This is a genomic window from Terrisporobacter hibernicus (genome assembly GCF_020809405.1).
GTDB classification, from domain to species: Bacteria; Bacillota; Clostridia; order Peptostreptococcales; family Peptostreptococcaceae; genus Terrisporobacter; species Terrisporobacter petrolearius.
This window is the reverse complement of sequence record NZ_CP081135.1, coordinates 3,979,330-4,037,000: the sequence shown is the minus strand read 5'-3', so window position 1 is coordinate 4,037,000 and position 57,671 is coordinate 3,979,330. Positions and strand designations below refer to the sequence as shown.

The window sequence follows — 57,671 nt, the reverse complement described above, 5'->3', positions numbered from 1 at the left end:
AAGTTAAAAATCATTGTTATCTTAATGAAAAAGAGAAGACCCTGTTAAACAGGGGTGATAAGCCTATAGTTATTTTAAAAAAGAAAAACAATATCCTACCTAACAATATTTCCTTTAATAAAGATTCTTTCGGAGTGATGTTACCATCCACAGCAATTGATAGTATGTTATTTGATGATGAACTTAACATTTTAGTTATAACAAGTGGAAATACAAGTGGTATGCCTATGATACATGAAAATGAAGATGCTTTGGAAGCTTTAAATAATATTGCGGATTTTTTTGTCATTCATAATAAAAAAATTGATGTTCCAAGGGAAAAACTTGTGTTTAAAGTACTTTTAAATGAAGAAAGAATAAGAAAAATTGGAAGAGTATATGATTTAATTAATTTAAAAGATAGTTGTATAAGCAAATCAAATATTAATCACAATCACGCTCATATAGTAAGTTGTATGTTTGAAAACAATATAAAAGAAAAAGTTATAGGATTGTGCTTTGATGGAACTGGCGGTGAAGAAGATGAAAATTTATGGGGTAGCGAGTTTTTAATTTGTGACAACAAAAACTTTAAAAAAGTAGGTCACTTAAAATATATGAAAATGCCTGGGGGAGATAATGCAACTAAAGAGCCTTGGAAGATGGCAGTAAGTTTGCTTGAGTCATGGTCAAGTAATAAACTAAATTTGCCGGTGGAAGAGCTAATAAGCAATTTAAGTATAAATAATCTTTTTAGTTATATTAAATATAAAAACTATAAAACCATATTATACATGATTAAACACAATGTTAATACACCTTTTACTTCTTCAATGGAAAGTTTGTTTGATGGAATAAGTGCATTTTTAAATTTTCAAAATAAAATTTCTTATGAAGGAGAAGCTTGTATAGAGTTGGAGAATTTGGCGAAGAGATCTATGGATACAAAGGATTACTATAAATTTGAAATTAACTATGAAAATAACAAGTTTGTTGTAGACACAGATTATATAGTAGAAGAAGTATTCAAAGACGTTATAAATAATATAAATCCATGTGATATAGCTATGAAATTTCACAATACTATAGTGGAATTTTCTTTCATAATATGTCTTTACTTAAGAAAACTATATCACATAAATATAGTTGCCTTAAGTGGAGGAGTATTTGAAAATGATATAATATTTACAAGACTATATGAAAAATTAAATAAAAATAATTTTCAAGTGTTAACTCATAAAATTTTTCCCTGTAGTGATTCTAATTTAACAATTGGGCAATTAATAATAGACCTTAATAAAGAATAATAATTATTTATATTAAGAGATGAAATTAACCCTCTTAGCCAATTTTTTCAGTTATAATGTTAATATATGCATATTTATCAAAGGGGGAATGTATATGGAAAAGGAAATGGTATATAAAAGGTCTAGAAAAGATATATTAATGTATCTACTTTTAGTGATAATTGCTGATTTAGGTTGTGCCTATATGATATTATGTGGCTCTTATATATTAGGAATTATATCTTTGATTATATTTGGAGTAGCAACACTTTATTCAATTAAGTTATTAATTATACCTAATGCAATTCTTACTGTTAACAAAGAAGGAATTAAAACAAAGTATACAAAGGGTAAATATATAACTTGGAATGAAATATCTGAAATTTATATTGATAAAGACTCATACAAAGACAGACCAGTAGATGTATTGGCAATAAAACTTAAAAAAGAAGGGCAAGAAGTAAAAAATATAAAATTTCCACAACCTAAAAATAAGGTAAGAGGAGACTACAATGTTAATCTTCAGTACTCTGATGGTGAATTGGAAGATGCATATACACAAATAAGAGAATTTTATAGAAATAATATAAAATAAAGCCAAGGATTTTTCCTTGGCTTTTATGCTAATAATTCAAATTGTTTAATAAGTTTTGCATATTCATATCCTTTTGAAGTTAAGAAGTATTCTACTCTTGGAGGATATTCATAAAAATACTCTTTATTAATAAAATTATCACTTTCTAATTCTTTTAGTTTTTCACATAGGACTTTATGGCTTACTTCACCAATAGATCTTTGTAGAGCAGTAAATCTTTTTCTACCAGTTGATAGATTATAAAGTATGGATGATTTGTATTTGCCCCTTATAGGATGAAAATTATTTTCCATGTTGACTGTATCATGATGATTATTCATTTTAATTCTCCTTTAACTAATTATATATATATATTTTGCACAGAAAATAAAATATAATACTTACTAAAAGGTAACTATCCTAGAAAAAAATAAATAAAAAATACAATGCAAATTTTAGCAAAAAATAAATGCCAAGTTAGTTAACTTGGCATTCATTTTTTTATATAATTAGTATATATCATTTGTAAATATATCTCCTATACAGCTATACTATCCACATCCACATAACTACGTAGAGATCTTACACATTCCCAACCTTTTATAGTTAAGAAATATTTTATTTCAGCAGGATATGAATAGTTAACGCTTTTGTATATTAATCCTATTTCTTCTAATTGCTGTAATTTTAAACTTATTAAATCAAAACTTACACTGTCCATTAATTTTTGAAGGCTAAATAGAGTTTTTCCTCCAGATTGTAAATTGCACATTGTGATAGTTTTACATTCACATCTAATTGGATCGAATCCTATAACTTGTCTACAAACCTTATTTTCTTCTCTTTCACTTTTCGAAGTAATCACCTTTCCTTTTGGAATATTCTTATTTTATTTAACTATATTAGCAATAAACTTTATTTATTACTTTAAATATAGTATATACAAAAATGGTTAGAAAAGCTACTAATTTTCAGAAAATTTTGAAAAGTAATTTATTAACAAATTTACTTACTTTGTATACCAAATACAGTCATAGCATTTATAATATGTAGCTCCATAGCAACCTTGGCACCGTCAGCATTTCTATTCTTTATAAAGTCCATGATCATTTTATGATCTCTAAGAGTTAATTCATTTATCTTATGAAATTCCTTAGATAAATGAACACCTTTATTAATGGCCTCGTTAATAATAGGCATTAAATCTTTAATAAAGGCGTTGTGGCTTGCTTTAGCAATGGAGTTGTGAAAATATAACTCATCTTCGCTTCTATCTTCATTGTTTAGAATTTTCTCTTCCACGTTTTTACCATAATGTAAGATGTTTTCTACATCTTTCTCAGTTGCTCTTTTAGTGGCATAATAAACGGCCATAGGTTCTATTATAAGCCTAAGTTCAAGTAAATCTTTCAAATCGGAAACGGTGTTACTTAGTTTTCCAAGATCATGATTATCTATAGTATCATTAATAATATAAGTTCCCTTACCTCGCTTTATTTCTAGAATATTTTCTGTGACAAGAATTCTTATGGCTTCTCTTAAAGTAGTTCTACTAACATTTAATTCATTTGATAACAAATTTTCGTTTGGTAACTTATCTCCAACTTTATATTCTTTCTTTACTATTATTTTTTCCTTTAAATCATCAGCAATTTGTAAAGATAATGAGGGTTCTTTTCTTTTCATGTAATCCTCCTAAAATTATATTATAAAATTTAATTGACATTATACATATGTAGCACTAATATTATGTTATACAACTGCATGGTTGTCTGACAACTATGTAATAGATAATAGTATTATATCATACTTAATTGCATAATTAATTGTTTGAAAATTTTGAATATATGAAATGACAGGGGGTAAATAAAATGAAAAGTGATAATGTGAGAAAAGGGATTAGCCAAGGGCCCCACCGTTCTTTATTTAATGCACTAGGACATACAGAGGAGGAAATGAACAAACCTTTAGTAGGAATAGTAAGTTCATACAATGAAATAGTACCAGGGCATATGAATTTGGATAAAATAGTAGATGCAGTAAAACTAGGTGTTGCCATGGCGGGTGGAACTCCTGTAGTATTTCCAGCCATAGCTGTGTGTGATGGGATAGCTATGGGACATGAGGGAATGAAATATTCCCTTGCAACTAGAGAGCTTATAGCAGATTCAACAGAATCTATGGCACTTGCTCATCAACTAGATGCCCTAGTTATGGTGCCAAATTGTGATAAAAATGTGCCGGGACTTTTAATGGCAGCTGCTAGAGTAAATGTTCCTACAATATTTGTAAGTGGAGGTCCTATGCTTGCAGGTCGTGTAAAAGGAGAAAAAAGAAGTTTATCTTCCATGTTTGAAGCTATAGGAGCCTTTGCTGCAGGAAATATTACTGAAGAAGAAGTAACTGAATTTGAAAATAAAGTATGCCCAACATGTGGATCTTGTTCTGGAATGTACACAGCAAACTCAATGAACTGTTTAACAGAAGCTATAGGTATGGGATTAAAAGGAAATGGTACAATACCAGCAGTATATTCTGAAAGAATAAAACTTGCTAAACATGCAGGTATGAAAGTTATGGAACTTTATGAAAAAAACATACGACCAAAAGATATATTAACTAAAAAAGCATTTATAAATGCCTTAACAGTAGATATGGCTCTAGGTTGTTCTACTAACTCAATGCTTCACTTACCAGCAATAGCTCATGAAGCAGGGATAAAATTAACACTAGATTTGGCAAATAAGATAAGTGAAAAAACTCCTAATCTTTGTCATTTAGCACCGGCAGGATATACATATATGGAAGATTTAAATGAAGCAGGTGGTGTTTATGCTGTTATGAATGAACTGGATAAAAAGGGATTGTTATATACAGATTTGATAACTGCTACTGGAAAAACTGTTGGTGAAAATATAGCTGGGTGTGTAAATAAAGATTCACAAACTATAAGACCAATTGAAGACCCATATAGTGAAACTGGAGGACTTGCAGCTCTTAAAGGAAATCTTGCACCAAGTGGATCTGTAGTTAAAAGATCAGCTATTTGTGATGAAATGCTAGTTCATGAGGGTCCAGCTAGAGTGTTTGACTGTGAAGAAGATGCCATATCTGCCATAAAAGATGGAAAAATAGTAGCAGGTGACGTGGTTGTAATAAGGTATGAAGGTCCAAAGGGAGGACCTGGGATGAGGGAGATGTTAAATCCAACTTCAGCTATAGTAGGTATGGGCCTGGGAGAAAGTGTTGCTCTTATAACTGATGGACGTTTTTCAGGAGCAACTAGAGGGGCATCTATAGGCCATGTTTCACCAGAAGCAGCAGTTGGAGGACCTATAGCTTTAGTAAAAGAAGGAGACTTAATAAGAATCAATATGAATAAAAAAACTTTAGATATAGAGGTATCTGAAGAAGAATTAGAGAAAAGAAGAAAAGCTTGGACTCCAAAAGAACAAAAAATAACGACAGGTTATTTAGGAAGATATAGTAAAATGGTTACTTCTGGAGATAAAGGAGCGGTTCTAGAGTATTAATAGTTGTCTCAGTAGTTAAGAGAAAAACTATTGCCATAGAACTAGACATGCAAAACTCAAAACTTGCCACTACATCTTTTCATGATTTTGCTATGGCTACAGTAACAGGAGCTATATTTAGTGTATGGCACAATATTTCTAGATCAATAATAGCAAATATATTTGCTAATATGAATAATAAATAAGAAGCAAAAGAATTTATTAATTAAGTTGAAATGAAAAACTATCTCCTATACAATTACTACCAAAGGGAGTTAAGGAGTGTGTATATGGATAATCTCTTGAAAATAATCAAATTTATTGCAGAATACGGGTATATATGGATGTCAATTATCACTATTATAGTTGCAATAAGCATTTATAAATATAAAGAAGAAGATGAAGACTACTTTATACTAAAAATTATAGGATTTTATCTATTAGGAGCATTTAATATTAATTTTAAAGGACTTAATGAAATATATGTTTATTTGCCATTAGGATATTTAATATATTATTATTTCATGAAGAAGAAAAATAGATTAAATAAAATAGCAAAAGATAAATATGCTAAACTAGGCTTACTTATTTTATGTATTACTTTTATAAATAATACGGTCTATAACTACTTAGAATACAGAGATGTAAGCATGAATTCTCTTTGTAAAATTGAAAATTTAAATAAAGAATGGGAAAAAATAAAAGATAAATGCTATATTGAAAATAATACGCTATTGAGCAATGCAAGGGTTTTATATGATGAAGGTGGAAATATAAAGAATTTAAACTATTACATAGTAGATTACTATAAAAATAAATCCTATTATATTTCTATAAAGAATAACAAGTATATTGTAGAAGTTGAAAAGTATGATTATGAAGTTGATTTTTCATCTCATGTAAATATCAATGCTAATGACTATATTACAATGGAGGATTTTTTAGAAGTTACCAGTTTTGTAAGTAGCAAAAATTTCTATAAAATAAAAAATTAAACTATAATGACATTACATATTCATATGATTCCTATAATAAAAATGAAGAATATTTGGAAGATGAACCTGTATATGCAGTCTATAGAAATAAAGAAAAATTAAAATATGAAAAGTTAGATGTTAAAAATTTATATATAAATGGCCCCATAATTAATCTTTATTCCAATACTAAGGGAGAAGAATATAAAAGCGCTAACTTTGCTTTTGGTTTTAAATATGATGAGTAATTAATTAGAATTGTAAATAAAGGTATTCTGAAATTGATCTTTCAAAACGTTTCAGAATACCTTTATTTTTATGTTAAAAAAATGCAGGAAAACTGTTTTCCTTAATCTTTTGTTGAATAAATTGCAACATCGCGATTGGATTATGCAAAAATATGTTGTAATTTAAGAAAAAATATCTTATAATTAATTTAAATGAATGAAGTGTGAATGGATTATGCATTTTTTGCATTAATAAAACAAAAAAATGAATATAATTGGAGGGAAAAATATAATGGAATTATTAAACAATTTAATATTAAGTGTTAGTGACGTCTTATGGTCAAAAATTCTTATAGTAATGTTAATCGTACTAGGACTTTACTTTACTTTTAGGACAAAGTTTGTACAATTTAGGTATTTTGGAGAAATGTTTAGGCTTTTAGGTGATGGAGCAAAGGGAGAAAAGAAAGAAGGAGCTGTTTCATCATTCCAAGCTTTTTGTATATCAACAGCATCTCGTGTTGGTACGGGTAATATAGCAGGTATTGCAATGGCAGTTGTTGCTGGAGGACCTGGATCAGTATTTTGGATGTGGTTAATAGCTCTTATTGGTTCAGCATCAAGTTTTGTGGAAAGTACGTTAGCACAAATATATAAGGTAAAAGATGGTGAAGGATTTAGAGGAGGACCTGCATATTATATAGAACAAGGTCTTGGAAGTAAAAAAATGGGAATGTTATTTTCAATTCTTATAACAATATGTTATGGATTTGTATTTAACGCAGTTCAATCAAACACAATAACAGCTGCATTTAATAATGCTTTTGGAGTAGATAAATTTGTAATAGGAGTAATCATTGCAATATTAACAGGATTGGTAATATTTGGTGGTGTTCACAGGGTTGCAAAAGTTTCTGAAATAATAGTGCCAGTATTGGCAGTTATGTATATCTTAGTTGCATTATTTGTTGTGGTAATTAATATAACAGAAATACCAGGAATAATAGTAACTATATTTGAAAGTGCTTTTGGAGTTAGAGAAATGGCTGTAGGTTCAATGAGTGGTATGATATTAGTTGGTATAAAAAGAGGATTATTCTCTAACGAAGCAGGTATGGGTTCTGCTCCAAATGCTGCGGCAACTGCAGATACAACTCATCCAGTTAAACAAGGTTTAATCCAAAGTTTAGGTGTATTTACAGATACTATAGTGATTTGTTCATGTACTGCATTTATTATACTATTATACCCTAAATATTCAACAGCAGGACTTGACGGAATACAATTAACTCAGGCAGCTTTAAGCTCTCACATAGGATCAATAGGATATGTATTCCTAGCAATATGTATATTACTATTTGCATTCAGTTCTATAGTTGGTAACTACTACTATGGTCAATCAAATATAGAATTTATGAGTAACAACAAAACAGTTATGAATGTATTTAGGGCGTTAGTTGTTGCTATGGTACTGTTTGGTTCAGTAGCAACTGTTGAAATAGTTTGGAATTTAGCAGATGTATTTATGGGGCTAATGGCAATAATAAACTTAGTAGCCATAGCTTTAATTGGTAAATATGCATTTATAGCTTTACAAGATTATACAGACCAAAAGAAAGCTGGAATAAAAGAACCTGTATTTGATGCTTCTAATATAAAAGGATTAGAAAACATTGAACACTGGAGAAATGATAGACAAGATAAAGCTATGTAATATAGATGATTTTAAGGGGGTATCAAAAATGATACGCCCTTTTAAAATACAAAAACAATAAAATATAATTTTTATCCAAAGTGCTAATTTTAAATTAGCATTTCTAAGCCATTACCTCTTGAAGAATTAGAAAAATTTAATGTAAGATAATAATAAGTTGAAAATAAATATACATATTTATATATCCAAATTAATGGTGTAATTTGGATTTTGTACTGGAATGATACCATATATCATTCCAGTATTTTTTGTTATATTGATTTTGTGTTTTTTTATTTGATGTATTTGTACTTAAAGTGTTCATTTTTTTAATAAACAGACTAAGATTTGTTGAGTTATTTTGTTCTTACATAAGAGTACTATTGTTGATTAAATGATTAAATTTTTCACAATTTAAACACTTAATAATTAATTAAATTTGAATGATTATAAAAATAATATTTAATTATATAAAAAATTAGAAATTGAAGAAAATATTTACTATTGCGAAAATATTTTTCTTATTGAAATTTGTAAATGGTGTTGTTAGAATTTAAACAAATAATAAAAAGAAAAGTGAAAATAGAAATATATTTAATTTAGTAAATAACTTAGCATAATTATATTCATAAAATAAAATGTTTTGGGGGAATGTATAATGAAATTAAATTACAAATTAAAAAATGGATGGGATGTTGTAAGAGAAAATAATGACTACGAAAATGTTTTTCGATATTCTAAAGAATATATTCAATTTCTAGATAAGGGTAAGACAGAAAGAAAATGTGTAAAAGAAATTGTTAAGATGGCTAAGGATAGAGGTTACACATCTTTGGAAGAGGTTATGTCAAACAAAGTAATAAAAGCGGGACAAAAGATATATGTGATTAATAGAGATAAAGGAGTAGCACTATTTGTTATAGGTGAAAAAAATATATCAGAAGGTATGAAAATTATTGGAAGTCACCTTGATTCACCTAGACTTGATTTAAAACAAAATCCTCTTTATGAAGATTCTGATTTAGCAATGTTAAAAACTCATTATTATGGTGGTATTAAAAAATATCAATGGGTTACAATTCCCTTAGCAATGTATGGAGTTGTAATACTAAAAGATAATACATCTATGGAAATATCTATTGGTGATGAAGAAAATGATCCAGTATTTTGCATAACGGACTTATTACCTCATTTATCAGCAGATCAAAATTCTAAAAAAATGAGTGATGGTATAGGGGGAGAAGATTTAAATGTATTATGTGGAAATATACCTAATGAAAATGAAGAATCAGATAAAGTAAAATACACAATATTAAAATTATTAAATGATAAATACGGAATGGATGAAGAAGACTTTCTTAGTGCAGAAATTGAAATAGTTCCTGCCGGATTTGCAAGAGATTTAGGAATAGACAGATCTATGATAATTTCATATGGGCACGACGATAGAGTTTGTTCTTTTGCAGGAATAAAAGCCATATTTGATATAGAAAATCCAGAGTATACAGCATCTGTAATTTGTGTTGATAAAGAAGAAATAGGATCTGAAGGTAATACGGGAATGAAATCAAAATTCTTTGAAAATGTAGTATCTGAGCTTATAAATTTGCAAGAAGATTACTGTGAATTAAAAGTAAAAAGAGCATTTTATAACTCGAAAGTATTATCAGCAGATGTTACAGCTGGATATGATCCAAACTTTGCATCAGTATATGACAAGAACAACTCCTGTCATATAGGTAGGGGTGTTGTAATTGCCAAATACACAGGATCTAGAGGTAAATCAGGAAGCAATGATGCAAATGCTGAGTTTGTATCTGAAATTAGAAATATATTTAATAAAGAAAATATAGCATGGCAAACTGCAGAGCTTGGAAAAGTAGACCAAGGAGGAGGGGGAACTATAGCATTTATTTTAGCAGATTATGGAGCGCAAGTTATTGACTGTGGTGTTGGGGTGTTAAGCATGCATGCTCCTTACGAAGTAATCTCAAAAGTAGATATTTATGAAATGTACAGAGGCTACAAAGAATTTATAAAATAAATAACAAATTTAAAAGGGGATTTAACATGTCAAAGGAAAGTAGTAATACATAAAAATTACACTAGTATCATAAAGAAAGTCACATGCTTATTAGATAAGCTCTGTGACTTTTTTACTAGTTTTAGCTTGCGCTTTGTTTAGCAAAGTTGACTCTAAGTTTTTCAATACGATTATCGTCAACTTCAACTACTTTTAGCTCATAATTTTCTATATTCAAAATAATATTTTCTTCATTACTAGGAATTTTATTTATAGTTGAAATAATATAACCATTTATTGTATCGCAATCTTCACACTTAATATGTGTGTCAAAAATATTATTAAAATCTAAGAGAGTCATGTTACCTTTAATTTCAAAGCTGCCATTGCCAAGACTTTTAACTTTGTCATTATCTATGTCATACTCATCTTCAATGTCACCAACTATTTCTTCTATGATATCTTCCATTGTGACTATACCAGAAAAACCACCATACTCATCAATTAAAATAGCCATGTGGTTCTTGCTTTGTTTTAACAATAGAAACAATTCATCAATTTTCTTCGTTTCTGGTACAAAGGAAGGTGAGTGTAATAAACTTTTTAAATTAAGATTATCAAAATTACTATTAACTAAATGTGATATTAAATCTTTAATATAAAGTATTCCAATTATATTATCTACAGAATCTTTATATACAGGTATTCGTGAATATTTACAATTAAGAATAGTGTTAAGCTTTATATTAATATGGTCATCTATATCAATTAAAACAGTATCTGTTCTAGAAGTCATAATTTCTTTAGACATTTTGTCTGAAAAATCAAAAACCTTATCTATTATTTCCTTTTCCATAATATTGATTGTTCCATTTTTTTGTGATTGTGTGATTAATAATTTTATTTCTTCTGTGCTAATATTGTTTTCGTCTTCTACATTATCATTATGTGTTAGCTTTAGTATAGCTTTAGTAGATAATGACAATATTTTTATGAAAGGTTTGGAAATTTTAGATACAAAATAAATAGGTTTTACTGAGGCTAAGGCGATTTTTTCGCATTTTTGTAATGCAATTCTTTTAGGTACTAGCTCACCAAATACTAGCGTTAAAAATGAAAGTATGATTGTTATTAATATCATGGAAAATTCCTTGATATATAAAATGTTATATGGTGCTAATAAATTAAATAATCTAACTGATAGTGTAGTTGCAGCAGATGCACTTGAGAAAAATCCAGCTAAAGTAATTCCTATTTGTATAGTAGATAAAAAATTACTTGGATCATCTAACAATTTCATTAAAAGAATGGCTTTTTTATTATTCTCTTCACAAAGAGAACTAATTTTGTGTTTGTTGACTGATACAAAGGCCATTTCCGCAGCAGCGAAAAATCCATTAATTAGTGTAAGAATTAGTATTAAAAATAGTTGAGGAATAATACTCCTCGAGAGGTCATCAAGACTACTCATTATCAAACTCCTCCTAAAGTTTTTATTAATATATTATATAAATAATTATAGATATAATATATTAAATTTGTGTTAATTTATGAATATTTTTTTATAAATTTTTTATATTATTCAAAATACATTATATTAAGGAAAATCAGGATAATTTATGCTATGAGAAAATAAGAGAGAAGAATATAAATCTATCCTTTTACAAAAATATAGATACTAGGAAAAATTGTGAAGTTGTTAAAGTTAATTTTCCACCGCAACACCAAAATTGTCACCCTGGTATGGAATATCTTATGAATCCAAGGCCCATATCTGACAATGCATATTATAATGGAAGTGATAAACTAAAAGAAAGGGTTGCTATTATTACTGGAGGAAATGTAACTGGATAAAAGTTTAGAATAGTTGCCTTGTTGCAACTATTTTTTTACAAATAATAGCCTTAACTAAAGAATACTCACAATGGAGTGAAGTAGATGCTATTATTGAGTTTATAATTATACGAGATAGTATATTTTATATGAAAACTTAAGTTTTTGTTAGAAATCTTGTAAAAGTTGAAAAAAATATACAAATATGGTAACATTAGTGTAAAGGTATAAGTTGTTAAGTCGAATAGACCAAACTTTTAAAATTATATGAAAAAAATAGATACTGTGAAGTATATCTTGTACGTGGGCACCTAAGATATATGGAGTTAGTGGTGCAACCGGCTATATTTTCAATTAATAAATTCATATTAATTGTTAGTATGGCTTTTTTTATTATGAATTAAATTATTTCAAAGCTTATGAAAATTTAAATAACTATTTTTATATTTATAAAAAATAAAATAGATACGATGAAGTATATCTTGTATATGGGCACCTAAGATATATGGAGTTAGTGGTGCAACCGGCTATATTTTCGATTAATAAATTTATATTAATTGTTGAGTATGGCTTTTTTTATTATAAATTATGCTATTGCAGTGTTTATAGAAATGTATATAACTATTTTTGAAATTTGCACAAAACAAAATAACTAAATAGATACAATGAAGTATATCTTATATGTGGGCACCTAGGGTATATGGAGTTAGTGGTGCAACCGGCTATATTTTCAATTAATAAAACTTTATTAATTGTTAAATATAGCTTTTTTTATTGATGATTGTGTTTTTATAGTTAATGAAAACTTAAATAACTTCTTTGGAAATTAAAATCTAAAGAAATGGTAAGAAAACTAATGAAATTGATGCATATGGCATAACTATGCAGAAAATAACATATAGGATAATCAGGCGCTTAATTATTTTATGATAATCAAAGGGGGACTCACCCAAATAAAAAAATTTAAATATAAGGGTAAGTAATGAAATAAACCTAAATTTAATTTATGTAAATTGTAAATATAAAAGTTATAAGGATTCAATTACTAACAAAATTATGTCGAAAATATACAGAAAATAAAAAACATTCAGATGAATCAGACAGTACTTTATGACAGATTTCTTTAATGTTTTATTTTATAAAAGAAGCATATATTTTCACTTAGCCTAATACAGTATTTGAGTTACAAAAACAGTAAATAAATAATTACAACTTACATAATAAATATATTACTAGTGAGGAGTTATAATTATGAAACAAAAAAAGAAAAGTATATTTGGAATATTTATGGCAGCTATAATGATATTAAATCTTATTATGCCAAACATGAGTGCATATGCAGAAAATAAACAAGAAGGAAGAGATATTTCATCTACTAATGTTGCTAAACTATTAGTATCACCATCAAAAATTGATGATGGAGGAAATACAACAGTACGTTTAGAATTTGATGAAAATGGTGGCAATATTAGTGAAGGAGATAGGATACATGTAACTTGGGACTCATCTGGACAAGCGTATTTATCAGGGTATAAAGATACTATACCCCTTATTATTCAAGGAAAAGAAGTTGCAAAAGCAGTTATTACTAATTCTGAAGCAACAATTACATTTAATAGTAAGGTAGATAATTTGGACGATGTTGAAGGATGGATTGAGTTTAAAGTTTTAGGAAGAAATTTAACAGATACTTCACAAGATGATACAAAAACAGTATCTGTTCAATCTGGGTCAAAAAGAGCAGAAGTTTCTATTCACAAAGGTGTATCAGGAAGGAACAGTGTTTTTTATTACAAAACAGGTGACATTCAATCAAATGATATAGATCATGTTCGTTGGTTTTTAGCTATAAATAATGAAAAATCATATGTGGATGATAGAATATATATTGAAGATAGTATACAATCAGGTCAAATATTAAAAGCAGATAGCTTTGTTATTTATGTAAAGGGACATAGACCAAATACATATTATGGTGAAAATGCTATAGCAAATTTTGAAAGAGATTATCCAGGCTCTAGTATAAGGGTGAATGTTTCCTCAGGAGAAATTACAGTAAATATTCCTAGAGGATATGCATCTTTAAATAATTTTGTGATTATGTACAAAACAAAGATAACAAATAAAAATCAAGATACATTTGAAAATAATACAAAAGCTTGGTACAAGGAAAATAATAAGCCTGCGGTTAATGGAGAAGATTTTAATTTTAGTGTAGCAAATATTCATTCTAGTGGAGGAATTACTGGTACAGTAAAAGGTGAGTTGAAAATTTTCAAATCTATTTCTGGAACACAAGTTGGTATACCAAAGGTTAAGTTTGAGCTAAAAAGAAAAGATGGTGGAGTAATTAAAGATAATGAAAAAGTAATCCAATTGGTTACTGACGAAAATGGTATTGCAAATGTAAAAAAATTACCTGTAGCAGAATATATAGTTAAAGAAATTTCTGCACCAGAGTGGATTAAATTTGATCCACTAGAATCAAAAGAAATAACTTTTATTGTAAAAGATACAGACAAAGAAGGAACATTATTAAATATTGAAAATAACAAGAAACTTATTGATGTAAAAGCAACAAAAATTTGGGATGGCGGACCAGTAGAAAAGCCTACAATATACTTTAAATTATATCGTAGTGTTGGAGATGATACAACTTCTAAAGAAGTTACAAATGCAGAGATAAAATCTCTTCCAAGTGGTACTTCTGAAGTAACATGGAATGACTTAGAGAAAACAGATGACAGTGGTGAACCTTATAATTATTCTGTAAAAGAAGTTAATAAAGATGGAAAAGATTTTACACCAAATGGTTATGTAAAGACAGAAAAAGATCTTACAGTAACAAATACTTATACTGAAAAGACTAGTATTGATGTGACAAAAAAATGGATAGGAAAAGCATCTGATAGTGTAACAGTAAATTTAATGGCAGATGGCAAAAAGGTAGAAAGTCAGGTTTTAAATGAAGGAAATGAATGGCAATACACATTCTCGAATTTAGAAAAGTACAAAGATGGAAAAGAAATTAACTATGCAGTTAAAGAAACTCCTATTGATGGATATAAATCAGAAATCACAGGAGATATGAATTCAGGTTTTGTTATAAAGAATACTAACATAGAAAAAATATCAATACCAGTAAATAAGGTGTGGGTAGGAAAAGCAGGAAAAGAAGCAGAAGTAACACTTTTAGCTGACAATGTAGAAAAAGAAACAATAAAACTTACAGAAGAAACAAACTGGAATCACACATTTACAGAATTACCGAAGTACGATGAAAAAACAGGAAAAGAAATAAACTACACATTAGCAGAAAAATCATTAGAAGGTTACTCAAGCGTAATAACAGGAACATCAGAAACAGGATTTACTGTAACTAATACAATAACTGGAAAAACATCAGTTGGAGTAACAAAAAAATGGATAGGAAAAGCAGCTGATAGTGTAACAGTAAATTTAATGGCAGATGGCAAAAAGGTAGAAAGTCAAATTCTAAATGAAGGAAATGAATGGCAATACACATTCTCGAATTTAGAAAAGTACAAAGATGGAAAAGAAATCAAATATACAGTAGAAGAAATAGCAGCAGATGGATATAAATCAGAAATCACAGGAGATATGAATTCAGGTTTTGTTATAAAGAATACTAACATAGAAAAAATATCAATACCAGTAAATAAGGTGTGGATAGGAAAAGCAGGAAAAGAAGCAGAAGTAACACTTTTAACTGACAATGTAGAAAAAGAAACAATAAAACTTACAGAAGAAACAAACTGGAAACACACATTTACAGAATTACCGAAGTACGATGAAAAAACAGGAAAAGAAATAAACTACACATTAGCAGAAAAATCATTAGAAGGTTACTCAAGCGTAATAACAGGAACATCAGAAACAGGATTCACTGTAACTAATACAATAACTGGAAAAACATCAGTTGGAGTAACAAAAAAATGGATAGGAAAAGCAGCTGATAGTGTAACAGTAAATTTAATGGCAGATGGCAAAAAGGTAGAAAGTCAAGTTCTAAATGAAGGAAATGAATGGCAATACACATTCTCGAATTTAGAAAAGTACAAAGATGGAAAAGAAATCAAATATACAGTAGAAGAAATAGCAGCAGATGGATATAAATCAGAAATCACAGGAGATATGAATTCAGGTTTTGTTATAAAGAATACTAACATAGAAAAAATATCAATACCAGTAAATAAGGTGTGGATAGGAAAAGCAGGAAAAGAAGCAGAAGTAACACTTTTAACTGACAATGTAGAAAAAGAAACAATAAAACTTACAGAAGAAACAAACTGGAAACACACATTTACAGAATTACCGAAGTACGATGAAAAAACAGGAAAAGAAATAAACTACACATTAGCAGAAAAATCATTAGAAGGTTACTCAATCGTAATAACAGGAACATCAGAAACAGGATTTACTGTAACTAATACAATAACTGGGAAAACATCAGTTGGAGTAACAAAAAAATGGATAGGAAAAGCAGCTGATAGTGTAACAGTAAATTTAATGGCTAATGGCAAAAAGGTAGAAAGTCAAATTCTAAATGAAGGGAATAAATGGCAATACACATTCTCAAATTTAGAAAAGTATAAAGATGGTAAAGAAATCAATTATACAGTAGAAGAAATAGCAGTAGATGGATATAAATCAGAAATCACAGGAGATATGAATTCAGGTTTTGTTATAAAGAATACTAACATAGAAAAAATATCAATACCAGTAAATAAGGTGTGGGTAGGAAAAGCAGGAAAAGAAGCAGAAGTAACACTTTTAGCTGACAATGTAGAAAAAGAAACAATAAAACTTACAGAAGAAACAAACTGGAAACACACATTTACAGAATTACCGAAGTATGATGAAAAAACAGGAAAAGAAATAAACTACACATTAGTAGAAAAAGCCTTAGAGGGTTATTCAAATGTAATAACAGGAACATCAGAAACAGGATTTACTGTAACTAATACAATAACTGGAAAAATATCAGTTGGAGTAACAAAAGTATGGAAGGGTGGAGAAGAAAAGAATATTACAGTTATATTGCTAGCTAATGGAAAAGAAATACAACGTAAACAATTATCTAAAGAAGAAAACTGGCAATATATATTCTCAAACTTAGAAAAATACACAAATGGTAAAGAAATAAATTACACAGTAAAAGAAGCAGCTGTTGAAGGATATGATACAACTATTACTGGTAGTGTTGATGAAGGATACTTGATCACGAATACTAAAAAAGGTACAAATTTCAATGGGCAATCAAATAACAAAGATCCAAATAGTAGCAACAATAATACAAACAGTAATACAAATAATAATATAAATAGTTCAAATAGCAATAATAGGACTACACCAGCAACTAAAGATGCAGCAAATATTTTATTCTATTTAGTAATATTATTATCCTCAATAGTTATAATTTTTGTAATTCAACGTAAAAAAAATACTAAGTAATAAAACGAATTAATTTTGTTAAACACTTAGATTTTGAATAAAGAAGCCTCTTTATTTAACTCAAAAAGACTTGCCTAATAAGCAAGTCTTTTTAATTTATATTTAATTTATATATTATCTCAAATTATTAATTAATAATAAAAATGCACTTCCTGCTTTCAGGCACTCTTCTCCCTCTACTCTTCCAACTCTAACATTTTTATTATCATATACATATCCATTATCATCAACTCTTCCAACAGGGAAGTAGTTAGTTGGATGACTATGTATTATGTTATTATCATCTATTCTTCCTATTGGAGAATTATTAATTGGATGATTGTGAATTATATTGTTAGTGTCTATTCTTCCTACTGGACATTGGTGATATAAATGATTGTGAATTACACCATCAGAATCTAATCTTGCAACACCTAAAGAATTATAAGGAAAATTTACTATAGTACTTGCCATATACTTTACACCAACCTTCTTAATTTATAGTTAGAAAAATATTTGTTTAAATATTATCTTAATTCAATAATTAGACATAAAAATATATAAACCTTCATAAATTATAGATGTATACAACATACTTTAAGATTTATAGAAATTTTTGAGGAAATTAATACTTATATAAAAATAATAACAAATGACCATTTTAATTAAAATTTTAAAAATAATAATGAATATAAGGATAAAAAGGGTATAAGATTATAGGTAAGAGTAAAAGAGAGGAGAAAACTTATGGATGAAATATACAATGAGATAGAAAACAAATTTAAAGAAATAGAAAAGCTTTTGAAAAATGAGCTTATAGGCCAAGACTTATATATAAAAAATTTAATAAACTATATAAAAGATAAAACGGTAAAAAATGAAAAAGGAGTTATTCTTCTAGTTGGAGAAAAAGACACGGGCAAGAAAACAAGTGTTAGGCTTTTGATTGAAGAAATGTACAAAGAAGAACTAATAGAAAGTGATAATATAAATGAAATAAATCTAGATACATACAACTTTAAATTAGGATATAATGCATTTTTAAGTGATTTACATGAAAAATTAAAATCTAAATCCAAATGTATAATGTTTAAAAATATACAAGATGCAATGGAAGAAATAGTGAATGTTATTTCTGAACTTTGTTTAAATTCTTGTTTTAATTTAAATGATGATTATATTATAAAAAATAATGTATTTGTAAAAGCTGATGAAAAACACCAAGAAGAGATAAATGATATTTTGAAATCAGAAAAAATTCATAAAGAAAAAATAAATCAATTAATCTGCAATAATAAGTTTATAGTGTTTACTAGTGATGATAAAAATATTGATTTAGAAAAAGTATTTGGCAATAATTTAATAGATAAAATGTTTTATACGAAAGATTTAGATGAAAAAGAAAGAAATATTGTAGTAAAAAGAAGGGTAATTGAAACAATAAACAAGATAAAAGAAGAATTATCTTTGGACATAATGATAGATTTAAATAAAGATGAGTCTAATAAAGAATACTTTGGTATTTGTAAATATTTACAAGAAAGTTATAAAAAAGATAGTGATTTTGGTATATCAGAGTATGTTATCTACAAACTTAATAATCCTCTTAGAAATCTTGTTATTAAAGAAAATATAAAATTAAATAGTAGATTATTTATTTATGTGGAAAATGACGAGATATATTGTAAGGTAGGATTTCAGGTTTATAAATTAAGTGATTACACAACGCCAACCTTAGAAGAAGCTAAATACAAATTAAATTCTATAATAGGAATAAAAGAACTAAAAGAATTTATTTATAATGTTCAAAACAATTATAAAGTACAAAATATAAGAGAGCGATTGGGACTTACTACTTCTAAAATATCAATGAATATGATATTTGCAGGAAATGCAGGTACAGGAAAGACTAATGCAGCAAGAACTACTTTTGAATACTTAAATGCTCTAGGTTTACTTTCTCGTGGAGTATTTAGAGAAGTAAGTAAAGCAGATTTTGTTAGCGAAAATACAAATGAAACTGCTAAAAAAACTATGGAAGTTATAAACTCTGCCATTGGAGGAGTTTTATTTATAGATGAAGCTTATTCTCTTTGTGAAAGCGAAGAAGATAAAGTTGGTAAAGAAATTGTAGATGCTCTTCTTAAAGGAATAGAGGATAATAGAGATGATTTAGTAGTAATTCTTGCTGGATATGAAAATGATATGGAAAAATTCCTGAGTATGAATCCAGGACTAAAATCTAGATTTCCAAATAAAATCCATTTTGAAGATTATACTCCTTATGAAATGTATGCCATAGCAGTTAATATTGCAAAAAGTAAAGGATATAAAATAGCAGATAATGTGGAAGATGACTTAATAGACTTATTTGCAAAAAACCAAATTAGTGGGAAAAATGATTTAGGTAATGCCAGATTTGTAAGAAACATAGTTGAAAATGCCATAATGGATGCATCTAGGAAGTATTTACAAGACAAACAAAAGAAAATAGATTTGTTAGAAAGACATAACTTCAATTTCAAGGTTAAAGCTAAATTTAATTTGGACGAAAGACTAAAAAATATAATTGGTTTGGAAGAAGTTAAAAACTTACTAAGGAGTCAGTACAAGCTTATTGTTGCACAGGAAAAAAGAAAATCCGTAGGAGTAGAAACAGAAATTGAACAAAATCTAAACATGGTTTTTGCGGGAAACCCTGGAACAGGAAAAACTTCCATAGCAAGACTTGTAGCAGAAATGTTGAATAGCATGGGCTTACTTAAAATAGGTCAGCTTGTGGAAACTGATAGATCAAACTTTGTTTCAGAAATTCCTGGTGAAACATCTAAAAAAACTGAAGAAACTTTTAAAGAAGCTATAGGTGGTATATTGTTTATAGATGAAGCTTATACTTTAGCCTACGACCCTCTTGGAAGAGAAGCCATAGAAACATTACTTAAGTTAATAGAGGATTATTCAAAAGATGTAATAGTAATACTTGCAGGATATGAAAAAGAAATGGAAGATTTCTTTGATGTGAATATTGGTCTGCGTTCTAGATTCCCTCTATGGACTAACTTTCAAGATTATAAGCCAGATGAACTTTCTGAAATGGCAGTAAAACTTTTAGAGTCTAAAGGATTTAAATTATCAAAAAATGGTTATACGTCCCTTAAAAAGAGTTTTGTTGATATATATGAAAATTCCGATATGCAATCTGGAAATGGAAGATTAGTGAGAAACTATGTGGAAAACTTAATTAGAGCTCAGAGTATTCGAATATCTGAAAGTGATATAAGTGTTTACGAAATGAACCTAATAACTACGAAAGATATTGATCATATAAATGAATTTACATCTGCAAATGATTTTAATTTAGAATCTAAGTTGAAAAAAATTGCAGCAAATGAAAAAGCTAAGAACTTTTTAAGAAATCAATATAAAATTATAAAGACAAAAGAAAAAAGAGAAAAGCTGGGAGTAAAAAGTCAGTTAAGTAAATATAGCAATATGGTATTTACAGGAAATAACGGTACAGGTAAAAAATCAACATTAAAAATATTATCAAGTATGTATTACAGTGTGGGAATTTTAAAATCAAAACATATTGTGGAAATGGATGAAACAGAAATTACTGCTCTTTTGGATGGAGGAGTACAAATTGAGGATATACTAAATGCTTATTTAGGCAAAATGGTATTAATTGATAAAGTGCATCTATTTAATAATAAATACAATAATAAAGAGTTAATATCATCTTTAATAAAGTTTATTGACAAAAATAATAATAAAATAATTATTGTGTTGTGTGGGCAAAAAGATGGTATGAAGGAATTTGTATTAAGTCACTCTGCACTTAGTTGCAGATTTCCAATATGGTTAGATTTTGAGGACTACAATGAAAATGAATTATTTGAAATTGCAACAAATCTTATAACTTATAGAGGGTATGAAATAAATAAAGATGGAGAAGAAGAATTGAAAAAATCCATAGTGGATCTTTCAAGAGTATCTAATCTTAGTGTTAAAAATGCACTTATGATTACTAAGTTTTTAGATAAAGTTGTAAGAATACAAAGCATAAGGGTTTATAACGATAAAATAATACCAAAAGATATAAATACTATTAACTCTTTAGATATAAGAAAAAGTAAAGAGCAATTTATAAAAGAAAATACAATTGAAGAATCTTATTTTAATATAAAATCCGAAAAAGAGAATTTAGTGAAAGATAATTTAATAAGTTATAATGAATGTAGTTTGCCTTATGGTAGAAACATAAATATTATAGATGAATTACTTAAATTGAAAAACTTATTAGATTTAAATTTAATTACTAAAGAAGAATTTAATATTTTGAAAAAAAATTTATTAAGAGATTAATTATAAGTAAATAAATTATAAAGGGGCTATATAGAAAAATATTCTAATGTAGTCCCTTTTAATATTATTTAGTTTTTACAGCTTTTGTTGCAAAATATTTAGCACTATATTTACAGATTTTATCATCATCCACATCTTCATAAAAACCATTAATAGCGAAGCCAACACTTGTTTGACCACCGATTAAATCTTCCAAAGTATGACTATATTCTACGGCCTCTCTATTATTTAAAAAGTCCATTTTCTCTTCCTCATTTAATTCATCTAAAGAGTTAAATGGAAGTTTATTTACAACTTCAAATACACCTTCATCGTATTTTTTATTATCAAACAAATAAATTAAAGGATTTGTACTTCCAAATAAGAAGGTTCCACCTGTTTTTAAAACTCTATAACATTCTTTGAATACAGGAAGTACATCTGGTATATATGTTACTGATACAGGACAAAATACTAAATCAAAATAATTGTTTTTAAAACAATGTAAATGTGTCATATCTCCTTGCACAGTGGAAATCATCAGATTATTTTCCTTGGAAACCTTTTCATCTTGCTTTAATTGATTTATTGATATGTCAAATACAGTAACTATAGCTCCAGCAGCAGCTAAAATAGGCCCCTGTTGTCCACCACCAGAAGCAAGACATAATACTCTTTTTTTATTCAAATCCTCAGGAAACCAACTTCTAGGCACATTCTTATGAGCAGTTAGCTTTATATTAAAGATTCCTTTTCTTGCATTTTCTATTTCCTCTTTTGTAACTGGTATTGACCAAGGAGTATTATTTACAACCTTTTTGTCCCAAGCTAATTGATTTTGTTTTATTACTTCTTTGTTATTCATAATATACACCCCTTAAAATTAATACAAATAAAATGATTAAATTAAATAATGATAAGTTATTGTTGTACTAATTAAATTGCTTGCTTTATAAATAGTATATTATAAATTTATTGTCTTTTAAATAGCTAATAATAAGTTTGAAAAAATTAATATAAAATTATAAATATATACTAAAATAGAATTAAAGAGATTATAATTGGAGGGAATTATTTTGAGTGAGCTATCTTATTTAAATAATAGTTATGTTACAGAAGTTTTTTATAAAAAAATAAAGGTGGAGGATATAATAGAGGATTATATAGATGTGAACACATTTTTAGAATGTTGTAAGCAATGTCCTAATTATGACACAAGATGGAGCTGTCCTCCTTATGATTTTGATGTAATTGAGTATTGGAAAAATTACAGATACCTACATGTATTAGGGTATAAATTTATTTTTGAGGAAGATGTAGTTTTAAAAACTTATGATGAAGAGGAACTTAACTTATTTATAAAAGAACTTTTTAGAAAACAAATGGAATTCTTTTATGATAAAACAAAATACTTAGAAGAAAAATATGAAGACTCTATAAGTTTGGCATGGGGTAAATGCTACAAATGTGATGAGTGTACAAGAAAACAGTCTAAAAAATGTAGATATGAAAATGACTTGAGATATTCTATTGAGTCGCTGGGAGGAAATGTAGACAAATTAAGTAAAGATTTATTTAATATTGAACTAAAGTGGGCACAAAGAGGAAAACTTCCACAGTATTATTTTAATTCAATAGGTCTTTTAACTAAAGAAGATATAACAATAACAAAAGATGAATTTTAAAAAATACCTAGTAGTTTGATTGTTTGAAAATTACATAAATATATAGAGATTATTTTAAAAAAATATATTAAAATTAATAAGTAAGAATAAAAGTTAAAAGGGAGATGTTGAGATGAAAGTATTATTAATAAATGGAAGCCCACATAAAAATGGATGTACATACACTGCCTTAAGTGAAGTGTCAAAAGCTTTAAACAACAATAATGTGGAAAGTGAAATTTTTCATATTGGAATGAAGCCAATACAAGGATGTATAGCTTGTGGTAAATGTTATGAAACTGGAAAGTGTGCATTTGCAGATGAACTTTATAATAACTTATTTGAAAAAGTAAAAGAAGCTGATGGAATAGTTGTAGGTTCTCCAGTTTACTATGCAGGTCCAAATGGTTCATTATGTGCTTTATTAGATAGGTTATTTTATTCTGCTTCTTATTTAATGAAAAATAAACCTGCAGCATCAGTAGTAAGTTGTAGAAGAGGAGGAGCAAGTGCTGCCTTTGACCGTTTAAACAAATATTTTACAATAAATCAAATGCCAGTAGTTTCATCTCAGTATTGGAACTCTATTCATGGAAATACACCAGAAGAAGCAAAACAAGATTTAGAAGGTCTTCAAATTATGAGAACTTTAGGTAATAATATGGCTTGGATGTTAAAAACTATGAAAAACTCTAAGGAGGAATTACCACAACAAGAAGTAAGAATAGGAACAAATTTTATTAGATAATAATAAATATAAATTAAAGTCCTTAAAATAAGTAAATAAGCTTGTTTTAGGGATTTTTTATTTTTAAAATAAAACTTTTTAATGAAAAGTACTTGATAAATAAATTGTATTATTGTACTATTGTATTAAAGTATTAATACAATAAGGCGGTGAAAAAATGAGTTGGAATATAGATAATAATAAGCCTGTATATATACAACTGGTGGAGCAATTAAAATCTAAGATAATCTCTGGTGAGTTTAAAGCAGGAGAAAAAATAGATTCAGTAAGAAGTTTGGCAGAAGATGCACAAGTAAATCCAAACACAATGCAAAAAGCATTGGTGGAGTTGGAAAGAGAAGAACTAGTTTTTAGCAAAAGAACTAGTGGAAGATTTGTCACTGATGATAAGGAGAAAATTAAATCTATGAAAAAAGAAGTTGCCAATGAGGAAATAAAAAATCTAAAAATAAATCTGGAAAGACTTGGTTTTACAAAAGACGAAATAATTAATCTTGTAATTTCTAATATAAAGGAGGAAAACTAAATGGAAAATATGGTAGAGTTTAATAATGTTTATAAAAGTTATAGCAGCAAAGAAGTTTTAAAGGGTGTAAATTTAAATATACCAAAGGGAAAGATTGTGGGGTTGCTTGGACCTAATGGTAGTGGGAAAACTACTATGATAAAGTTGATGAATAATTTACTACAAGCAGACCAAGGTAGTATAGAGATAAAGGGTATAAAGCCTTCTATAGAAACTAAAAAAATAGTTTCATATTTGCCAGAAAAAACTTATTTAAATGATTGGATGAAAGTTAAAGATATATTAGGATTCTTTAAAGACTTTTATGCAGATTTTGATATGGAAAAAGCAGACCAAATGATTGAAAGTTTAAAAATAGATAAAAATGAAAAGTTAAAAACAATGTCTAAAGGGACAAAGGAAAAAGTTCAGTTGATTTTAGTAATGTCTAGAAATGCGGATTTATATATACTTGATGAACCTATAGGTGGTGTAGATCCAGCAGCAAGAAGTTATATACTTAAGACTATTTTAGCAAACTACAATGAGAATTCTACTTTACTAATTGCAACACATTTAATAAGTGAAATAGAAAATATTTGTGATGATGTAATATTTATTTCTGATGGTGAAATAGTACTTCAAGGAAATGTAGATGAAATAAGAGAAGAAAAAGGTAAGTCAATAGATACTTTATTTAGGGAGGAATTTAAATGTTAGGTAAATTAATGAAATATGAATTTAAAGCTTGTGGAAGAATATTTTTTCCACTATATTTAGTAATTTTGCTATTAGCAGCAATAAATGGAGTAAACATTGGTGTGAATTTTAAAAATCAAGGAGTTGATGGACTTCCTATGAATCCACTGGCATACAATGCTCAGGGCATTTTAATGTTAGTTTTAGTTGCCTTATTTGTGGCTTTATTTGTAATCACTATAATTCTTACAATTCAAAGATTTAAGAAAAATTTACTTGATGAAGAAGGATATTTAATGTTTACATTACCTGTTAGAAGTAGCTCTTTAATATTATCTAAACTTTTAGTAGCTTTAATTTATGCAATTATTAGTGCTATTGTAGCAGTATTATCATTTACAATAATGGCTGCAATCGGTGGAGATATTAATATAGTAGAATTTTTCAAAGCATTTACACACTCGGGATTTTTCACTGAAGGTATACAGTTTATTGTTTATATGGCTGTAGGATTCTTAATAAGTTATAGTATATTTGTATTAACAATTTATTTATCTTTATCTATTGGTCAATTACCTAAGCTTAGTAAGCATAGAGTGGCAGCAGGAGTAATAGTATTCTTTATAATAAATGTAATTATAGGTAAAATTTATAATTTTGTAACTAATAATCTTTTAGGAACAGAAACAGGGGTAGAGCTTACAAGTGATTTTATAGCTTCAAATTTATCATATGTAGCACTAGACTTAGTAATAGGTCTAACTATAGTAACAGGGCTGTTTTTATTAATTAATTGGATATTAAATAAAAAACTAAACCTTGAATAAATAATTAAGACTTGGAGTGTATCTTCAAGTCTTTTGTTTTACATGGAAAAAACAAATCAAGTATATTATCATTATAAATAGAGTAGAAAATAAATTTAATGGAGATAAGTATATGAAAATTTGGGGAAATAAAAAAATAGTATTTTTATGCTTTGATAAAACAGATTGTGCAATTTTAGAGGAGTATCTAAATGAAATGGCAAAGAAAGGCTGGTTGTTGACTAAGATAAAAAATTACCATTTGACTTTTGTGAAAACAGATAAAATAAATTTTAAATATAATGTTGACCCACTCGGAAAGAATTTTGATGGTGATAGTTATGTAGATAAAATAACATATATAAAATATTGCAAAGATCATAACTGGGAATATGTTTGTGGCAATAATTTTTTTCAAATAAGTATTTCAGAAGAAAGTAACAAGGAAAAAATTAAAAGTAAACCTGAGGAAAGTATAAAATCTTTACTTATAAAAGATGTTATTTCATTAGTAGCATTTATACTATTATTTCATTTTATTTTTAAATATGAGGGATTTTATTTAGATGGATCTTATATGGACACAGTGTCTAATTATAGAGGGGGTGGTTTTTATGTTATAGGAATTTTAGCGTTAATATATTTATGTATAGATTTAATTCTAAGCATAATTTGGTATATTAATTATTTTATAAAAAAGGAATTTAAATATAAAAGCTTAAATCAAATAAAAATAAGCTCTGTTTTTGGTGTGACATTACATTTTTTTATTATGACTTTACTTATATTAAATGTAGTAATTAGCTTTCTTGATGGATTTGGTATATCTCCAAGAACGTCATTCTCAAAAGAAAGTTTGCCAATAGTCCTTGAAGATTATAATATAAAAATTCAATCTGAGCGTGATTGTAGTACAACAAAATATAAATCATTTTTAGGGAAGTATTATTCATTTAGTGATTCAACATATTATGAAACTTATGGTGATGATGGCACTTATATACAACATGAAAATAATGGTGGGGTTATTTCTTATGAAGTATTTGAAAGTAAGTATAAAAATATAATGAGTAATGCACTGAAAGATATAAAAATAAATCATACTAATATGGGAAGTAAATATAAAAAATATACAAGTGGTGAAGAATTCAATACTTGGGGAGCAAAGGAAATTTATATTGATAAATCAACAGAGGAGAGGATAATAGTTTATGATAATGTGATTTTAATGTTAGATATGGAAGGGGATTATAATAAAAGTAAAATTAATTTTATAAAAGAAAAATTGTTAAATTTATAATATAAGAAAATAAACATAGAATATTTGTTATTAGGGGGAAATTTGAAATAATGAAAAAAATTATTATAGTAGAAGATGAGGAGAAAATAAGAGCAGAGCTTAAAAATTTCTTAGTTAACTACAATTACGAAGTGATTTGTCTATCAAAATTTGAAAGTATAATAGGAGATATTTTAAAAGAAAATGCACATTTAGTATTATTAGATATAAATTTGCCTATATATGATGGATATTATATATGTAGAGAAATAAGAAAAAAATCTAATGTACCAATAATCGTAGTTACTAGCAGAGATACAGAGATGGACGAGCTTATGAGTATTAATTTGGGAGCAGATGATTTTATCACAAAGCCATACAATACACAAATTTTATTGGCAAGAATAAACTTAATTTTAAAAAGAACTTATGATAAAGAAAGTAAAGATGGGATTATATATAAAGGATTAGAATTAGACTTACCTAAAAACACTGTTATATTTGAAGATAACGAAATAGAGCTTACGAAAAATGAGTTCAGAATATTAAACTGTTTGATGAAAAATAAAGGAAAAATAGTTTCAAGAGGAGACTTGATGGATTATTTATGGGACTTGGATCTTTTTATAGACGATAATACGCTAACTGTAAATATTAATAGACTTAGAAAAAAATTAGAAGAAATAAAGTGTGAAGGATATATAGAAACTAGGAGGGGAAGAGGCTATATAATGCCATAATTATGAAAATAAAAGACTATATAAAAGATAAAAGCTTATCTATAATTTTAAGGCTAATATTTCTCGTTTTTGTAGTATATATCCTGTATTTATCTAGAGTTGAAAACATAACTATAAATTTTATTATAACTTTATGGATAGTATTAACTTTTATAGAATTTGCCCATGATTATTTAAGAAAAAATGATTACTACACGAAAGTAGAAGCATCTCTAAGAGAACTTGATAAAAAATATTTGCTGCCAGTGTTAATGGAGGAACCTTCTTTTTTAGAGGGGAAAATTTTATATAATGTTTTAAGTACTACAGATAAAGCAATGAATGAAGAAGTGAATTTATATAAATTTAATCAAGAAGAATATAAGGAGTATCTGGATTTGTGGGTACATGAAATAAAATTACCCATATCAGCGAGTAAACTGATAATAGAAAATAACAAAAATGAACATACATTAAGTCTTTTAGAAGAAATAGAAAAAATTGAAGACTTTATAGAACAAGCACTTTATTATTCTAAAAGTAATGAAGTAGAGCTAGATTACATAATAAAGGAAACCAATCTGAAAAAATACATAAGCAATACAATAAGAAGAAACAAGAAGCTTATAAGAGAAAATAAAATAATTATAGATCTGCAAGACTTTAACAGCAATGTGTACTGTGATAAAAAATGGTTGGAATATATTCTAAACCAAATAATAATAAATTCCATAAAGTATATAGGAAGTGAAGATATAAATGAAAAATTAAAGAGGGAACATGGCAAAATTACTATATACACAAAGGAAAGTAAAAATTATATAGAACTTTTTATAAAGGATAATGGAATAGGTATAGATGAGAAAGATTTGAAAAAAGTATTTAGTAAAGGTTTTACAGGAATAAATGGTAGAAAGTTAAAAAAATCAACAGGTTTGGGTCTATATATATCTAAAAAATTAGCAGATAGGATGTATTTAGGGTTAGAAATAGATTCAAAAGTAAAAGAAGAAACTACAGTAAAAATAACATTTCCTAAGGGGAGTATGACTCAGATTAATTAAAGAAGTTCTGATTTGGTGAAATATTGCAGAGATATAATGTAAACTTACCTTTTTGTAAGATTGTGGTAAGGTTATGTTATTAATGGAAACCTCTAAGGCTTATATAATATAAGTATAAATTGGTTATGGAGGTAAGAACAATGAACGCAGTTTTACAAGTTAAAAACATAGAAAAATATTATGGAAATAAAAGAAATTTGACAAAAGCAATAAATAATATCTCTTTTCAAGTGGAGGAAGGAGAATTTATAGGTATTATGGGTCCTAGTGGCAGTGGAAAAACAACACTTTTAAATTGTATAGCCACTATAGACAAGCCAACTACAGGAACCATATTAATAGAAAACAAAGATATAACTACTTTCTCAAGAAAAAATGTAGAGAAATTTAGAAGAGAGCATTTAGGATTTATATTCCAAGAATTTAATTTATTAGATACCTTAACAGTTTACGAAAATATATCTTTAGCTTTATCAGTGATTGGAGAGAAAGGTGTTAATATTGATGAAAAAGTAAAAGCCATTGGCAATAAATTAAACATTTCAGATATATTAAATAAATTCCCCTACGAGATATCTGGAGGTCAAAAGCAAAGAGTAGCTTGTGGAAGGGCTATAATAACTAATCCATCTTTAATTTTAGCAGATGAACCAACAGGATCTCTTGATTCAAAATCAGCAAGAGTACTGCTTGAAAACTTGTCTAACTTAAATGAAAGTTTAAATTCAACAATAATGATGGTAACTCATGATGCTTTTACAGCTAGTTACTGTAAAAGAATTTTATTTATAAAAGATGGAAAGATATTCAACGAGTCAATAAGAGGAAATGACGATAGAAAAGAATTTTTCAAAAGAATTATAGAAGTAGTTACATTTCTTGGAGGTGACACTAGTAATGTTATTTAAGCTATCACGAAGAAATGTACAAAGAAGTATAAAAGATTATAGTGTATATTTTTTTACACTGGCATTAGGTATTTGTATATTTTATATTTTTAATTCCATAGAATCTCAAACAATAATGATGGACTTATCAGAAACACAGAAGATTTTTCTTGATGCTCTTAATAAGATAATATCCATGGTATCTGTATTTGTATCATTTGTACTTGGGTTTTTAATACTATATGCAAATAATTTTTTAATAAAGAAAAGAAATAAAGAATTTGGAATATATATGACACTAGGTATTAGTAGAAGTAAAATAGCTTTTATGTTATTTTATGAAACTATTATAGTGGGCATATTATCTTTAGTAACTGGAATATTCATTGCAGTGTTTTTATCCCAAGGACTAGCAGGAGTTACAGCAAAACTATTTGCTATAGACATGACTGAATATAAATTTATTTTTTCAAAAGATGCATGCCTAAAAACTATTTTTTATTTTGGGATTATGTATTTTATATCTATGGTATTTAACTTTATTATAGTATCAAGATGTAAGTTGATAAACCTTATAAATGGTGATAGAAATAATGAAAAATTAAAAGGTACAAATCTAGTTTTATCAGTGATTTTATTTATTATATCAGTTATTTGTTTGGCAGTGGCATATAAGTTAATTTTAGAAAATGGATTAATGGAGATAAATGATAAATTCAAATTATCAATTGTACTAGGAATAGTTGGAACTGTGTTGTTTTTTAGAGCATTGGCAGGTTTTTTAATAAAAGTAATACAAAGCAGCAAAAACCAATATTTAAAAAATCTTAACACATTTACTTTGAGACAACTAAATAGCAAAATAAATACAAATTATATATCCATGAGTGTTATTTGTTTGATGCTGTTTGTTTCCATAGGAATGTATACAGCATCCATAGGAACAAAAAGTGCGATGGAAAATACATCACAATTTTTAGCGCCTTACGATATGACTTTGACACATACATATGAAAAACAAGAAAATTCAAAAGCCTCAAAAGATAAGATAAGTGAAACAGTAAAAAAAATAGGATTTAACATAAAAGATTATACAAATGAATATTTGGATTACAACATATATAATTCACCAGTAAAATTTAAACAGTTGTTTAAAAGTACTACAGATAATTTTTTATATAGTATGAGAGATTTTACTGTACCTATTGTAAAATTGTCAGATTATAATAAATTAATGAAAATGCAAAATAAAGAGACAATAAGTTTAAAAGACAAAGAAGTATTTATTTTTACTGATATGTCTACAATAGAACCCTCAATTAAAGAATATGTGAGCAAAAATAAGACTATGAAAATTGGGGAAGAGGATTTTGAAGTTAATAGCCAATATGGATTTTATTCAATAGAAGATACTCCAATTAGTGGCAATATTGCAACACTAGTAGTTAAGGATGAAAATGTTCATAAATATAGTTTACTTAAAAAGTGCCTAAGTTTAAATTATGTTGGTGATAAGGTAGAAACAGAAAATAAAGCAGTGAAAAATCTTGAAAAATCCATGGGCGAAGGCAAAAAATATGAAGAAAATAATAAAGTGAAGATAAGTGCAATGACTAGAATTATAGCATTAGAGGGTAATATGGCTTCATCGAGTATGTATTTATACGTTGGATTATATATAGGAATAATTTTCTTAATAGCCAGTGCAGCAGTTCTTGGGCTTAGTCAATTGTCAGGTGCAATAGAAAGTGTTGGTATATATGAAATATTAAGAAAGCTAGGCGTAAGTTCAAACATGATAAACAGATCCATCTTTATACAGGTTTTATTATACTTTGCCATACCTATACTTTTAGCTTTAGTTCATAGTATATTCGGAATAAAGGTAGCAAATGATGTAGTGAAAATAATAGGTGATTACGATACTTTAGGCAACAATATAATTTCCATATGTATTATATGTGCTGTTTATGGTGTATATTTCTATGGAACTTATAGAGGGTATAAGAGAATTGTGAATAAGTAATAGTACGGTAAGATTGGTGCAACAAATTATTAAGAACTTTATAAATAATAATATTATTTGAATTAGGCTATACTAGTCAACTTCATGATAGTTATAATATGAAAATAACCACACCTTAGTATTTTTAATATTCTGAGTTCTAAGATGTGGTTATTTATTAATTTTGCCATAAATTGTATGTAGTATATTAATATTGTTAACCAAATATACTCTATAAATTTGAATTTATCTACTTTCTTTCTTAGCTTCATAATCTATTATAGAACCAATCAAAATTCCAATCAACATTCCAAATCCAGCACTAATACCAATACTAAATCCTGAATTAAACCTTAAATACATCCATAAAAGAATACCTACAAGTGTACCAGTAATAAATCCTATAATTAAAAATATAGTTAGATATTTATGTTCATTTCTCATCTTATATTCACTTCCCTATCTAATTTAATTATTATTTTTAAGCCTGATCTACAAATTCGAATTTATCCTGTTAAATTTTGTATATTTCCATTATATTAAATGAGTTTAATATTTATAAAAATAGTTCATTCATTTTTCTTTCGGAACATACCTTTTCTAATTTTTTTGAAATTGCCAATATTGACTTTTCATCTACACTTCGAGCTTTGCTTGGACAAATAGCTACACATCGCATACAGGAAATGCATTTTTCTTTGTCTACCAACATTGGATTATCTTTTGAAATAGCATCAACTGGACATTTTATAGCACAAAGACCGCATTTCATACATTCTTGTCTCACTTGTGGAACTATAGGAATAACTTTATATTCTTTGTATGGATTATTTCCAGGTACATACAAATCTTTAGTAACTTTTCCCTGTTTCAAGACTTCTTTGATCTGACCAGAAAATTTTATCAATTCTTCTTTGTCTTGTAAATCTGGTCTTCCAGTGGCAAATTGATGTGCAATAGAATGTTCTGTAACCGAAGCTATTGCTGCAATGGAGGAAAATCCTAATGTTGTTAAGGTATCTTTCAATTCTAACAATACATCTTCATATGCTCTATTGCCGTATGTTGCTACTAAAATGACTTTTGAGCCATTTCCATTTAGCTTCTTAATATTAGCCATTGCTGCCATTGGTACACGGCCACCAAAAGACGGAACTGCTATAATGCAAAGGTCTTTTTCACTAAAGGTAAATTTTGAAAAGTCTTCCATTTTATTTGACAAATCTAACTCTATGGTTTCAAGATCAAATTCTCTACTTATTAAATCTGCTGTTGTTTTAGTTGTACCTGTAGGACTAAAATAAATTTTATATAGTTTCATATATGCTATATCTCTCCTCTAAATTTTAACTTTTGTTTGTCAGATTATTAATCTGAAATTCATACACTTTGACTTATTTTCATCTGAATATAATAAAAATCAAAACTACTCAAAAAACTTTCCTTTGTAAAAATTCTCATTCCCAAGTTTCTTTGCGGTAAGTCTGAACATGACGCAACCATCTGGACATACGATATCTTTGCTATACTTACTAGTTCCGCCAATATTTTCTAAATCCCCACCACTTCTCACAGCCTCCATTATTGGAAACATAATCATCATGGATTTAGAGCAAATACCCTGTCCATGAGCATTGACAGGACATCCATAGGTGCAGGTATACTTATCTCCAATTTCCTCGCCATTTCTGCAATAATGCTCTGTGCTTTCCCCACGGAGAAATCCTATTACCTGGATTTCCCATTCATACTCCTCATCATACCATTTTTTCATCACAAACCTCCAACATTAAATTTGTTTTATCATTATTTATAAAATAATTTACCAGTCAAATTCCTATTTTTAAGCCTGTTCTATACATTGGAATTTATCAGTCCAAAAACACTTTAATTTCATTTGCTATTTTTTCATATTCGTGATCATGAATATAATGACTACAATCCAGTTCAATCATTTTCCCACGAGTACAATTACTAATATACTTTGATTGAATATTCTTCCAAGTATCCTCATTCCACCCTGTTCCATTTCCATTTGAACAAAACATTAATATTGGCATATTGGGCATTTTACCATTTGAAACTACTTTTGCATTTTCTTTAATATGAGTTACTTCATCTATCATGGTGTCTGTTGCAGTTCTACTATAAAAAACAGCTCTATAGATATCTTTTTCTGAATCAGAAAGTGTTCCAAATTTTACGGCATCACCATTGGCTATTTGTGGAATCATTCTTGTGATACCTACCTTACTAGCAAACTGTCCTAATTTTATTGTCAACATATCTATTTCGAAATTCTCATAAGCATCTGGAACAGCCATATCAAGTCCAATAATTGTACTAACTTCATTAGGATATTTCTGTTCCCAATACAAAGCTTCTATTCCTGACATAGAGTGAGGGCATAAGACATAAGGTCCAACTATTCCAGATTTTTGCAAAGCAGCTCTTGTTTCTTCTAATATAGTATCTATATCTCTTTTTTCATCAACTATGTCACTAAAACCATATCCAAATTTTTCCACAACTACTATTTTATACTCATCACTTAATAAAGAATACAAAGACTTAAAATCCAAAATAGGAGAACAAGTTCCTCCTCCAGACATAAAAACAAGTGTTTTTGGGCCTTCACCTTCAGTATAAATACTCATTTGTTTATTATTAACATTAACCACTGTACCCAAGGGCTTCAATAGTTCTTTCTCTTTTTTTGATTGAACTTTATGATTTACATAACACATTAATAATAGTACAACTAAAATAATTATTGCAATTCCTATAATCTTCATAACTTTTTTCATTCTCATGTGCTCCTACAAATTTCTATTTATCTATATATTATCAGAATTATTCCTAATTCTCACTATATAACAATAGCGAGGTTTGCTTACATTATACATAGTATTCATTTATTTTCCAATAGGAAAGTAATTTCTTTGATTAAAGTGTATTACATTGTTTTAAGTTAGTTCAAAGAATTTATATTTATAAAAACGCATCTATCATAGATAGTTTCTTAAAGAAATTTAAGTTGAAACAAAAATGATGTTAGTATATGATTTACTAGATGACTATTTTAAGGGAGGAATGTATGAGGTTAGACGTAAGGGAGATAAGAAAAAGTTTTTCGGAAAATGAAGTACTGCATGGAATATCATTTTCAGTTGAAAGTGGAAAGGCGCTTGGGTTATTAGGAAGAAATGGTGCAGGAAAAACTACAACAATTCGTATATTAATGGATGTTTTTAAAGCTAACTCAGGCGAAATATTAATAGATGGAAAGAAATTCGAACCACGAAATTATCAAATTGGATATCTACCAGAAGAAAGAGGTTTATATCCTAAAAAGAAAGTTACAGAGCAGATAGTTTATTTAGCTCAGCTGAGAGGTATATCAGGAAAAAATGCAAAAGAAAGTACGAAGACATGGCTTAAAAAGTTAGGTATAGAGGAATATGCAAATAGAACACTAGATAGTTTATCTAAAGGTAATCAGCAAAAGGTACAATTAGCCCAAACTTTAGTTTGTGATCCAGACATAGTTATACTTGATGAACCTTTTAGTGGACTAGATCCAGTTAATGCACAAATTCTTAAAGATACTGTAAGAGAACTAATAAATCAAAATAAACTAGTTATATTCTCAAGCCATCAAATGAGTTATGTTGAAGAATTTTGTGAAGATATAGTTATACTAAATAAAGGTGAGATTGTTTTAAGTGGAAATCTTAAAGAAATCAAAAGAGAATTTGGTAATAATAGATTAATATTAAGTGCAAACAACTTAAACGTAAATGATTTAAAATCTATATGCCAAGAGAAGTTTGATGATTTGGTAATTGTAAATGAAGTTAAAAAAGATTATTTAGTATTAGAGCTACATAATGATGCAACAAAAAATAGGTTTTTAGAAAAAATACTAAAAGAAAACATAGATATAGATAAGTTTTCTACATATGAACCAGATTTAACAGACATATTTGTAAAGAAAGTAGGTGAGGAATAATGAAACAATTTCTTACTGTACTAAAATTTGAGCTTAGTAATTATTTCAAAAAGAAATCTTTTATAATAAGTACTGTAATAATTGCCTTAGTAATGGTAATTGGCTTATCTCTACCAAACTTTATAGATATGTCATCTATATTACCAACTGCAAATGAAAATGAAACTAATGTGGAAGATGTTGTGGAAGAAGATAAAACTAATTTTGCAATATATGATGAAAATAATATTATACCTAATAAAGAAATATTAAATGCTTATTTTCCAAACTCAAATTGGAAAGTGGTAAAAAATCAAAGTGAATTAAATAAATTAGTTGAAAATCAAGATGTGGAAGCAGGTTTTAATATAGACAGCTTAACTAAATATGACTATGTTGTTCAAAATACAAAGTTTGATGATGAAAATAAAATTATGTTTGATGAAGTTTTGAAAAACATATATAGAGAAAAACAAATTACTAGTAAAGGAATGGATTTCAAAAAGGTAGATAAAATATATAGCACTCAAATAGTTTCTAATGTTGAAATATTAGGAAAAGATAGTGCAAACAATTATTTCTACGCATATATATTAATTTTCATTATATATATGATGATTATAATGTATGGTCAATTAATTGCTATGGGAATAACTGCAGAAAAAAGCAATAGAGCAATAGAAGTACTAGTTACTAGTACAAATACGAATAACTTAATCTTTGGTAAGGTTATTGCAGGTGCAATAGCAAGTATAGCACAGGTTGGAATAATAATGTCATCAACATTTATTGCATATAAGGCAAATAGTGAAGTATGGAATGGAATGTTGGATAATGTATTTAAAATGCCTCCAGAATTAATAGCTACATTTGCCATATTTGGAATATTAGGTTACTTATTCTATTCATTTATATATGGTGCATTGGGAGCTTTAGTATCAAAGACGGAAGATATAGGAACAAGTGTTGGTCCTATTACAATGATATTTGTGATAGTATTTTTCATAAGTATATTTGGATTAACTAACGGAGATAGTGTTATATTAAAGGTTTGTTCATATATACCATTTGCATCTCCAATGACCATGATAGTAAGGGTTGCAACAGGAGCTGTTACATCAGCAGAATTCGTAATATCTGCTCTAATATTAATAGGATCAACAGTATTAGCAGGAATGGGTGGAGCTAAAATATATAGAATGGCTACATTAATGTATGGAAATCCTATAAAATTAAAAAATGCTTTAAAATGGATTAGAAGTGAAAAAGAATAATACAACTTAAATGAAGAAAAATAAATAATGTTGAAGATAATATTGATTGAATTAAAATGCAAATTATGCTAAAATAAGAACACGGGAATGAAGTTCTCCCAAAGTTTACACTTAAACCGCATTTATGCTGATGACTTCTGTGATTATTTTGTCACGGAAATTATCAGCTTTTTTTATGCAAAAAATAGGAGGTAGAGATGTTAACAAGTTTAGCAATTATTTTTTTACTTGGATTATTAATGGGAAGTATTTTTAATAAGTTAAAATTACCAAGCTTAATGGGAATGATTTTTACAGGGATTTTACTAAGTCCTTATGCATTTAATTTATTGGATGATAAAATATTAAGTATTTCACCGGATCTTAGACAGTTGGCTCTTGTAATTATTTTAACTAGAGCAGGATTGTCACTAGATGTGAAAGATTTGAAAAAAGTAGGCCGTCCTGCTGTATTAATGTGTTTTGTGCCTGCATGTTTTGAAATTTTGGCAGTTGTTATGATTGCACCAAAATTACTAGGAGTTACAGTTTTGGAAGCCGCAATTATGGGAGCTGTGGTTGCAGCCGTATCCCCAGCTATTATTGTTCCTAGAATGATTAATTTAATAGAACAAAAGATAGGAAAAGAAAATAGTATTCCGCAATTAATTATGGCAGGTGCATCAGTTGATGATATTTTTGTAATAGTATTATTTACTGCTTTTACAGATTTGGCAAAGGGTGGAGACATGTCTTTATCAAGTTTTGCACAAATACCAATTTCTATAATAATGGGAGTCTTAGTTGGTGTACTTATGGCAACTGTATTAATAAAAATATTTAAGAAAGTTCACTTAAGAGATTCTATAAAAGTAATAATAATACTTAGCGTTTCTTTCTTATTAATAGAATTACAAAATAGCTTGGAAAGTATAATTCCTATGTCAGGATTACTTGCAATTATGAGTATGGGAATATTAATTAAAGCAAAATATGAAATGCTAGCAGTAAGATTATCAAATAAATATAACAAATTATGGATTGCTGCAGAAATAGTATTATTTGTTTTAGTTGGTGCAACTGTAAACGTACAATATGCAATTACAGCTGGAATACCAGTAGTAATAGTAATATTATTTGCTTTAATGATTAGAATGATAGGAGTTTTTGTTTGTCTCATAAAAACAAAGCTTTCTAAGAAAGAAAGATTATTCTGCATGATAGCTTATACGCCAAAGGCTACAGTACAAGCAGCTATTGGAGGGATGCCATTAGCTATGGGGCTTTCTTGTGGAAACATAGTTTTAACTGTGGCAGTTCTTGCTATACTAATAACTGCACCATTTGGTGCAATAGGAATAGATAGTACTTACAAAAAACTTCTTTGCAGTGATAATGATGAAGGAAGAGATAAATTAGCTAATTAAATTTTAAAAAAGGATAGTTATTTATAGTAAATAACTATCCTTTTTTTATATTAGTATAAAATTTCACCTTCTAAAACAGTCCTTGCTTCACCTCCGATTTTTATATATATAATTTCATCAATATCACTTTGTATTTCAACATAAACTTTACCAGGTCTTTCTAGAAAATGACCCTGTTCCCCGACTAAAGATGATTGATTTTTATCTATTAATTTATGATGGAATATATAAGATGATACACTACCATTACCAGTGCCACATACTGGATCTTCTGCCACACCACAATAAGGAGCTAAGGATCTTACATGATATGTACAGTCATGATTAAAAGTTTCCATAGTAAACAGAGAAATACCAACAAAATTATTTTTATCACTTAACTTAGATATTTTATCTAAATTAGGAGTGATATTTTTTAATATTTCTAAGTTTTTTACACCAAATACAAGCCACCAAAGACCAGTGCTAACATTTTTCATTGGATAAGGCAATAAATCGTCCCTACTAATATTTAGTGACTGTGCAATTTCTTCTCTTAGATGATCTAAATTTATAAACTTAGGATTTACTTGAGTCATCATAAAGATTTTTTTATCATCAATATTTCTAATTTCAACAGGCAAAACTCCTGCTTTAGTTTCTTGATAAAACTTATCTTTACTTAAATCTAGTTTGTTTTCTTTATATAAAGTGTTAAAAGTAGCAATAGTAGCATGTCCACATAAGTCTACTTCAAATTTTGGAGTGAAAAACTGAACTTTAAAATCGGCTTTGTCAGAAGAAGAAACAAAGGCAGTTTCTGAAAGGTTCATTTCTTTTGCAATCTTTTGTTTTATAAAATCATCAATACTATTGGCATCTGTCACAACTCCAGCTGGATTACCTCCAAAAGGAATAGAAGTAAAAGCATCTACTTGCTTAATTATAATTTTATTCATCTTAACCTCCCTAAAATATTATCTTAAAAAAATTGTAACATTGATAATTTTTGCAATCAATATTATAATTGTATGCAATACAATATTACAATTAGGAGTGAAAAAATGCCTGTAAATTCCTTTGAAAATTACCCAATGAGTTGGAAGCCAAGTTTGAAAAATATTAAAGGTTCTATTACTAAAGGTTTAGCAAAACTTTTGGAAGAAGATATAAAAAATTGCAAATTAAATCCTGGAACAAAGCTGCCACCTCAAAGAGAATTGGCAGACTTTTTAGATATAAATTTAAGTACAGTTACTAGAGCGTTTAAACTATGTGAAGAAAAAGGTCTTATCTGTGCAACCATAGGAAAAGGAACATTTGTATCTTCAGATGTTCATATAAAAAACACCATGATGGATACCTTAGAAAGAGGAAGCTTAATTGAGCTGGGCGCATCTCATCCTACATATGAGCAAAATGAATATGTTGTTAAAACTATACAAGAAATAATGAATAGACCCGATTCATATAAGTTGCTTGAATACAAGGAAGTAAATGGATCATCTTATCAAAAGAGTGTTGCATGTAAATTTTTAAAGGAAGAATATAAACTACCTTGCAATGAAGAGGACATACTCTTTGCTGCTGGTGGTCAAAACGCCTTATGTTCCATATTATTATCGCTATTTAACAGTGGAGACAAAATAGGCGTAGATCCATTAATATATGCAGGACTTAAAACTAGTGCTAATATGTGTAAAATTAAGTTAATTTCCATTGGATCAGATGAGGAAGGAATGAGTCCTAAGTTTTTAGATACTATTTGTAAAAATGAAAAACTTACAGGTATATATTTAATTAATGATATTCATAATCCTACTACTAAAACAATGAGTGAAAAGAGAAGAGAAGAAATAAGAAAAATATCACAAAAACATAATTTATTGATTATTGAAGATGGCATTCACCGATTATTCTTAGATAATCTTTCAAAAACTTTATATGAAATAAGCCATAATACTATTTATATAGCAAGTATGTCAAAAATTATCTGCCCGGGTTTGAGAGTTGGGATGATAATTACACCACAAAAATATAAAAAAGATATCCAGTTTGCTTTATATAATATGAATGTGATGGTGTCAAATTTGCAAATTGAAGCTTTGTGTAGTATTATCAATAATCAAGTTTATAAATCAATAATAAATGAAAGAAAAGAAATTATAAAAAATAGAATGAAAATAGCTGAATATATTTTAAACAAATCTAATTGTAATTACAATAAGGGTGGCAATCTAATATGGTTGAAGATACCTAATAATTTTAATTCTAAAGACTTTGAAGTACTTTGCAAAGAAAAAGGAGTTCAAGTATATTGTAGTGAAAGATTTGTGGTGGGAAATGAAGATGAATTGTCTTGTATAAGATTATGTATAACAGCACCGCACAATGAAGAGCAACTAAAAAAGGGTTTAAATATAATAGTAAATCTAATAAATAGATATACAAATAAAGAATGTCAACTTTATGGAGATTAGATTATTTATATAAAGTTATCAAATGGAAAATGATGTCACTATATGTTGATTTATATTATTCTGTGTTATATTATGTATAGTATATAATAAATAAAATATTAAATTTTAAAAGACAGGGTGGGATGTATGGTGAAAAGGGTTTCAACAAAAAATAACTTAAGTGTTGTATTAAGAAGTCCAAAAGAAAGTGACGCTAAAGAGATAATAGAATTTTATAATATAGTAGGTGGAGAGACTACATACTTATCTTTCGGGGCGGGTGAATACAAAGTAAGTCCTTTGCAACAAGAGTGTGCAATTACATCTGTAAATGAGTCAGATAATAATACAATGATTCTTGCTACAATAGATGATAAAATAATTGCAATAGGTACTATATCTTCTAACCAAAAGAAAAAAGGTAAGCATGTTGGTGAATTAGGTATAGTTATTAAAGAAGAGTACTGTAACGTAGGACTTGGAAAAATAATGATGGATGAGTTAATAGATTGGTGTAAGTCAAACGGTATAACTACTAGAATAAGCTTGTCTGTAAGAAAAGACAATCCAAGAGCTATAGAATTATATAAAAAGTGTGGATTTGAAATAGAAGGCATACAAAAAAATGAAACTTATATCGATGGGGAATATTTTGATATTGTGCTTATGGGATTAATATTATAGTAAAGTGATTAAATTATAATTTTGGATAAATAATAATTGTGAATATATACCTAGATATACTAGGGTGTATCAAAAAAGATACACCCTATTTTTTATTTCTAATTTATCAACTTAAGCCAAATTAATTATTTATAATGTGATTAAATAAAACCTATAACCAATAAGAAATACTACTAAAATACTAAATGCTTTGTTAATATTCTTTTCAGTTCTTGAACTAGTCTTTATAGGTAGTATGGAAAAGTTAATTCCCACAGGATAAAAAAGCTCTACTCCTTCCTTTGTAATTAAATCTAAACAAATATGAGAAATTACTCCAGCTAAAATTCCACTGAAAATACAAGTAAATACGATATTATCATTACTTGAAACTATAACTATTTCTCCAATAAATGCTATTAGACCTACAAATATTAAACTATGAGTGAAACTTCTATGCCTAAATCTTTTACCAAAAACTTTATATATTATGGGAAACCTCTTACTAATATATGATCCTCTCATATCTATATCGCTAAGTAACGCTCCAAAATGTGTAAAATAAGCATATATAAATAAGAGAACTATACGATAAGATAAGTTATATCCCACAAGGAAGGTGTTATGTATGTAAGGAAGTAATAATAGGCCTACAATATAACCACCCTTTGAGTGAGTTTCTTTTGTCATAAATCCTCCAGTTGTCATAAATTTCTAATATATTTTATTATAAAGGAAATATATACAAATTTCAAAATATAATTTAACTATCATATTTATATATTGATGATAAGATATTTTAAATAAGAAATTTTTTAGATTATTAAATATATAAAATTAGTGTCAAAAAGTGTCATTAACTTATATATTATAGAAGGAGGTGTTTATATGGCGAAAAAATATCTTATTGCCCTTGATGATGGTCATGGAATGGAAACAGCTGGCAAAAGGACGCCACCACTAAAAGAAGATTTATATATTGATGGTAAACTAGTAAGAAAAAAAGGTGAAGTAATTAAAGAAAATGAATTTAACAGAGCTGTAGTAAAATATTTAGAGAAAGCATTAAAAAGATGTGGTTTCGATGTTCTAATAGTTGCGCCAACTGATGTGGATACATCATTACAAACAAGAGTTAGCCGTGCAAATGCAGCTAATGCTGACGCCTATGTAAGTAAGCATTATAATTCACTGGGAGAAAAGTGGCAAACTAAGGCTAAAGGAGTAGTAACAATAATTCATTACATTTCACAAGCTAAAACAAAAGTACTGGCAAAAAATGTACAAGACGAATTATGGAAATTGCATAAAGATCATGATTGCATAAATTATGGAGTAAGAACTGATATGGATATTTCAGGATTTAGTCTTTATGTTCTTAAAAATACAAAGATGCCTGCGATTTTAACTGAATCAGGATTTATGGATAATATGACAGAAGCTGTGTGTATGTTAGACCCAGAATTTCAAAAAAATGATGCAGAAGCAACTTGTAAAGGTATATGTAAAACTTTTGACGTAAAATATGTAAAACCAGAAGAAGAATTTGTTTGTACAGAAAAAGATGTGGAAGTTCCTACAAATGTAAAATATGTAAAAGTTATTGTTGATAAGTTAAACGTTAGAAATTGTCCATCATGGGATGATGGAGCAGTAGCTGGCACTGTAAAAAAAGGTGAAGTTTTTACAGTAATGAAAAAAGTTAAAGTAGACGGTTATTATATGTATAAGCTAAAATCAGGCCTATATATAACTGCTAGCAGCACATATGTAAAAAGCATGACTTCTTTATAGTAAGTTTTAATAGAATAATAATCCTTCCTCAATTATAAAAGAGGAGGGATTTTTTTGAAATATTAAAGTATAATTATTGGTGGTGAGAAAATATAACAAAAGTTATGCATGGAGGGACTATAAAATGAAGAAAATAATATTTATTATTTTATGTATAGTAATGAGTACAACAGGATGCAGTAAGATGCCAGATACAAAAGAGGAGAGTATAAAAGAAAATAATATTCAAGTAGATACATCCCAAGTTGAAAAAGAGAAAAGGGAAGAAGATAAGATAAACAATATTATTAAGACTTATGAAAATGTAGAACCAAAAGAATGGGGTGAACATTTGAAAGGAGTAGTAAGTCATATAGATGATAAAAATAAAGAAATAGCCTTAACACTAGATGCTTGTGGCGGAAAACATGGAAGCAGATACGACAAAGAGTTAATAGATTTTTTAGATAAAGAAAATATTCCAGCCACATTATTTATAAATTATAGATGGATAGAAGCTAACAAAGATATTTTTATGAATTTATCTAAAAATAATAATTTTGAAATTGAGAATCACGGATATAGTCATAAACCTTTATCAGTAAATAAAAGATCTGTTTACAATATAGAAGGAACATCAGATGTAAAAGACGTTATAAAAGAAATAAAATTAAATGATGATGCAATATACAAATTAACAGGTAAAAAACCTAAATACTTTAGATCAGGTACGGCTTATTATGATGATGTTGCTATAAAAATTGCAGATGAACTTGGATACAAAATAGCTGGATTTAGTATAAATGGCGATGGTGGAGCAACTTTTTCCAAAGAAGAGATAATAAATGAAGTTAGGAAAGTAAAGGCTGGAGACATTATAATTTCTCATTTTAATCAACCAAATGGAAATACATACGAAGGACTAAAAAAAGCTCTTATAATATTGAGAGAAGAAGGATATAAATTTGTAAAACTAGATGAATAAATAAAAATATTAACTCCTATGTTTTTATAATATTGAAAGTTGCAAAATAAATAATTATTTACTTATATTTAGCACATAATAAGAATGAAAAAATGTAGGAGGTATTATATGAAAAGTACTAGTGTAACTTGTAAAGCCACTAATTGTGTTCATAATAAAAGCTGTGATTGTATGGCAGGTGTAATCAACGTAAAAGGTCTTAGTGCCAAAACAGTTCAAGAAACAAATTGTAATACTTTTGTAGAAGAAGGTGGACATGCTCACGATAATTTATCCAGTCTTCATGACAATAAAAAAACTGTACCAGAAACAATTAGATGTAGTGCAAGTAACTGTGCATATAATGAAAATGGAAACTGCTATGCACAAGATGTTCAAATAATGGCAGCTAATGCAGCTTGTGGTACATTTGAATGTAGATCATAAAAGACAAAAAAGAACTCTGAATATATTTAGAGTTCTTTTTTTACAAAATATTCTTAAAGCAAATCTAATATTGCCTTATAAATATCTTTATATATGAAATATCTGTTGCTTTTATCTACTTCAAGCAAAAGCAAATCATCTCTTTTTTTATATCATTTATTAAAAAACAATTCTTTTTCTTTAAAACACCTAAAACTGCTTTATTACTATCTAAAACTTTATTTAAAGAATCTATAAATTCATATGAATTGCTTTCAGCACACCCAATCTCATCAAGTATTATAAGGTGACAATTTTTAAAATCATCATTAAGTTTTTGTGAGTATAAATTAAAGTTTTCAGTGAAAATTTCAACATTATCTTTATTGTTAATTACTTTGTTTTCTATTATTTTATAAGAAGATAAGTCCCTAAGAGAGACTAAAAAAAATTCGTATTTTGTAAGGTTTTTTTCAATAATTATATTTCTGCAACACTTGTAACCACCAATATTCAAATTATTTTCATAGTTATCTCTCAACAAGTCTAAAACTTTTTTTATTACAGTGCTTTTACCAATTCTTATATCTCCTGTTATAAATATATTTTTCATATTAATTCCCCTTATCTCACTATGAAACTTAGCATATAAATTATATTAACTGCTTAAATGTTCACAAGGAATATAGTATTTTTTACAATAATCTTCTGCAAAGGAATTTTTATAACAGCGAATAGTAAGTTTAGGACAAAGATTAAAAGCCCTAGGATGAATATTGGTAACATCTTCTGGAATTACTATTTGATTTAAATTTTTACAATTAACAAAAGAATTTTCACCTATATACTCAACGCTTGTAGGAACTATTACGTATTTTATAAATTTATTATTGAAAAAAGCATGGGTATTTATATTTTGTACATCTTGAGGTATAAAATAAGTAGATGTTTGTTTTGAAGGAGGATAACATATGATTGTGTTCATGTCACTGGAGAAAAGCACACCTAGTTTAGAACAGTAGTTACTATTTCCTTCTTCTACTTTTATACTTGCTAAGTGGGAACAATTAAGAAAACATTTGTCTTCAACTAAAATAATATCTTCATTCACTAAAAATTCTTTTATATTTTTATCTTTAAAGGAGTCCTTGCTTAATATGGAAAAAGAATCTAAATCATCTTTATAATAAGAATCTGAGGATTTTTTAGAAGTGGTTTTATTATGTTTTCCTTTGTTATTATTATAAAAAATGTAAGAAACAAAAATAATAAGTAGAATAGCTACTACAACCCCGATTTTAAAGATCATATTTATAACCCCCTTAAAAATTAAAAAATATCTCTCAGTCTATCATAAGCTAAATTTATTTTTTTATATGCATCTTCTAATTCTTTTCTAACCTCTGCTGGCATTTCTTCTTTGTTGTATTTGTCAGGATGATAACTTTTAGTCAGATATGCGTATTGTTTTTTTAAGTCCTCTTTTGTGCAATTTTTACTTAGACCAAGTATTTTATAACATTCATCCAAGTCATCTGCATTTTCATCTTCTTGAATCTTTGTGTTTTTTTCATTTAATACTTTGTCGTATATTTGGTCACAAGAATTAGCATCTAAGTTGAAGACATTTATAAAATCACTTATTATCTCAGCTTGAGAGTTGTTTAATGCTTCATTGTCGATTAAACATAAAGTTATAAGATGAGAAAGAATTTTGAAATCAAGATTTTTCTTGTCTAGAAGCTTGCCTATGGAGTTTTTTAGATAGATAATTGTTTCTTTGTTATAGTTATGAAATCTTCCATAATCGTATTGTGCAAATAGCCAAATTTCCTCACTACTGTTCATGTCAAAAGATTCAAAATAATCTAGTATATAATCTCTTTCTTTTTGTGATATTTCTTCGTCTGCCTTAGCACAGTAAATAAATAGCCTCATTAAATAATCAGCTGTGGCATTTTCCACATTTTCTTCTAAATTTTCATCTATATAACCTTTTAATAATAAATCTTCCATAAGAGTCATAATAAAACCTCCTTAAATTTTAATATTTCTCAATTAATTAGAGTATATATAAAATAATTTTCAGTATCAATCATATATATTAAATAAGTTAATAAGTATGAGAATTTTATAAGGAGGAGTAGATGTTGAGTGAGGGTGAGGATGTAAAGAAAGAGTGTAATATAAAAGATTTGGCTGAAGTTATTATGAATATGAAAAGTGATTTAAGAATAATAAATAAAAATAGCAAAAAAAGCATAATGTCTATTGAATCCTTAAAAGAGGATCTAAATAAGAACAACAAGGAAAATTTTAAACTAAAAAAAGAAATTGAAGAAAGAAAAAGTAATGAGATAAAAATTTATAGGAAAATAATTTTAATTTTAGACCAAATAGATAGTTTTGAAAAAATTATAGCAGATTTGGATAATGAGGAGTTTTTGTATAGCTTGGATATAATGAAAAAAATTATTAGTAAAGAAATGAGTGAAATCAACTTAGTTGAAATTAAATCCATGGGAGAGTTTTTTAATCCAGAATTACATAAATGTGTTGCAGTGGAAGAAGGTATTTTGAAGGAGAGCAAGGAGATTATTGGAGTGATTAAAAAAGGATATATGCTTAGAGGGAAGGTCATAAGACCTGCTTCAGTAATTATAGCCAGGTAGGTGCATGGCACAGCGATATGTATTGGCTACCGCTTCATATATATCCGTTGCTTAAAAATCGCTAGGCTCATAACGCCAACGATGTATCTTTGCTACCGCTGCAGATACATCCGTTGCTTAAAATGATATGATAAGGAGAAGATAAAATGGGAAAGATAATTGGAATTGACTTGGGGACAACTACTTCGGAAATAGCTTACATAGAAAATGATGAACCGAAAATTATTCCAGACTGTTTTGGAAATAGAATTGTTCCGTCAGTTGTTGGAAAGAAAGAAGATAATACTGTTATTGTGGGACAGGTAGCTTATAATCAGTTAATACCATCTCCTGAGAGAACAGTGGCAGAAGTAAAGAGACTTATGGGTTCAGACACTAAAATTACCATGGGAGAAAAGGAATATATGCCCCATGAAATATCTAGTTTAATTTTAAAAGAGTTGAAAAAATATGCAGAAGATTATTTGGGAGAAGAAGTGGAAGAAGCTGTTATAACTGTACCTGCTAATTTTAACAACTCTCAAAGAAAGGTAACAAAACTTGCAGGAGAGATGGCAGGTCTTAAGGTAGAAAGAATTATAAATGAACCTACTGCAGCAGCCATGGCTTATGGTATTAATAATGCAGACAAAGAAGAAAAGATCCTTGTTTACGATCTTGGTGGAGGAACTTTTGACGTATCTATTTTAGAAATGTTTGAAGGTATCTTAGATGTTAAATCAAGTAGAGGTAATGATAGACTTGGTGGAAAGGATTTTGATAGTAGAATAGAAAAATACATAGAAAAGGAATTTGAAAGAATTTATAATCAAAATTTATATAAAAACCTAGATGTTCAAAATAAGTTAAGTATAAAACTAAGAGTAAAAGAAGCTGCCATAAATGCAAAAAAAGAATTATCAAATCAACTATCAACTACAATAAACATACCTTTTATAACTGTTATTGATAATAAACCTGTATCTCTAAGTATTGAGCTGAAAAGAGACAAATTCAATGTGTTAACAAGAGATTTAGTTGAAAGAACTACACAAAAAATTGATGAAGCTTTAAAAGCTGCCAACTTAAAGGCAAAAGATATTGATACAGTGCTTTTAGTTGGTGGGTCTAGCAGAATACCTGCTGTAAAAGAGCTAGTGGAAAGTAAATTTAAGGGTAAAATTATATCAGGAATAAATCCAGATGAAGCTGTAGCCATGGGAGCTGCAATTCAAGCAGGTATAAAAAGTAATCAAATTACTAGTGAAGAAAATCTTATTATAGCTGATAAATGTAGCCATAATCTGGGAACAAGTATAATAAAAATAGGGGATGGGAAAGTAATTAATGGAGCTTTTGATTGTATAATTCCAATAGACAGTAGCATTCCTTGTTCTAAAAAGAAATTATATTATACTGCAGTAGATAACCAGGAAGAAGTAAGGGTAGAAGTTTATGAAGGAAATGAAGAGCTGGCAGAAGATAATACGAAGATAGGTGACTTTTTACTAAAAGGAGTTCCAAAGGCTAGAGCAGGGGAGGAGAGTATAGAAGTTCAATTTGATTATGATTTAAATGGAATATTAGAGGTAAAGGCTACTATAATGAGTACAGGAATATCAATTAATAAAATTATAGACAACTTCAAATTAATTAAGTTGCCACAAGATGCATTGGTAGATGAAAATCTATATGAAAGATTTAAAGTAGATGAATGGCAAGAATATGACTTGGCATCAGGAGTTAAAAGTATAGTTGAGCTTGCAGAAAATAAAATTAAAAATTCTAAAATAGACAAAGATGATTTTAAATATAGAAAAATAGAAAAATTGTTGGAAGAATTAAAGTTGGCAGTAATTCACGATAATGAAGAATTGGTGGAGAAGTATGATGAGGAGTTAACTGATATATTATTTGAAGAATAAAATATTAGTAAGATAATAAACTCTTAGTGATTTCTAATATAAAAATTATAAAAACAAACATAAATATGTTATAATATAATTTATAAACCAATAAATGGGAATGAGGTTCTCCCATAGTAATTGCTAAAACTGCTTACAAAGCTAATGACTTCTACAACCTTTTTGTTGTGGAACTCATTAGCTTTTTTTATTTGAGAAAGGGGATAAAATTATGGATTATACTTGCGAGATTAGTAATATGTACAAAATAAACAAAGGAGTTGATAATGGACCAGCACCAATTCCTCAGGAGGGAAAATGGGCAAAGTCAAAGGAAATCTGTGATATATCAGGATTGACTCATGGTGTTGGATGGTGCGCCCCACAACAAGGTGCTTGCAAATTAACTTTAAATGTTAAAAATGGTGTAATAGAAGAAGCATTAGTTGAAACTATAGGGTGTTCTGGAATGACACATTCTGCAGCAATGGCTTCTGAGATTTTGCCAGGAAAAACCATACTAGAAGCTTTAAATACAGATTTAGTATGTGATGCCATAAATACAGCAATGAGAGAATTATTTTTACAGATAGTTTATGGAAGAACTCAAACTGCTTTTTCTGAAGGTGGACTTCCTATTGGATCAGCACTTGATGATTTAGGCAAAGGACAAAGAAGTCAAACAGGAACAATGTATGGAACTAAGTCTAAAGGACCAAGATATTTGGAAATTGCAGAAGGATATGTAACTCAAATAGGTCTTGATGAAAATGATGAAATAATAGGATATGAGTTTGTTAATATAGGTAAAATGATGGAATTTATAAATAATAATATGGACGCAAATGAAGCACTTGAAAAGTCTAAGTCTATCTATGGAAGATTTGAAGAAGCTGTTAAAAATGTAAATCCTAGACATGAATAAATTTTAAGGGGGAATTATAATGAATTTGTTTGAAAACTATGATAGAAGAATAAATAAAATTAACAATGTATTAGAAAAATACGATTTAAGCTCTTTAAATGAGTGTGAAAATATTTGTGAAAGTAAAAATATACAACCATATAAGATTGTAAAGGATACGCAGGCTATTGCATTTGAAGATGCAGCCTGGGCATATATTTTGGGAAGTGCCATTGCAATAAAAAAAGGATGTAAAAAAGCTAGTGATATTGCAAGAGTCTTAGGAGAAGGCCTTCAAGCCTTTTGTATAGAAGGGTCCGTAGCAGATAGTAGAAATGTTGGGGTTGGTCATGGAAATCTAGGAGGAATGTTATTAGAAGAAGAAACTAAGTGTTTTGCCTTTTTAGCTGGACATGAGTCTTTTGCAGCAGCAGAAGGTGCCATAAAAATAGCAGAGGAAGCAAACAAAGTAAGAAAAAATCCATTAAAAATAATATTAAACGGTTTAGGAAAAGATGCTGCTTACATAATTTCTAGAATAAATGGATTTACTTATGTAGAAACGAATTTCGATTATTATACAAATGAGTTAAACATAATAAAAGAATGTAAGTTTTCAAAGGGAGAAAGAAGTAAAGTGAGATGCTATGGTAGTAATGATGTAAGAGAAGGTGTAGCTATTATGCATAGTGAATTAGTTGATGTATCTATAACAGGAAATTCTACAAATCCAACTAGATTCCAACATCCAGTAGCTGGCACTTATAAAAAAGAATGTTATGAATTAGGCAGAAAATATTTCTCTGTTGCGTCAGGTGGTGGTACAGGAAGAACATTGCATCCGGACAATATGGCATCAGGTCCTGCATCATATGGCATGACAGATACTATGGGAAGAATGCATTGTGATGTTCAATTTGCAGGGTCTTCATCTGTGCCTGCACATGTTGAAATGATGGGATTTGTAGGTATGGGCAATAATCCAATGGTAGGTGCTACGGTAGCTATTGCAGTAGCTATAGAGGAAAGCTACAATGTTTGTAAATAATTTATAGTATTGTGAAATAAATTTTCTTGTTTAAATTAATATGACAATACTTCTATTTTTTGACAAAAAACATTACTATATATTATTATAGTATAAGCACAATAATATAAGTAAAAGAAGTATTGTTAAAAAGGAGAGAAAAATGATTTCAGATTACTTAACTAAAAAATTCATAATAAATCATGAAAACACGGAAGACGAAAAAACTAGAAATGCCTATGTATATATGGGCAGTATAGTAGGAATTATATGTAACTTAGTATTATCTATTGTTAAAATAAGTGTAGGATTTTTGAGTGGAAGTGTTTCTATTACAGCAGATGGTTTTAATAACTTATCAGATATGGCATCTTCTGTAATAACTATGGTAGGTATTAAACTGGCAAATAGACCAGCAGATAAGGAACATCCCTTTGGTCATGGTAGGATGGAGTATTTATCAGCCTTAGTAGTTGCATTTATGGTTATGCTTGTAGGTGTTCAGTTTATAAAAACATCTGTAGATAGAATAATGAACCCTGTGCCAATAACTTTTGAAATGATACCATTTATTTTATTACTTTTATCTTTAATAGTAAAATTTTGGCTTAGTAGATTTAATAAATATGTGGGAGAAAAAATAAATTCATCTGCACTAAAAGCAGCTTCAGTAGATGCTCTTGGAGATGTGTTTACATCTAGTTGTGTGTTAATATCATTTTTAGCTGCAAAATTTACCACATTACCAATAGATGGTTATGTAGGTTTAGTTGTTTCAGTAGCCATATTATATGCAGGTTATTCTTTAGTTAAAGAGACAATAAGCCCACTTCTTGGGGAAGCGCCAGACGAAGAATTGGTAAAAGGAATCAAGCAAGGAGTTTTATCTTATGATAATATAATTGGTGTTCATGATTTAATAATTCATAACTACGGTGTGGGAAAATGTATGGCATCTATTCATGCTGAAATTCCTTCAAATATTGATTTAATAACAATTCATGAGATCATAGATAGTGCAGAGAGAGAAATTTCCCAAAAGCTAAATATATATTTAGTTATACATATGGATCCAATGTGTATTCATGATGATAAAATAAATGCAGTTAAAGGAAAGGTTCAAAATATACTTTTAAAATTTGATGATGTAAAATCTATGCACGACTTTAGAATTACTGAAGGGGAAAATAAGATAAACCTTATATTCGATGTTGAAGTTGATGCTCACAATATTAATACAAAGGATAAGGAAGAAGAACTTAGAAATGACTTAATAGAAGAAATTAAAAAAATGGATCCTTTATATAATTGTGTAATAACTATAGATAAATATTTTTAAAAAAAATTACTGGGAAAACCCAGTAATTTTTTATTTTACTTTTATACTTTTAATTGTGCTGTAATAGCCGTAATAATCTTTTTTATTATCTGTTCTAACAGCTTTTACTTTGTAATAATATGTTTTTTTCTTAGTTAATTTTTTATCTGTATATGTAGTCTTATTTGAATAACCTATATAGTGGTATTTACCATTTTTTGAAGTTGCTCTATATATCTTATATTTAGTTGCTCTGTTGACTTTTTTCCAAGACATATTAACATTTGACTTGGATGATTTTAGAGTAACTGTAGGTTTATATAATTTTGTTACAACTCTAGCTTTGGAGTAAGGACCATAATAATGCTTATTGTTAACTTTGGTAATTGCTCTAATTTTATAATTGTAAATAGTTCCTGAAGCTCTGTTTTTGTCAGTGAAACGAACAGAACTAGATTTTGGATTTTCTTTTACTGTGGCAATTTTATCATATTCTTTTTCTTTGAAGTTGTATCTATAAATTGCATAACCGTAAGAGCCTCTTACAGGTTTACAAGAAAGAGTTACCTGTGAAGTAGTATAATTTTCTACCTTAAAACTACTAACTGCTTTAGGTATTATTACACTTTGTGTATTTACAATTTTACTCATATTAGGAATACCATGTCCGTAATATTTATCCCAACCTTTTTCACCAAAATCATCTGCGCTGGAGATTATTAGTGATTCAACTTTTGCAGGAGTAATACTAGGGTTAGCAAGCTTTATTAATGCAGCCATGGCAGAAATATGAGGCGCTGATAAAGAAGTACCATTTTCTTCAGTATAACCTCCTTTATATGAACAAGTTAATATTTCATAACCTGGTGCTGCCACATCAACAGTATTTCCATAATTTGAAAAATATGCTATTTCATCTGATTGATCAGAGGCTGAAGTAACTATTACAGAATCCATATCTGCTGGGCATGAATAAGATACATTTTCGCTATCATTTCCAGCTGAGGTAACCACAACTACATTTTTTTTAAGAGCATATTCTACTGCATCATGTAAAAAAGAATGATGAACTCCGCCAAAACTTAAGTTTAATACATCAGCTCCATTGTCTACTGCATATCTTATTCCTAGGGCTATATTAGATGTACTACCTTTACCATCACTATTAAAAGTTTTTACTGGTAATATTTTGACATTTAAATTTGGAGTACAATCTACAAGTACACCAGCCATGGCAGTGCCGTGTCCATTTAGGTCATTGGGAGTATTATCATTATCTAAAAAATCCCACCCCTTAGATAAAATTCTGTTTTTAAGAAAAGGATGACTTACAATTCCAGAGTCAACCACACCTACAGTGATTTCCTTTGACTTATTAGGTAAGGAATTGGCATACTTGTCTATTTGAAGACGTTTAACACCCCAAGAATTAAATGAAGTATTTGACAAAGTAGATTTGTTAATACTATTTGAGCTTTGTGTACTTTCCACTTCCAATTCTATATCAGGTTCAACGTATTCTACATTTACATTTGAATTTAGTTTTTCAAAAGCGTCTTTTGTTGACTCTTCACTATCAAACTGTAAAAAATATAAATTATCAGGGCCTGATATAATGTCTTTTGCACCTAAATCAGCTAGATTTAAATTATTAGTTTTTGATTTTACTATTAAACGTTTGCTAGAATACTTTGAGCTTGAAGGTTGCTTTACTTCATTTTCATCTATAAGATTTGATAATTCACTGGAAAGGTCATCGTAGTTATCTACTTTTTCCACTTGGGGTGAATCAGCATCTGCTATAGTTGTTGTATTTTCCAGAAAAATAAAAGTAAAAGTAAGTATTGAGAAAGTGATTACTATTTTTCTTAACTTATTCATTTGTTCCCCCTTATTTTAAATTTTAAATATATTATACAATAAAATATGTGGAAATAAATAGAATTTTGTCAACAAAAAGGAGTTTACCACATTATTAATATAGCAAACTCCTTTTCCTATTTATAAAGATAATTTAAAAACTATCTTTTTATATTTATAACATTTTGAACTAAAGCTTTACATCTTCCACATGAAGATCCGGCTTTAGTAACTTCTGCAACTTTATCAACTGTATCACAACCATTGTTTACTGCATTTACAACGTCTTCTAATGACACCTTGTTACATCCACATACTGAAGCTAATATTTCCTCTATAGCTTGTGCACATCTACCACATCCAGTAGCAGCTCCTGTTTTTTCTTTGATTTCTTCTAAAGTTCTTGCGCCATCTATCATTGCCATTCTTATATCTATATAAGAAACATTTTTACAATGACATATTATTTTATTTCCAGCCATAATTATTCCTCCGTCATATTATTAATTTTATAAATACGCATTTGGTATCTTTAAGTTTATACCAAGACATATATCATATTAAACAATTATTTTTAATTCATCTTAATGATAATAATAAGTTGGAAGTGGTATTTTATTAAACTAAAGTAAAAATAAAATTGAATATTCTGAATATAGATATACATATTTACAATTATTCATTTTCTGATATAATTACATTAATAAAAAACTCGGACACACAAGGAATGCCGGGAAAAATATCAAAAATCAATGAAAAATGAAGGAAGAAATGTCATAATAAATGAATATGATTTAGATAAGCTTGCAATTTATTAAATGATTAATATTATGACTATGAAAATTCTAATTAAAAATGGAGGCTAAAATGGAGACTACAAAGAAAAAATTCAACTTAACAACTAAAATTTTTATAGCATTAATATTAGGTGCCGTACTTGGGATAATTCTACATTATTTTGTACCGGCTAGTACTTTTAGAGATAAGATCTTAATAGATGGATTATTCTATATAATAGGGAACGGATTTTTAAGATTAATGCAAATGCTTGTTGTTCCTTTAGTATTTTGCTCTCTAGTATGTGGAGCATCAGCTATTGGTGATACAAAAACTTTGGGTAAAGTAGGAATTAAAACTATGGGATTTTACTTAATAACTACTGCTCTTGCTATAACAGTTGCTTTATCCGTAGCAAAAGTAATTAACCCAGGAATAGGACTTGATATATCAGCTATAGAACAAACAAAAACTACTATAGCAGAAACTGCAAGTTTTGCAGATACTTTATTAGATATAATACCTAAAAACCCTATACAAGGTTTAGCAGAAGGAAATATGCTTCAAATAATTTTGTTTGCCATATTAATTGGTATAATACTTGCAAAATTAGGTAAGAAAGCAGATGTGGTATCTAAATTCTTTGCACAATTTAACGATGTAATGATGGAAATGACAATGATAGTTATGAAGGTTGCTCCAATAGGTGTCTTTTGTTTAATATCTAAAACATTTGCAAACATAGGATTTGATGCTTTTGTACCAATGTTAAAATACATGTTTAGTGTGTTCTTTGCTTTAGGTTTACAATGTTTTGTTGTTTACATGTCAATGTTTAAAGGATTTACAGGATTAAATCCAATTAAATTCATAAAGAAATTTGCACCAGTTATGGGATTTGCATTTTCTACAGCAACATCAAACGCGACAATACCAATGTCAATTGATACTTTAGAGAAAAAAATTGGAGTAAATAAGAAAATATCTTCATTTACTATACCTCTAGGAGCTACTATAAACATGGATGGTACAGCAATCATGCAGGGTGTGGCAGTTATATTCGTAGCTCAAGCATTCCATGTGGATTTAACATTTGTTGACTATTTAACTGTTATTGCAACAGCCACGTTGGCATCAATAGGTACAGCAGGAGTTCCAGGTGTTGGTTTAATCACTCTTTCTATGGTGTTTAACTCTGTAGGACTTCCAGTAGAAGGTATAGCATTAATTATGGGTATAGACAGAATACTTGATATGACTAGAACTGCTGTAAATATAACAGGAGATGCTGTTTGTACTGCTATAGTTGCTCATCAAAATGGAGATTTAGATAGAAACGTATTTGAAAGTTATGAAGAAGAAGAGCAAGCAGCACTTGCTTAGATATAAAATAGATATAATACAGAAGGGTGTAACAAAAATGTTACACCCTTTATATATAAAGCTACAATTTATTTATTTAAAAAGTAGCCCTAAACAAAATGAGTTCTTGACTCTAACTACCTTAAGGCCTATTGATAGTATCTATGGTTGAATTTTATATTAAATAAATATCCACCGTTGATAAATAAATTGTAGCTTATTAAATATTATGCAAATTTATTATTATATATACTCTAAATAAATAAAAATAAATTGATTTGGAATTATAAATATATAAATGAAATAGTTAAATATTCCTAAGTAAATCTTATTTTTATAGTATTATATATTATAGAGATATTTAAAATTCATATGATAAAGAAATATGTAATATGAAAGGAACATGATAATGAGTATGTATATAAAAATTATTGGTTATTTGGGGATGATCATTTTTATAGTGCTAAATATAGTGAGTCGTTTAACTGATATAAACGACGTGGTTTACGTTATTGTAATGATTATGTCATTAATAATGTTTATACCCCTTTGCGTACAAGAAGTGCTGTCTTTGAAGAATAGATAGGAGGAGTATTAGAGTAAATTTTAGACATAAATAAAGGAGGAGATATGATGTTTCATATATATCCAGATAAAT

51 protein-coding genes and 5 riboswitches (1 of these 56 running past the window's edge) are annotated in these 57,671 nt (G+C 28.1%); of the genes, 34 read left to right on the top strand and 17 right to left on the bottom strand.

The window, feature by feature from the left end; all coding sequences use genetic code 11:
- Positions 1 to 1,286, top strand: the 3' portion of a protein-coding gene (locus JW646_RS19725) for a Kae1-like domain-containing protein (protein WP_228416145.1). The gene continues 340 nt to the left of window position 1, outside the view; 1,286 of the gene's 1,626 nt are visible here — the last part of the coding sequence; its start codon lies beyond the left edge, outside the window; it ends in the stop codon at positions 1,284 to 1,286.
- A gap of 94 nt (positions 1,287 to 1,380) precedes the next feature.
- Positions 1,381 to 1,860, top strand: coding sequence for a hypothetical protein (locus JW646_RS19720; protein WP_228416144.1), 480 nt, complete (start codon positions 1,381 to 1,383; stop codon positions 1,858 to 1,860).
- A 23-nt stretch (positions 1,861 to 1,883) separates the two neighbouring features.
- On the opposite strand, the gene JW646_RS19715 is transcribed toward JW646_RS19720, so the two are convergent.
- From JW646_RS19715 to JW646_RS19705, 3 genes are all read right to left on the bottom strand, one after another.
- Positions 1,884 to 2,180, bottom strand: coding sequence for a winged helix-turn-helix transcriptional regulator (locus tag JW646_RS19715; protein ID WP_074917068.1), 297 nt, complete (start codon positions 2,178 to 2,180; stop codon positions 1,884 to 1,886).
- Between the two features lie 197 nt (positions 2,181 to 2,377).
- Entirely contained in the window at positions 2,378 to 2,704 is a 327-nt protein-coding gene (locus tag JW646_RS19710; protein ID WP_228416143.1) for a winged helix-turn-helix transcriptional regulator, read from the bottom strand.
- Positions 2,705 to 2,844: 140 nt separating this feature from the next.
- Positions 2,845 to 3,525 carry a FadR/GntR family transcriptional regulator gene (locus JW646_RS19705; protein ID WP_228416142.1) on the bottom strand — a complete coding sequence of 227 codons (681 nt, stop codon included), beginning with the start codon at positions 3,523 to 3,525 and terminating at the stop codon, positions 2,845 to 2,847.
- Between the two features lie 185 nt (positions 3,526 to 3,710).
- On the opposite strand from JW646_RS19705, the gene ilvD reads away from it, so the two are divergent.
- From ilvD to JW646_RS19675, 6 genes are all read left to right on the top strand, one after another.
- Positions 3,711 to 5,372: a dihydroxy-acid dehydratase gene (gene ilvD, locus JW646_RS19700; RefSeq protein ID WP_228416141.1), complete on the top strand. Its 1,662-nt coding sequence runs from the start codon at positions 3,711 to 3,713 to the stop codon at positions 5,370 to 5,372.
- A 47-nt stretch (positions 5,373 to 5,419) separates the two neighbouring features.
- Complete coding sequence (locus tag JW646_RS19695; protein ID WP_187359279.1) at positions 5,420 to 5,557, top strand: hypothetical protein; 138 nt, start codon at positions 5,420 to 5,422, stop codon at positions 5,555 to 5,557.
- An 84-nt stretch (positions 5,558 to 5,641) separates the two neighbouring features.
- Positions 5,642 to 6,346, top strand: a complete 705-nt coding sequence (locus tag JW646_RS19690; RefSeq protein WP_228416140.1) for a hypothetical protein — start codon at positions 5,642 to 5,644, stop codon at positions 6,344 to 6,346.
- A 53-nt stretch (positions 6,347 to 6,399) separates the two neighbouring features.
- Positions 6,400 to 6,573 carry a hypothetical protein gene (locus tag JW646_RS19685; RefSeq protein ID WP_228416139.1) on the top strand — a complete coding sequence of 58 codons (174 nt, stop codon included), beginning with the start codon at positions 6,400 to 6,402 and terminating at the stop codon, positions 6,571 to 6,573.
- Positions 6,574 to 6,844: 271 nt separating this feature from the next.
- A complete protein-coding gene (locus JW646_RS19680) occupies positions 6,845 to 8,266 on the top strand; it encodes an alanine/glycine:cation symporter family protein (RefSeq protein WP_148557767.1) in 1,422 nt (473 codons plus the stop codon).
- A gap of 637 nt (positions 8,267 to 8,903) precedes the next feature.
- Positions 8,904 to 10,289: an aminopeptidase gene (locus tag JW646_RS19675; RefSeq protein WP_228416138.1), complete on the top strand. Its 1,386-nt coding sequence runs from the start codon at positions 8,904 to 8,906 to the stop codon at positions 10,287 to 10,289.
- A gap of 121 nt (positions 10,290 to 10,410) precedes the next feature.
- Here JW646_RS19675 and JW646_RS19670 read toward each other — a convergent pair whose 3' ends face one another.
- A complete protein-coding gene (locus JW646_RS19670) occupies positions 10,411 to 11,739 on the bottom strand; it encodes a hemolysin family protein (protein ID WP_148557769.1) in 1,329 nt (442 codons plus the stop codon).
- A 631-nt stretch (positions 11,740 to 12,370) separates the two neighbouring features.
- A riboswitch (cyclic di-GMP riboswitch) is annotated at positions 12,371 to 12,454 on the top strand.
- A gap of 101 nt (positions 12,455 to 12,555) precedes the next feature.
- A riboswitch (cyclic di-GMP riboswitch) is annotated at positions 12,556 to 12,639 on the top strand.
- Between the two features lie 111 nt (positions 12,640 to 12,750).
- A riboswitch (cyclic di-GMP riboswitch) is annotated at positions 12,751 to 12,834 on the top strand.
- Between the two features lie 518 nt (positions 12,835 to 13,352).
- Between JW646_RS19670 and JW646_RS19660 the strand changes: the two genes are divergently transcribed.
- On the top strand, positions 13,353 to 17,576 hold the full coding sequence (locus JW646_RS19660) for a Cna B-type domain-containing protein (RefSeq protein ID WP_228416137.1): 4,224 nt from the start codon (positions 13,353 to 13,355) through the stop codon (positions 17,574 to 17,576).
- A gap of 114 nt (positions 17,577 to 17,690) precedes the next feature.
- Here JW646_RS19660 and JW646_RS19655 read toward each other — a convergent pair whose 3' ends face one another.
- Entirely contained in the window at positions 17,691 to 18,029 is a 339-nt protein-coding gene (locus JW646_RS19655; RefSeq protein ID WP_228416136.1) for a hypothetical protein, read from the bottom strand.
- A gap of 273 nt (positions 18,030 to 18,302) precedes the next feature.
- On the opposite strand from JW646_RS19655, the gene JW646_RS19650 reads away from it, so the two are divergent.
- Positions 18,303 to 21,920, top strand: coding sequence for an AAA family ATPase (locus JW646_RS19650; protein ID WP_228416135.1), 3,618 nt, complete (start codon positions 18,303 to 18,305; stop codon positions 21,918 to 21,920).
- A gap of 64 nt (positions 21,921 to 21,984) precedes the next feature.
- Here JW646_RS19650 and JW646_RS19645 read toward each other — a convergent pair whose 3' ends face one another.
- Positions 21,985 to 22,764 (bottom strand): class I SAM-dependent methyltransferase, encoded by a 780-nt coding sequence (locus JW646_RS19645; protein WP_228416134.1) that lies wholly within the window; start codon positions 22,762 to 22,764, stop codon positions 21,985 to 21,987.
- Between the two features lie 211 nt (positions 22,765 to 22,975).
- On the opposite strand from JW646_RS19645, the gene JW646_RS19640 reads away from it, so the two are divergent.
- The 10 genes from JW646_RS19640 (at position 22,976) to JW646_RS19595 (ending at position 32,296) form a co-directional block, all read left to right on the top strand.
- A complete protein-coding gene (locus JW646_RS19640; protein WP_228416133.1) occupies positions 22,976 to 23,584 on the top strand; it encodes a DUF2284 domain-containing protein in 609 nt (202 codons plus the stop codon).
- A gap of 112 nt (positions 23,585 to 23,696) precedes the next feature.
- A complete protein-coding gene (locus JW646_RS19635) occupies positions 23,697 to 24,311 on the top strand; it encodes a flavodoxin family protein (RefSeq protein WP_228416132.1) in 615 nt (204 codons plus the stop codon).
- A gap of 157 nt (positions 24,312 to 24,468) precedes the next feature.
- Positions 24,469 to 24,837: a GntR family transcriptional regulator gene (locus JW646_RS19630; RefSeq protein ID WP_228416131.1), complete on the top strand. Its 369-nt coding sequence runs from the start codon at positions 24,469 to 24,471 to the stop codon at positions 24,835 to 24,837.
- Positions 24,838 to 25,536 carry an ABC transporter ATP-binding protein gene (locus tag JW646_RS19625; RefSeq protein WP_228416130.1) on the top strand — a complete coding sequence of 233 codons (699 nt, stop codon included), beginning with the start codon at positions 24,838 to 24,840 and terminating at the stop codon, positions 25,534 to 25,536. It abuts the gene before it with no gap.
- A complete protein-coding gene (locus tag JW646_RS19620; RefSeq protein ID WP_228416129.1) occupies positions 25,530 to 26,342 on the top strand; it encodes an ABC transporter permease in 813 nt (270 codons plus the stop codon). The genes JW646_RS19625 and JW646_RS19620 overlap by 7 nt, the downstream gene beginning before the upstream one ends.
- Before the next feature lie 112 nt (positions 26,343 to 26,454).
- Positions 26,455 to 27,621 carry a DUF2812 domain-containing protein gene (locus JW646_RS19615; RefSeq protein WP_228416128.1) on the top strand — a complete coding sequence of 389 codons (1,167 nt, stop codon included), beginning with the start codon at positions 26,455 to 26,457 and terminating at the stop codon, positions 27,619 to 27,621.
- A 50-nt stretch (positions 27,622 to 27,671) separates the two neighbouring features.
- On the top strand, positions 27,672 to 28,340 hold the full coding sequence (locus JW646_RS19610; protein WP_228416127.1) for a response regulator transcription factor: 669 nt from the start codon (positions 27,672 to 27,674) through the stop codon (positions 28,338 to 28,340).
- Positions 28,341 to 28,342: 2 nt separating this feature from the next.
- Entirely contained in the window at positions 28,343 to 29,383 is a 1,041-nt protein-coding gene (locus JW646_RS19605) for a sensor histidine kinase (protein ID WP_228416126.1), read from the top strand.
- 140 nt (positions 29,384 to 29,523) lie between these two features.
- On the top strand, positions 29,524 to 30,291 hold the full coding sequence (locus tag JW646_RS19600; protein WP_228416125.1) for an ABC transporter ATP-binding protein: 768 nt from the start codon (positions 29,524 to 29,526) through the stop codon (positions 30,289 to 30,291).
- Positions 30,281 to 32,296 (top strand): FtsX-like permease family protein, encoded by a 2,016-nt coding sequence (locus JW646_RS19595; RefSeq protein ID WP_228416124.1) that lies wholly within the window; start codon positions 30,281 to 30,283, stop codon positions 32,294 to 32,296. The genes JW646_RS19600 and JW646_RS19595 overlap by 11 nt, the downstream gene beginning before the upstream one ends.
- 225 nt (positions 32,297 to 32,521) lie before the next feature.
- Here the strand turns inward: JW646_RS19595 and JW646_RS19590 are convergent, their stop codons facing one another.
- The 4 genes from JW646_RS19590 to JW646_RS19575 all read right to left on the bottom strand — a co-directional run bounded on the left by JW646_RS19590 (position 32,522) and on the right by JW646_RS19575 (position 35,082).
- On the bottom strand, positions 32,522 to 32,719 hold the full coding sequence (locus tag JW646_RS19590; protein WP_148556904.1) for a hypothetical protein: 198 nt from the start codon (positions 32,717 to 32,719) through the stop codon (positions 32,522 to 32,524).
- Positions 32,720 to 32,831: 112 nt separating this feature from the next.
- On the bottom strand, positions 32,832 to 33,596 hold the full coding sequence (locus JW646_RS19585) for a 4Fe-4S binding protein (RefSeq protein ID WP_228416123.1): 765 nt from the start codon (positions 33,594 to 33,596) through the stop codon (positions 32,832 to 32,834).
- 105 nt (positions 33,597 to 33,701) lie between these two features.
- Positions 33,702 to 34,049 carry a TIGR04076 family protein gene (locus JW646_RS19580; RefSeq protein ID WP_074917020.1) on the bottom strand — a complete coding sequence of 116 codons (348 nt, stop codon included), beginning with the start codon at positions 34,047 to 34,049 and terminating at the stop codon, positions 33,702 to 33,704.
- A 97-nt stretch (positions 34,050 to 34,146) separates the two neighbouring features.
- Complete coding sequence (locus JW646_RS19575) at positions 34,147 to 35,082, bottom strand: alpha/beta fold hydrolase (protein WP_148556902.1); 936 nt, start codon at positions 35,080 to 35,082, stop codon at positions 34,147 to 34,149.
- Positions 35,083 to 35,372: 290 nt separating this feature from the next.
- Between JW646_RS19575 and JW646_RS19570 the strand changes: the two genes are divergently transcribed.
- The 3 genes from JW646_RS19570 (at position 35,373) to JW646_RS19560 (ending at position 38,946) form a co-directional block, all read left to right on the top strand.
- On the top strand, positions 35,373 to 36,287 hold the full coding sequence (locus JW646_RS19570) for an ABC transporter ATP-binding protein (protein ID WP_228416122.1): 915 nt from the start codon (positions 35,373 to 35,375) through the stop codon (positions 36,285 to 36,287).
- Positions 36,287 to 37,540 (top strand): ABC transporter permease, encoded by a 1,254-nt coding sequence (locus tag JW646_RS19565; protein ID WP_228416121.1) that lies wholly within the window; start codon positions 36,287 to 36,289, stop codon positions 37,538 to 37,540. The genes JW646_RS19570 and JW646_RS19565 overlap by 1 nt, the downstream gene beginning before the upstream one ends.
- A 74-nt stretch (positions 37,541 to 37,614) precedes the next feature.
- Positions 37,615 to 37,687, top strand: a riboswitch (Fluoride riboswitch).
- A 50-nt stretch (positions 37,688 to 37,737) separates the two neighbouring features.
- Positions 37,738 to 38,946, top strand: coding sequence for a cation:proton antiporter (locus JW646_RS19560; RefSeq protein ID WP_228416119.1), 1,209 nt, complete (start codon positions 37,738 to 37,740; stop codon positions 38,944 to 38,946).
- Between the two features lie 50 nt (positions 38,947 to 38,996).
- On the opposite strand, the gene JW646_RS19555 is transcribed toward JW646_RS19560, so the two are convergent.
- Positions 38,997 to 39,884 carry a PhzF family phenazine biosynthesis protein gene (locus JW646_RS19555; protein WP_228416118.1) on the bottom strand — a complete coding sequence of 296 codons (888 nt, stop codon included), beginning with the start codon at positions 39,882 to 39,884 and terminating at the stop codon, positions 38,997 to 38,999.
- A 135-nt stretch (positions 39,885 to 40,019) separates the two neighbouring features.
- Here JW646_RS19555 and JW646_RS19550 point away from each other — a divergent pair, with 135 nt between their 5' ends.
- Both JW646_RS19550 and JW646_RS19545 read left to right on the top strand, forming a co-directional pair.
- Positions 40,020 to 41,405 (top strand): aminotransferase-like domain-containing protein, encoded by a 1,386-nt coding sequence (locus tag JW646_RS19550; RefSeq protein WP_228416117.1) that lies wholly within the window; start codon positions 40,020 to 40,022, stop codon positions 41,403 to 41,405.
- Positions 41,406 to 41,531: 126 nt separating this feature from the next.
- Complete coding sequence (locus JW646_RS19545; protein WP_228416115.1) at positions 41,532 to 42,068, top strand: GNAT family N-acetyltransferase; 537 nt, start codon at positions 41,532 to 41,534, stop codon at positions 42,066 to 42,068.
- 129 nt (positions 42,069 to 42,197) lie between these two features.
- On the opposite strand, the gene JW646_RS19540 is transcribed toward JW646_RS19545, so the two are convergent.
- Positions 42,198 to 42,737, bottom strand: coding sequence for a metal-dependent hydrolase (locus tag JW646_RS19540; protein ID WP_074917003.1), 540 nt, complete (start codon positions 42,735 to 42,737; stop codon positions 42,198 to 42,200).
- Between the two features lie 198 nt (positions 42,738 to 42,935).
- On the opposite strand from JW646_RS19540, the gene JW646_RS19535 reads away from it, so the two are divergent.
- From JW646_RS19535 to JW646_RS19525, 3 genes are all read left to right on the top strand, one after another.
- Positions 42,936 to 43,841, top strand: a complete 906-nt coding sequence (locus JW646_RS19535) for an N-acetylmuramoyl-L-alanine amidase (RefSeq protein ID WP_074917001.1) — start codon at positions 42,936 to 42,938, stop codon at positions 43,839 to 43,841.
- 124 nt (positions 43,842 to 43,965) lie between these two features.
- Positions 43,966 to 44,805, top strand: a complete 840-nt coding sequence (locus JW646_RS19530; RefSeq protein WP_228416114.1) for a polysaccharide deacetylase family protein — start codon at positions 43,966 to 43,968, stop codon at positions 44,803 to 44,805.
- A 108-nt stretch (positions 44,806 to 44,913) separates the two neighbouring features.
- Positions 44,914 to 45,231 (top strand): DUF1540 domain-containing protein, encoded by a 318-nt coding sequence (locus tag JW646_RS19525; protein WP_228416113.1) that lies wholly within the window; start codon positions 44,914 to 44,916, stop codon positions 45,229 to 45,231.
- A 115-nt stretch (positions 45,232 to 45,346) separates the two neighbouring features.
- Here JW646_RS19525 and JW646_RS19520 read toward each other — a convergent pair whose 3' ends face one another.
- The 3 genes from JW646_RS19520 to JW646_RS19510 are packed head-to-tail and all read right to left on the bottom strand — an operon-like array spanning position 45,347 to position 47,235.
- Positions 45,347 to 45,823, bottom strand: coding sequence for a nucleoside-triphosphatase (locus tag JW646_RS19520; RefSeq protein WP_228416112.1), 477 nt, complete (start codon positions 45,821 to 45,823; stop codon positions 45,347 to 45,349).
- A gap of 45 nt (positions 45,824 to 45,868) precedes the next feature.
- A complete protein-coding gene (locus JW646_RS19515; protein WP_228416111.1) occupies positions 45,869 to 46,519 on the bottom strand; it encodes a leucine-rich repeat domain-containing protein in 651 nt (216 codons plus the stop codon).
- A gap of 20 nt (positions 46,520 to 46,539) precedes the next feature.
- On the bottom strand, positions 46,540 to 47,235 hold the full coding sequence (locus JW646_RS19510; RefSeq protein WP_074916990.1) for a DnaJ domain-containing protein: 696 nt from the start codon (positions 47,233 to 47,235) through the stop codon (positions 46,540 to 46,542).
- Positions 47,236 to 47,426: 191 nt separating this feature from the next.
- Between JW646_RS19510 and JW646_RS19505 the strand changes: the two genes are divergently transcribed.
- The 5 genes from JW646_RS19505 to JW646_RS19485 all read left to right on the top strand — a co-directional run bounded on the left by JW646_RS19505 (position 47,427) and on the right by JW646_RS19485 (position 53,035).
- Positions 47,427 to 47,882, top strand: coding sequence for a nucleotide exchange factor GrpE (locus JW646_RS19505; protein ID WP_228416110.1), 456 nt, complete (start codon positions 47,427 to 47,429; stop codon positions 47,880 to 47,882).
- Positions 47,883 to 48,028: 146 nt separating this feature from the next.
- Positions 48,029 to 49,786, top strand: a complete 1,758-nt coding sequence (locus JW646_RS19500; RefSeq protein WP_228416108.1) for an Hsp70 family protein — start codon at positions 48,029 to 48,031, stop codon at positions 49,784 to 49,786.
- 87 nt (positions 49,787 to 49,873) lie between these two features.
- Positions 49,874 to 49,947, top strand: a riboswitch (Fluoride riboswitch).
- Between the two features lie 50 nt (positions 49,948 to 49,997).
- Positions 49,998 to 50,690 carry an iron-sulfur cluster assembly scaffold protein gene (locus JW646_RS19495; protein WP_228416105.1) on the top strand — a complete coding sequence of 231 codons (693 nt, stop codon included), beginning with the start codon at positions 49,998 to 50,000 and terminating at the stop codon, positions 50,688 to 50,690.
- Positions 50,691 to 50,709: 19 nt separating this feature from the next.
- Positions 50,710 to 51,717 carry a GGGtGRT protein gene (locus JW646_RS19490; protein ID WP_228416102.1) on the top strand — a complete coding sequence of 336 codons (1,008 nt, stop codon included), beginning with the start codon at positions 50,710 to 50,712 and terminating at the stop codon, positions 51,715 to 51,717.
- Positions 51,718 to 51,859: 142 nt separating this feature from the next.
- Entirely contained in the window at positions 51,860 to 53,035 is a 1,176-nt protein-coding gene (locus JW646_RS19485) for a cation diffusion facilitator family transporter (RefSeq protein WP_074916979.1), read from the top strand.
- Between the two features lie 30 nt (positions 53,036 to 53,065).
- On the opposite strand, the gene JW646_RS19480 is transcribed toward JW646_RS19485, so the two are convergent.
- Positions 53,066 to 54,895: a S8 family peptidase gene (locus JW646_RS19480; protein ID WP_228416099.1), complete on the bottom strand. Its 1,830-nt coding sequence runs from the start codon at positions 54,893 to 54,895 to the stop codon at positions 53,066 to 53,068.
- 140 nt (positions 54,896 to 55,035) lie between these two features.
- Positions 55,036 to 55,356: a (2Fe-2S)-binding protein gene (locus JW646_RS19475; protein WP_228416097.1), complete on the bottom strand. Its 321-nt coding sequence runs from the start codon at positions 55,354 to 55,356 to the stop codon at positions 55,036 to 55,038.
- 385 nt (positions 55,357 to 55,741) lie between these two features.
- Between JW646_RS19475 and JW646_RS19470 the strand changes: the two genes are divergently transcribed.
- Positions 55,742 to 57,034, top strand: a complete 1,293-nt coding sequence (locus tag JW646_RS19470) for a dicarboxylate/amino acid:cation symporter (protein ID WP_228416091.1) — start codon at positions 55,742 to 55,744, stop codon at positions 57,032 to 57,034.
- The last annotated feature ends 637 nt before the right edge of the window (positions 57,035 to 57,671 follow it).

Bases quoted from the DNA above. Each gene is read 5' to 3' on its own strand.
- JW646_RS19720 (WP_228416144.1), top strand. From the start codon at position 1,381: ATGGAAAAGGAAATGGTATATAAAAGGTCTAGAAAAGATATATTAATG.
- JW646_RS19715 (WP_074917068.1), bottom strand. From the start codon at position 2,180: ATGAATAATCATCATGATACAGTCAACATGGAAAATAATTTTCATCCT.
- JW646_RS19705 (WP_228416142.1), bottom strand. From the start codon at position 3,525: ATGAAAAGAAAAGAACCCTCATTATCTTTACAAATTGCTGATGATTTA.
- ilvD (WP_228416141.1), top strand. From the start codon at position 3,711: ATGAAAAGTGATAATGTGAGAAAAGGGATTAGCCAAGGGCCCCACCGT.
- JW646_RS19695 (WP_187359279.1), top strand. From the start codon at position 5,420: ATGCAAAACTCAAAACTTGCCACTACATCTTTTCATGATTTTGCTATG.
- JW646_RS19690 (WP_228416140.1), top strand. From the start codon at position 5,642: ATGGATAATCTCTTGAAAATAATCAAATTTATTGCAGAATACGGGTAT.
- JW646_RS19680 (WP_148557767.1), top strand. From the start codon at position 6,845: ATGGAATTATTAAACAATTTAATATTAAGTGTTAGTGACGTCTTATGG.
- JW646_RS19675 (WP_228416138.1), top strand. From the start codon at position 8,904: ATGAAATTAAATTACAAATTAAAAAATGGATGGGATGTTGTAAGAGAA.
- JW646_RS19670 (WP_148557769.1), bottom strand. From the start codon at position 11,739: ATGAGTAGTCTTGATGACCTCTCGAGGAGTATTATTCCTCAACTATTT.
- JW646_RS19660 (WP_228416137.1), top strand. From the start codon at position 13,353: ATGAAACAAAAAAAGAAAAGTATATTTGGAATATTTATGGCAGCTATA.
- JW646_RS19655 (WP_228416136.1), bottom strand. From the start codon at position 18,029: ATGGCAAGTACTATAGTAAATTTTCCTTATAATTCTTTAGGTGTTGCA.
- JW646_RS19650 (WP_228416135.1), top strand. From the start codon at position 18,303: ATGGATGAAATATACAATGAGATAGAAAACAAATTTAAAGAAATAGAA.
- JW646_RS19645 (WP_228416134.1), bottom strand. From the start codon at position 22,764: ATGAATAACAAAGAAGTAATAAAACAAAATCAATTAGCTTGGGACAAA.
- JW646_RS19635 (WP_228416132.1), top strand. From the start codon at position 23,697: ATGAAAGTATTATTAATAAATGGAAGCCCACATAAAAATGGATGTACA.
- JW646_RS19630 (WP_228416131.1), top strand. From the start codon at position 24,469: ATGAGTTGGAATATAGATAATAATAAGCCTGTATATATACAACTGGTG.
- JW646_RS19625 (WP_228416130.1), top strand. From the start codon at position 24,838: ATGGAAAATATGGTAGAGTTTAATAATGTTTATAAAAGTTATAGCAGC.
- JW646_RS19620 (WP_228416129.1), top strand. From the start codon at position 25,530: ATGTTAGGTAAATTAATGAAATATGAATTTAAAGCTTGTGGAAGAATA.
- JW646_RS19615 (WP_228416128.1), top strand. From the start codon at position 26,455: ATGAAAATTTGGGGAAATAAAAAAATAGTATTTTTATGCTTTGATAAA.
- JW646_RS19610 (WP_228416127.1), top strand. From the start codon at position 27,672: ATGAAAAAAATTATTATAGTAGAAGATGAGGAGAAAATAAGAGCAGAG.
- JW646_RS19605 (WP_228416126.1), top strand. From the start codon at position 28,343: ATGAAAATAAAAGACTATATAAAAGATAAAAGCTTATCTATAATTTTA.
- JW646_RS19600 (WP_228416125.1), top strand. From the start codon at position 29,524: ATGAACGCAGTTTTACAAGTTAAAAACATAGAAAAATATTATGGAAAT.
- JW646_RS19595 (WP_228416124.1), top strand. From the start codon at position 30,281: ATGTTATTTAAGCTATCACGAAGAAATGTACAAAGAAGTATAAAAGAT.
- JW646_RS19590 (WP_148556904.1), bottom strand. From the start codon at position 32,719: ATGAGAAATGAACATAAATATCTAACTATATTTTTAATTATAGGATTT.
- JW646_RS19585 (WP_228416123.1), bottom strand. From the start codon at position 33,596: ATGAAACTATATAAAATTTATTTTAGTCCTACAGGTACAACTAAAACA.
- JW646_RS19580 (WP_074917020.1), bottom strand. From the start codon at position 34,049: ATGAAAAAATGGTATGATGAGGAGTATGAATGGGAAATCCAGGTAATA.
- JW646_RS19575 (WP_148556902.1), bottom strand. From the start codon at position 35,082: ATGAAAAAAGTTATGAAGATTATAGGAATTGCAATAATTATTTTAGTT.
- JW646_RS19570 (WP_228416122.1), top strand. From the start codon at position 35,373: ATGAGGTTAGACGTAAGGGAGATAAGAAAAAGTTTTTCGGAAAATGAA.
- JW646_RS19565 (WP_228416121.1), top strand. From the start codon at position 36,287: ATGAAACAATTTCTTACTGTACTAAAATTTGAGCTTAGTAATTATTTC.
- JW646_RS19560 (WP_228416119.1), top strand. From the start codon at position 37,738: ATGTTAACAAGTTTAGCAATTATTTTTTTACTTGGATTATTAATGGGA.
- JW646_RS19555 (WP_228416118.1), bottom strand. From the start codon at position 39,884: ATGAATAAAATTATAATTAAGCAAGTAGATGCTTTTACTTCTATTCCT.
- JW646_RS19550 (WP_228416117.1), top strand. From the start codon at position 40,020: ATGAGTTGGAAGCCAAGTTTGAAAAATATTAAAGGTTCTATTACTAAA.
- JW646_RS19545 (WP_228416115.1), top strand. From the start codon at position 41,532: ATGGTGAAAAGGGTTTCAACAAAAAATAACTTAAGTGTTGTATTAAGA.
- JW646_RS19540 (WP_074917003.1), bottom strand. From the start codon at position 42,737: ATGACAAAAGAAACTCACTCAAAGGGTGGTTATATTGTAGGCCTATTA.
- JW646_RS19535 (WP_074917001.1), top strand. From the start codon at position 42,936: ATGGCGAAAAAATATCTTATTGCCCTTGATGATGGTCATGGAATGGAA.
- JW646_RS19530 (WP_228416114.1), top strand. From the start codon at position 43,966: ATGAAGAAAATAATATTTATTATTTTATGTATAGTAATGAGTACAACA.
- JW646_RS19525 (WP_228416113.1), top strand. From the start codon at position 44,914: ATGAAAAGTACTAGTGTAACTTGTAAAGCCACTAATTGTGTTCATAAT.
- JW646_RS19520 (WP_228416112.1), bottom strand. From the start codon at position 45,823: ATGAAAAATATATTTATAACAGGAGATATAAGAATTGGTAAAAGCACT.
- JW646_RS19515 (WP_228416111.1), bottom strand. From the start codon at position 46,519: ATGATCTTTAAAATCGGGGTTGTAGTAGCTATTCTACTTATTATTTTT.
- JW646_RS19510 (WP_074916990.1), bottom strand. From the start codon at position 47,235: ATGACTCTTATGGAAGATTTATTATTAAAAGGTTATATAGATGAAAAT.
- JW646_RS19505 (WP_228416110.1), top strand. From the start codon at position 47,427: ATGAAAAGTGATTTAAGAATAATAAATAAAAATAGCAAAAAAAGCATA.
- JW646_RS19500 (WP_228416108.1), top strand. From the start codon at position 48,029: ATGGGAAAGATAATTGGAATTGACTTGGGGACAACTACTTCGGAAATA.
- JW646_RS19495 (WP_228416105.1), top strand. From the start codon at position 49,998: ATGGATTATACTTGCGAGATTAGTAATATGTACAAAATAAACAAAGGA.
- JW646_RS19490 (WP_228416102.1), top strand. From the start codon at position 50,710: ATGAATTTGTTTGAAAACTATGATAGAAGAATAAATAAAATTAACAAT.
- JW646_RS19485 (WP_074916979.1), top strand. From the start codon at position 51,860: ATGATTTCAGATTACTTAACTAAAAAATTCATAATAAATCATGAAAAC.
- JW646_RS19480 (WP_228416099.1), bottom strand. From the start codon at position 54,895: ATGAATAAGTTAAGAAAAATAGTAATCACTTTCTCAATACTTACTTTT.
- JW646_RS19475 (WP_228416097.1), bottom strand. From the start codon at position 55,356: ATGGCTGGAAATAAAATAATATGTCATTGTAAAAATGTTTCTTATATA.
- JW646_RS19470 (WP_228416091.1), top strand. From the start codon at position 55,742: ATGGAGACTACAAAGAAAAAATTCAACTTAACAACTAAAATTTTTATA.